Consider the following 57,535-nt stretch of genomic DNA (forward strand, 5'->3'; position numbering starts at 1 on the left):
GGAATAGCTCAGTTGGTAGAGCGCAACCTTGCCAAGGTTGAGGTCGCGAGTTCGAGACTCGTTTCCCGCTCCAGTTTCATACTACAACACTCAAACGTAGTTTTGGCGAGATAGCAAAGTGGTTATGCAGCGGATTGCAAATCCGTCTACGCCGGTTCGATTCCGACTCTCGCCTCCATCCCTTTCATGGCGGGGTGGCAGAGTGTTTATGCTATAAGGGGTGCAACCCTTATACAGGCCGGTTCAAATCCGCGCCCCCGCCTCCAATTTCTCAATTTACTGTCTACGCCCGGGTGGTGAAATAGGTAGACACAACGGACTTAAAATCCGTCGGCCCTAAACCGGCCGTGCCGGTTCGATTCCGGCTCCGGGCACCAATAAATATCTGAATTTATTGAAAAACCTAATATTCTAAATTTCTAATTGACAGCTTATTTGTAAGGCTGTCTTTTTTGTTTGTGCCTGATTTGTATCTAACTTGCGCCATTTGCGTCAAATGTGACAAGCTCGTGCAAAGGTCTCAGGCTATGACAACGAGGAAGACCGGTAGCATCTGGTAATCATCGTTTGCTGGACGGCATTATGCGCAAAGCCCACCGCAACCGTCCGCTGATGGAAGCGTAAACCAAACGTAACCGACATCTATCGAAGACCCGTTATGTGGTCGAACAAAGCTTCGGTACGCTGCACCGTAAGTCCCGCTACACTCGGGTAGCCTATTTCGGTCTGATTAAAGTGAGTGCATAAAGCCATCTGAAGGCAATGTGTTTAAACCTGTTGAAAGCAGCTAACAGGCTAAGTGCGCCTGTTGTTACCTAAAAGGCGGCCCGGATGCCTGATTATCAGGTATCTGGGGAGAGTAAAGAGGGGGGTTTGAGTAGAATCAGTGGGTACTTGGAACGAAAACAGTCGAAAATCTATGTTTGGATTTCGGCTGCTGGAAGGAAAAGGAATTTTGCAAAGGTCTCATTTTAAAATTTCCCAAAATGATAAGGCCATCTGAAAATCCTTTTTCAGACGACCTTATCATTCAAATCAGAAGGACTTAAACCAATTTCTCCAGCATCCATTTAACGTAACGGCTGACGCCTTGTTTTACATCCAAGAATTCTTCTTTATACCCAGCTTCGCGCAGCTTGGTAATATCCGCTTGAGTAAAGCTCTGATATTTGCCTTTGAGTGCATCTGGGAATGGAATATAACGGATAAGTTCTTCTTCAACCAACTCTTTCAAACTCATTTCAGGCTTGCCTTCGGCCGCACGACAAGCGTTGACGGTTGCGGCGGCAAGTTCGTTAAACTGTTGGCTACGACCTGTACCGAGGTTAAAGATACCTGAAAGCTCAGGATGATCGAAGAAGTAAAGGTTAACTTTGGCAACATCTTCTACGCTGACAAAATCGCGTGTTTGCTCACCATTACCGTAGCCGTCATTGGCGCCAAACAGATTAACATAACCATGCTCGCGGTATTGGTGGAAATGATGGAAGGCGACGGATGCCATACGGCCTTTGTGTTGCTCCTGCTGTCCATATACGTTGAAGTAGCGGAAGCCAACGACTTGGGCGGTCAGGCCTTCTTTCATGCGGCGGCGCAATACTTGGTCAAACAAGAATTTAGAGTAGCCATATACATTGAGCGGTTTTTCCAGTTCGCGCTCTTCGCGGAAGATTTCGCCCTTGCCGTACACTGCGGCGCTGGAAGCATAAAGGAACGGAATGCGTTCATCCTGACACCAGTCCAAGAGATCAAGTGTGTACTGGTAGTTGTTGTCCATCATGTAAAGGCCGTCATGATTCATGGTATCAGAACATGCGCCTTGGTGGAAAACGGCTTCGATATCGTCGTAAGGCAGAAGATGGCCGCGCACTTGACGGATAAATTCGTGTTTATCGAGATAATGGGCAATTTCACACTCGGCAAGGTTTTTAAATTTTTCGCCTTTGCTCAAATTGTCGACGGCAACAATGTCGGTAATACCGCGCTGGTTAAGTGCTTTGACGATGTTGCTGCCAATAAAGCCGGCCGCGCCTGTTACGATAATGGTCATAATGAATTTCCTTTATTTTGATTTTTCAGACGGCCTTGAAGAAATCATGCTGTCTAAAAATAAAAACTTGTCTGTCTGGATTATTTTCCAACTCTATTTTCAGACGGCCTTTAGATTTTAAGGCCGTCTGAAACCGCAATTATTGCTCTTCCAATGCCTTAGTCAATTCGGCAAACGAGCAAACCGCTGTACCAAGTTTTGCCACGACAACACCTGCCGCAGTATTGGCAAGGTGCATCGCTTCGGGCATGGTATAACCAGCGGCCAAACCCAAGCCCACTCCGGCAATAACGGTATCGCCTGCACCCGATACATCATAGACTTCTTGGGCCCGTGTAGGCTGATAAATCGGCTCGCCCTCATTGAACAGGGTCATACCCTCTTCACTTCGGGTCAGCAAAATCGCGGTCAAATCAAGATGACGGCGCAGGTTTTGGGCTTTTTCAGTCAAATCATTTTCGTTTTTCCAGCTACCCACCACTTCTTTCAACTCTGCACGGTTAGGCGTAATCAGCGTAGCGCCGGCATATTTTTCGTAATCATCGCCTTTGGGGTCGATTAAAACAGGTTTACCGGCCTGTTTCGCCCAATCGATCATATCGGAAATATGCGACAGGCCGCCCTTGCCGTAATCTGAAAAAATAATGGCATCGTATTCAGGCAACACTTCGCAATATTGATGCTTGATTTGTTCCAACACTTCACGATGAGGCGATTCTTCAAAATCAAGTCGGATAAGCTGCTGATTACGGGCAACAACGCGCAATTTGACAGTAGTCGCAATTTGCTTGTCGCGCATCAGATAGGAAGCAACGCCGTCTTGCATCATCAATGCGTCCAACGCATCTGCAGCTTCATCATCGCCAGTCACGGACAACAGCCCTACTTTGCCGCCCAATGAAGCGATATTGCGCGCAACGTTTGCCGCCCCGCCCGCCCGCTGGTCGATACGGGCGATTTTCGCCACCGGCACAGGGGCTTCAGGAGAAATGCGGGACACATCGCCAAACCAATAACGGTCGAGCATCACATCGCCGACAACAAGGACTTTGGCTTGTGCAAAACGGGATTTGAGGGTTTCTTGTTGGAACTTGGTTACCATACTGGCTCCATTAAAATCTCTGTGTAAGGCTTGTTATCGGTTTATTGATCTAACAGCCTAAAAATATCTTGAGGCTCATATACCTGCATATGGTTTTTCGAGTACGACGCCTGTTCATGAGATGACAACAACGCTGCTTTCAGCATGGCTTGCGCCAATTTTTCGACAGCAAGTGGACGTTGGTTTTTCAGCATGCCGATGCGGTTGAGTACGCGAAAAATCCGTTCTGCTATTTTTTCGCCCAAGCGGTCGCTGTTCGGACGAATCAGCAATGGCGGGCGGAAAATAATAAGGTGAGGAAAATTCAAAGCGATAATTGCTTGCTCCAATTCGCCCTTCATCCGTTGATAAAACAGGCGCGAAGCAGAATTTGCACCGGAAGCGGAAATCAAAACCAAAGTATTGACGCCGTTTTCTCGTGCGGCTTTGGCAAATTCAAGATTTGCCTCATAATCAATTGCCCATTGCGCTTCTTTACTTCCTGCTGCTTTCAGGGTTGTTCCCAAGCAGGCAAACAATCATCCTGTACTTCATCGCGCCAATCATCAGGCTGAGAAAAATCAATCTGATGGCTATTTAGCTTTTGGTGGGTAAAATCAGGATGTCTGCGACCGAAGCAGTCGATAGACTCAACCTCTGAACTGGTTGCAAGTAAAGGCAACAAGGATTTTCCTGTTGCGCCTGTCGCACCAATCACAATCGTCTTCATACTTCAGACGGCCTTAAGCGTTGGCTACTCGATTGACTTCACGCAATACGGCTACCGGATCGGCAGCTTTGGTTACCGGACGGCCCATTACCAAATAGGTTGAACCGGCAGCCAATGCTTCGGCCGGTGTCATAATACGGCGTTGGTCGTCATTATTGCCTGCAACGTCCAAGCGGATACCTGGTGTGACCAAGACAAAATCCTGTCCCAATTCACGACGCAATGGTGCGGCTTCTTGAGCGGAACATACCACGCCGTCCAAGCCTGAACTTTGCGCCAGTTTCGCCAAGCGGATGACTTGTTCTTCAGGGGCGATGTTCAAACCGATTTCGGACAAGTCGCTTTGTTCCATGCTAGTCAACACGGTTACGCCGATTAGGAGCGGCTTGGTTTGATATCCGGCAACGGCTTCTGCTGCAGCTTCCATCATGCGGCGGCCACCGGAGGCGTGCATATCGACCATCCAAACGCCCATATCGGCAGCAACTTTACAGGCCTGAGCAACTGTGTGGGGAATATCGTGGTATTTCAAATCGAGGAAAAGTTTGAAACCTTGATTGATTAAGCTTTCTGCCAAATTACGGCCGGTTGCGGTAAACAGCTCTTTGCCGATTTTGATTTGACACAATGCCGGGTCAAGATTGCGGACAAATCCGAGCGTATCTTTTTCGTTGGCAAAATCAAGGGCGACGATAACGGGAGTACGTTGTTGCTGAGTTTGGAAGTCGGAGATCAAGGGATTCATAAGATGCCTGCGGAAACGGTTATAGCTTCGATTTTAACAGCTTTTGTACACAAAAGGCCGTCTGAAAATATTTTTTCAGACGGCCTCATGATTTTACTTCAGCAAAACTTATTTGCCCAAACCTTTCAATACTTCGGCTTTCACGGCTTCTACTGCTTGGGTGCCGTCGACTTTGATGTATTTAGGCGCGTGTTCGCCTTCCAGTTTGCTGTAGAAATCAACCAGAACTTCGGTTTGCTCGTGGTAAACGGCAAGGCGTTTTTTCACGGTTTCTTCTTTGTCGTCGTCGCGTTGAATCAAATCTTCGCCGGTTACGTCGTCTTTGCCTTCAACTTTAGGCGGATTGTAGGTAACGTGGTAAGTACGGCCGGAAGCCAAATGCACGCGGCGGCCGCTCATGCGGTCGACAATCACGCTGTCGGGTACGTCGATTTCAACAACCGCGTCCAAATCCACACCAGCTTCAACCATCGCTTCGGCTTGTGCCAATGTGCGTGGGAAACCGTCAAACAGGAAACCGTTTTTGCAGTCGTCTTGGGCAATACGCTCTTTGACCATGCCGATAATGATGTCGTCGCGTACCAAACCGCCTTCATCAATGATTTTTTTTGCTTCCAAACCCAGCGGAGTGCCTGCTTTGATGGCAGCACGGAGCATATCGCCGGTAGAGATTTGAGGAATGCCGAATGCAGCAGTGATGAATTGAGCCTGTGTGCCTTTGCCGGCGCCTGGTGCGCCCAACAATAATACTTTCATGATGAGTCCTTCTTGGTTTATGGATTTGATGTTTGTTTAATTCTACACGCCTTGCGTTTATCGTTCAAAACTTCAGACGGCCTGCTCTGAGCCAAAGTGCTGCCACGCATCATCGCGCATTTCGATAAACCAGCTGTCTTCGGGGAAGCGTTCCAATGCGTCTTTCAACGTGGAAAGTAGGTTTTGGGACAAGGCTTTTGCCAAATATTCTTCCTCGTTGGCTTCTGCCGCTTTATCCGGCTGTTGCGCTAAACCGAGGGCGCGTGTCCGATGGCCGTGTGCCAGATAGTTGAGCGCAATCACTTTTTGTGCCCAAAGCTGGGGAATATCGGGGCTTTCCTGCAACAACACCGATAAAATCGATACGGCGACCGCCAACCGTCCGCCGGTCATGCGCAAATCTAAGGATTGGTTGGGCGGCAGGGTGCTGAGCATTTCTGCCATGCGAAACCAAAATTCGCCGCTGGCCTCGTCGGGCGCGGCCACTTTCAACATTTCGTAGTTGAACTCTTGATCGTCGTCTTTGACCAGCAAAGCGACATCGGCAAGCAGTTTTTGTTCGTCACGGCTCAAATGGCGTAAATCATTCATGTTTTTTCCTTTCAGACGGCCTCGAACACAGCCCTTACCCTGTCCAAATCTTCCTGTGTATCCACGCCGGCGGCTGGCGCTTCTTGGGCAATTTCAACAGCAATCGGATAACCGTGCCACAGGACGCGCAATTGTTCCAGAGATTCAATGGTTTCCAAAGGAGAAACTTCCATTTCGGAATAGCGTTGCAGGAAACCTGCACGATAGGCATAAATGCCGATGTGGCGCAAGACAGCTGTTTCTGAAGGCAATTCACGTTTTTCAGAGCGCATCACATCGCGTGGATAAGGAATCGGGGCGCGGCTGAAATAGATGGCGTTGCGGTTTTTGTCGAGGACGGCTTTGACAACGTTAGGATTCATAAACTCGTCAAAATCGTGCAATTCGTGGGCGGCGGTCGCCATTTGCACATTGTTTTCAACCAAAACTTCAGCCGTACGGTTGATGAGTTCGGGATCGATTAAAGGCTCGTCGCCTTGTACGTTCACAACAATCAGATGCTGCGGCAGTTTCAGCGTATTGGCCGCTTCGGCAAGACGCGTTGTACCGCTTTCGTGTTGATTAGAAGTCATGACCACTTCGACACCGTGCGCCTGACAGGCCGTCTGAATATCAGGATGGTCGGTGGCAACGACAACATGCGCGGCCTTGCTTTTCGCTGCTTGTTCGGCAACACGTACAACCATCGGTTTACCGTGAATATCGGCCAAAGCCTTGCCCGGCAGACGTGAAGAATCCAACCGCGCCGGAATCAATACGACAAATTCGGTCATGCTTTCAGTTCCTCTTCGCTCAACGCTCGTGCTTCGTTTTCCAGCATATAAGGGATGCCGTCACGAATCGGATAAGCCAGCTTTGCCTGACGGCTCCACAATTCCTGTTTGTCTTGATGGTATTCGAGTTTGCCTTTGGTAACAGGACAAACAAGGATGTCTAAGAATTTTTTTTCCATGGGGTTACTTTCTGGTTTGGTGGTTTTAGCGAAAATCACTTTGCTCGTTTTGGCGAAACTTGCTGCACTCGTTTTCAGACGGCCTCAAGCGGCATTATTTTTTCCGTGCCGTTTTCTTCGTTTGCTGTGTACAAGCTTGGTCAGGATTTTTGCCATTGCACATGATCTGACGGATTTCACGGGCTAAGTTTGCGTTTTGACTGGATTTTTCGTATTTTTCGGTGATGATACTCAATATTGGGGTCATTGTTGCTTCAAGATAGCGTGGAGTTTTAGCGAGTATTGATTGACCCACTGCAGTGCCGTAAAAGTCAATCAATGCGTTGACTTCTTCCTGAGTATAAACCGTCTTTATGCCTTCCAAAGCCGCTTTATGCAACTGGGCACGCACTTGCGGTGTATTGATTTCAGCAATCAATTGAGTTGTATATTTTTTCAAGACTGCTTCCAACTGAGGACGTTTGTCTTCCGGCGCATCTTTCCAAAGATTCTGTACATTCGGATCAGAAAGCACAATACCTCCAACGCTTTGGAGAGACTGGTCTAACAGAGCATCCATCTTCTGCACCTCAAACAAACGCTCCAGCGACGCATCACTGGGCGGCGCGGCAAACGCATTGGCACACAATGCCAGCGCAGCGAAGGGTAATAATAAGGTTTTCAGCTTCATCTTTTTCTACCTTTCAACAAAAAATAAATATTTTCAGATAGTCGGAAAATTATTTGGCACACTTCGGCAAATGTTTGTTGCCTTCGCATAAAATACCATGTGTTTGCTCCTCAAAAGCAGGCGTATATTTATCGCTTGCATTGAGGTAGTTTTGACTCATGGTTTTGTGGATAATCTCATCACTCAGCTTATCGAAATGCTTAATTTTCTCGAGCGCAGACTTACCGGCACCATGCCCAAATGCTTCAGTCATCTTTTCTATATCCGATTGGCTCAACATATCCTCAAGATTTCCACCATGCTGTTGGAAACTTCTTATCTTTTTCAAAATATTTTTTCCCTGAGCCGAAGAGAAAAAACGGTTGGTTACATCCACTTCTTCTTGTGTGAATACTTTCTGTACGGCACGCTTTTCTTCATCCAACCATTGTTTTTTCAACTCAGGGCGGCTCAAATCGTCTTGCATGTTTTTCATATAACGGCTGATGACCGCCTTCATCTGCGCTTTTTGAGCTTTGGGCGTCATCGTTAACAAGCGTTCATTGTCCTCTTTATTCACCATCTCTAAAGAACGTTGTACTTTCTCGCTATAATTACTGCTTATCCCTTGAATTTCCAACCATTTCATTGCAGATTCATCACTTGGTTTAGCAGCTAAGCTTTGAGTGGATACAAATAAAGCTGCGCAAGCGACCAACAAATATTTTAACTTCATGATTTACTCCTATTGCGTAGTTTGAAGATCATCTTTAAAACATCTGTGAAACATCTATAAGCATTTAGATTGAAACATTCGCGGATACAAACGCCGCCAAGTCCGGCTCAATTATCGCATAAACAGGCAAGACCCACACATGATTCAAACCGTGGCCGTCTGAAAATTTGACTGCATCCTTTTCCGTGATAATCACCACATCTGCGTCCGGTAAATCCGCGGCCGTAATATCTGCATGATCAGGCAAGGCAACGGTTTGTTTCAAAGCGATATTCATGCTTTGCAACGTATTGAAAAAACGTTCCGGCTTGGCGATACCGGCGACGGCAGCGACGGTTTGATTTCCCAAGCCTTCCAAATCCAATTTCTCAAACGGCCTGTTCAACCGGTAAATCCGCCCTGTTTCAATATGGCTGACAAACATATTTTCAGACGGCTTAAATGCCGCATCTGCCTTTCCGCCACTGACGACGACCGCATCAACGGAAGCCAATCGCGACAAAGGTTCGCGCAAGCTGCCGTTGGGCAGTAAATCCAAATCCGTCCGCCCCGTATCCGCCGCCGGGAATACGGCAATTTCCATATCGCGCTGCAAGGCATAATGTTGCAAGCCGTCGTCGGTCACAATCAATTCAAGCTCCGGATGCGCTGCAAGCAATGCCCTGCCTGCTTCTGCACGGCTGCTGCCTACCGCCGTCGGCGCACCGGTTTGGCGAAACAGCAATAAAGGCTCGTCGCCTGCATCTGCCGCACTGCTGGCTGTATTCAATACATGAACCGCCTTACTCTTGCGCCCATAACCTCGGCTGATGATACCGACCTTAACGCCCTTTTCCTGCAAACCCGACACCAGCGCAGCGACTATCGGCGTTTTCCCTGTTCCGCCTGCATGGATATTGCCGACTACCACCACAGGCACAGGCAATTTTTCGCTTTTCAGACGGCCTGAAACAAAATCATCGCGCCGTTTCGCCGCAATTTTGGCAAACAGCTTGGACAATGGTTTTAACAGCAAAGACAAAAACGGATTGGGGGATTGCCAATGGCGTTCGATAATTTGGTGGAGTTTGGGCATACGCACGGCTTTTGAAGCGAAAATCAAACGATAATATAACACAAGCCCGCCCAGGCAAGGCCGTCTGAACATGCGCCTTTGATAATATTAAAACAAAGGGCGCAAGTTTCATAAAAACGAATACAACGAATCGCTCTAAAACCCTTATAATTCAACTTTCCCAAATTTTTCCTGTTTCGCAATGTCCGAACTCTTCGCGCCCTCCTCCATTTCCGTATCCGAACTCAACGCCCTCGCCAAAGCCTTGTTGGAAGACCATCTCGCAGGCTTGTGGATTGCCGGCGAAGTATCCAACCTGACCCGTGCTGCCAGCGGACATTATTATTTCTCGCTCAAAGACAGCCGCGCTCAGGTGCGTTGCGCGATGTTTAAGGGTGCGGCCATGCGCTTGGCGAAGCCTTTGAAAGAAGGCGACCATATCGAGGTATCAGGAAGAATCAGTATTTATGAAGCGCGGGGTGAATTTCAGATTACGGTGAACGAGGTGCGGCTCAAAGGCTTGGGGCAGCTTTACGAAGCCTATGAGCGATTGAAGGCGCAGTTGCAGGCGGAAGGCGCGTTTTCAGCGGAACGCAAGAAACCTCTGCCCGCCCGTCCGCAATGTATCGGCATCGTCACCAGCCTGGCGGCGGCAGCTTTGCGCGATGTCGTGACCACCTTAAACCGCCGCGCACCCGAAATCCCCGTTATCGTTTATCCGACGCCCGTACAAGGCACAGGCAGCGAGTTGCAAATTGCTCAAGCGATTAAAACCGCTTCGCAACGCGCCGAATGTGACGTGCTGATTGTCTGTCGCGGCGGCGGCAGCATTGAAGACTTGTGGGCGTTTAATGAAGAACCGGTTGTGCGCGCCATCGAAGCCTGCGCAATTCCCGTTGTCAGCGGCGTAGGCCACGAAACCGATTTCACACTCGCCGATTTCGTCGCCGACGTACGCGCACCCACGCCGACCGGCGCGGCAGAACTGGTCAGCCCCAACCGCCAAGAATCGTTACATCGTCTAGCCCAAGCGCAAGGCCGTCTGAAAACCGTTTTGGAGCAACGTTATTTCGATGCCAGCCAAAAACTCGACTGGTTGGCGCGGCAAATCCGTCACCCGCGCCAAAAACTTGACGATCAGCGCGCTTCAATCAGCAAGCTGGCGCAAACGCTGTCTTACTCGATGACGCAAAACCTCCGTGCCCATACCGCCCGTTTTGAACGCCAAACCCAAACCCTGAAACATTGCCGTCCTGATGTTTCCATTTACAAACACAACATCGACCGCTTTCAGACGGCCTTGTCGCATTCCTTCCGCCAGCTGCTTGTCCAACGCTGTCAAAGCCTGATCGCCCAAGCCGCATTGCTCGAAGCCGTATCGCCGCAGCATATTCTGGAGCGAGGTTTCTCCGTCGTCAAAAACACACGCGGACAAGTCATCCGCAATGCCGATACATTGAAACAAGGGCAGAAACTGCACATCACTTTTGCCGACGGCGAAACCGACGTACGCGTGACCAAAGAGCAGGCTCAGGGCGAGTTGTTTGACTGACAAAATAAAGGCCGTCTGAAACTTTATGCGATTGAAGTGAAACTATGTCTGCCTTTTAAAAATCCTTAACCTGCCAATGCGGTATAATGCCTCATCTGCACCCGCAGCATATACGGAAACATTATGGACAACTCACAAAATACAGAAAATCCGATTCCACCACGCAATTCCATCCGCAAAAACAGCATTTACCTGCTGCCCAATTCCTTTACCATCGCCGCACTGTTTTGCGCCTTCTTCGCCATTACACAGTCCATGCACGGACGTTATGAAACGGCGGCGATTGCAGTTTTCCTTTCCATGCTGCTCGACGGCATGGACGGACGCGTTGCACGTTTGACCAACAGCCAGAGCGCATTCGGTGAACAGCTCGACAGCCTCGCCGATATGGTCAGTTTCGGCGTCGCGCCTGCCCTGATTGCCTACAAATGGCAACTTTGGCAGTTTGGCAAAATCGGCTATTCCGTCGCCTTTATCTACTGCGCCTGCGCCGCTCTGCGTTTGGCACTGTTCAACACGCTTATCGGCAAAGTCGACAAACGCTGGTTTATCGGCGTTCCAAGCCCGACCGCCGCTGCGTTGATTGTCGGCCTGATTTGGGTCAACCACAGCATCGAACGCTTCCCCGGCGTGCATTGGTGGGCATTGGGCATTACCCTGTTTGCCGGCATTTCCATGATTGTGCAGATTCCGTTTTGGAGCTTCAAAGAAATCAACATCCGCCGCCAAGTACCGTTTATGGGCATGGTGTTGGCCGTGTTGGTATTGCTGCTCATCAACTGGGAGCCTTCTCTCGTCCTCTTCCTATTTTTCCTCGGTTACAGCCTGTCCGGTTATGTGATGGCAGTCATCCGTTGGTTTAAAAAACGCCATAAAGCACACAAACACGACAAGGCCGTCTGAAATGTGGTCTTGGGACATCATCCTTGCCCTGCTCGCCGTCGGCAGCGCAGCGGGCTTTATTGCCGGACTATTCGGCGTAGGCGGTGGCACGTTGATTGTTCCCGTTGTCTTATGGGCGTTGCAGCTGCAAGGCATAGGCAGCCACCCCTATGCCCAGCATCTTGCCATCGGCACTTCCTTTGCCGTCATGGTGTTTACTACCTTCTCCAGTATGTACGCCCAACATAAAAAGCACGCCATTGATTGGGCGACCGTCCGCCGAATGACGCCGGGCATGATACTTGGCGTACTCCTCGGCGCGGTAACGGCAAAATATATGCCGACGCTGGCTTTGCAAGTTTTCTTTATTGCATTTCTTGCCTTTATCGCAGTCAAAACCCTACGCGATTCCAAACCCAAACCTTCACGCACCCTGCCTGCCCTCCACGGCCTGACAGCCGTGGGTACGCTTTTTGGGGCGGCTTCAAGTTGGGTCGGTATCGGCGGCGGTTCGCTATCCGTTCCATTTCTACTATATTGCAACTTTCCGGCACACCGCGCCATCGGCACATCTTCAGGTCTGGCATGGCCGATTGCGATTGCCGGCACCATCGGCTATTTTGCCAACGGTTTACATGTTGCCCACCTGCCTGAAGGCGCGGCAGGCTTTATCTATCTTCCGGCTGTAGCCATATTGAGCGCTGCCACCATCCTCTTCGCTCCACTCGGCGTAAAAACGGCGCACAAGCTGCCCGCCCGAAAACTCAAAATCGCCTTCGGCATCATGTTGCTGCTGATTGCCGCCAAGATGGCTTGGAATTTGATACATTAAATCTTTCTTGTGAAAAAGGCCGTCTGAAATTCTTTCAGACGGCCTTTTTAATTGCAAAACAACAAACTAAATAAAACCTTTTTACCTTACCCGATTTGCCCCATCGCAAATACAGCCAAGCGCCATATCGCCCATCCTGCCACCAACAATCCGGCGCACAAACGAACCATGCGTTTTTGCAGAAAGGTTTTCAACTGCGCTGCAAATATGCCCATCGCGAGCAGGTTCGGCAAGGTCCCCAATGCAAACGCCAGCATATACAGCCCGCCGTGCAAGGCATTGCCGCTGCCCAAAGCATACAAAGACGCGCTGTACACCAAACCGCAAGGCAGCCAGCCCCAAAGCACGCCGACGCCGAAACAGGCAGGCACTGATTTAATCGGCAGCAATTTGTTCAGCAAAGGATTCAGGCGTTTCCATATCGGTTTACCGATGCCTTCGATTTTGGTTGCGGCAGTCGAAATACCGGCAAGATACAGACCGAGCAAAAGCAGCAAAACATTGGCGGCAATATACAAACCGTTTTGAACCGCGCGCGTATCGTCCAAGGAAATGCCGACCTGCCCGACCAAGCCGACCAGAAGGCCGATGACGACATAGCTGCTGATGCGCCCCAAGTTCAACAATACAATCAGCCCGATTCGGTTTAAATGTGGCGGCAGCTGCAAAGCAAATGCGCTGCTCAATCCGCCGCACATACCGACGCAATGCGTTCCGCCAAAAAAGCCGAGCAGAAAAAGAGTAAGAAATGTGATTTCTTGATTCATGGTTTTTAATGATTCAAACGAATGGATGAGGCCGTCTGAAACTTTTCAGACGGCCCTGAGAATGCAGGATAAGCTTTTCCGCCCACCCTCTTCACGCTTTAGAAAAGCAATTAACTGCGTGCGCGTACGTCAAATGCCTGACGCAAACCTTCGCCGATCATGACCAGCAAAAGCAGCATTACCGTCAGCGTAGCAACGGCAGACAGGCCAATCCACCACGCGTCCAAGTTGTCTTTACCTTGCGCCAGCAACTCGCCCAAACTTGCCTGTGAGGCAGGTACGCCCAAGCCCAAGAAGTCCAAACTGGTCAGGGCAAGTACCGCACCGGAAATACGGAAAGGCAGGAAGGCCAATACCGGCGTCAAGCTGTTGGGCAGGATATGGCGCCACATGATTTCACGGTTGCCCACGCCCATTGCGCGCGCCGCCAAAACATAATCGGTCTGACGGTTTTTCAAAAACTCGGCACGGACATAGTCGGACAAGCCCATCCAGCCGAAAAGCGACAGCAACACCAGCAAAATCAACAGCCCCGGATTAAAAAACGAAGACAGGATAATCAAGAGGTACAGCTCCGGCATACCGCCCCAAACCTCGATAAAACGCTGCATCAGAAGGTCGGTTTTACCGCCGAAATAACCCTGTACCGCGCCTGCAACCACGCCGATTACGGTAGTCACCACAGTCAACACCAAGGCAAACAACAGCGAATCGCGGAAACCGTAAACCAAGCGCGCCAACAGGTCACGGCCGCGGTCGTCCGTTCCCAAGATATGCCGTTCGGACGGTTTGGCCGGATCGGGTGCCGTATCAAAATCGTTTAAAGTATCGGCATCGTAAGGATTGGGCAGATAAAGGGCAAAATTGCCGTCTGAAGTAATGTTGTGGCGGATAAGCGGATCCAGATAATCCGCAGGCGTATCGAAATCGCCGCCAAATGTGGTTTCGTTGTATTCGTTTACCAAGGGGAAGAAATACTCGCCCTGATAGCGTATCCACAAAGGTTTATCGTTGCTCCACAAAGGAGCAAGCAAAGTGACGACAAACAAAACGGCCAAAATCCGCAAAGCCAACCAACCGCGCTTATGCTGCTTAAAGGCTTGCCAAGTAGGGTTTGAAGTAGATTTTTTCTTTTTCATGGTTCGAAACATTCTTTAATAATGGATTGAAGATATTTTCAGACGGCCTTATTTCTGTCCGCCAAAGTGAATACGCGGATCGACCCATGAATAAGAAATATCCGACACCAGTTTAGCCAACAACCCCATCAGCGTGAATACATACAGCGTACCCATTACGACAGGATAATCACGTTTCATCACTGCCTCGTAAGACAGCAAACCCAAACCATCCAGCGAGAACAGCGTTTCAATCAACAGGCTTCCGGTAAAGAATGCGCCGATAAATGCAGCCGGGAAACCGGTAATCAGAGGAATCATGGCGTTGCGGAAAATATGCTTCCACAAAATCTGTTTCTCAGGCAAGCCCTTGGCTCGCGCGGTATAAACATATTGACGGCGGATTTCTTCAAGGAACACGTTTTTCGTCAATACGGTCATCACCGCCAAGTTGCCTGCCACCGAAGCGGTAATCGGCAAGGCCATATGCCATAAATAATCTTTGACTTTACCTGCCCAAGAGAGCGTATCAAAATCATCACCAACCAAGCCACCCTGCGGGAACCAGGCAAAAAAGCTGCCGCCGCCAAATAACACCAGCAACACCAAGCCCAAGACAAACGGCGGTACGGTATAGCCGACCAAAATGATCATCCCCGTAATCGTATCGAATCGGCTGCCATCCCTGACCGCCTTGGCAATACCCAACGGAATACATATCAAATAAGTCAGGAAGAACGTCCACAAACCCAAACTCATCGATACCGGCATTTTCTCTTTTACCAACTCAAATACGGTTTGGTGGTGGAAAAAGCTCTCGCCCAAATCGAAACGGGCAAATTTCCATACCATATCCACAAAACGCGTCACAGGTGGCTTGTCGAAACCGTACAAAGCATTCAGCGCGGCCAAATCTTCCGCACTGATGCGGTTGCCGTTTTTGGCCAAAGTTCCAGGCATACTGTGTCCCGCCGTCTCGCCGCCAACCGCGCCCTGCGTCAGCTGCTGAACCATCTGCTCCACCGGACCGCCGGGAACAAACTGAATCACAGCGAAGGTAATCGCCAAAATCCCCAACAACGTGGGAATCAAAAGGAGCAAACGATGAAAGATATAACGCCACATGGTTAAGTGTTCCTCTATTTTTTGATTTGAAGGCCGTCTGAAACCGCTGACTTCAGACGGCATATAGTAACGGATTAATAAGCGTTTGGCCGATGATTTACTTCTCCAACGCCTCCTGCAATTTCTTCTCAATCAAATCCGCGTCAAACGATTTGGCAATCAGCTCAAAGCGGGAATCACGGCGCCATGAAACTTGGTTTGCGCCCCATTGACCGTCCACCCAGTTCAGCCATACCCATGTACCGAGCACTTGGAACACGCCTTTGGCACGCACGAGACCGTCTGTAAATTTAGGCAGGTCGTTGAAGAAATCAGTCAGTTTTTCGCCATCGAAATCACGTCCGGCAGGGAAAGTAAAGCCTTGCGACTGGAAGCCCATGGTGTTGTCCGGCAGGGCTTTGAGGCGGTAGCGCGATTTTTCGACAACGGGAATATCAAGCCATTGGATGTCAAGTTGCGCATTTTGTACTTCAACCACTTTGGCTTTAGGCGGGAACAGCTTGGCCGCTTTATCATGAAATTCGGCCAGTTGCTCCGGCGTACACAAGTCGGTTTTGCTGGCGACCAATACGTCGCAAATGCCGATTTGGTCTTTATACAAGGCTTGTTGCGCGTAATCGGGATTAATGAATTGGCGCGGATCGACAACAGTAAAGACGGCGCCGATTTCTAGCATACTGTCGAGCGGTTTGGCTTTCAATTCGTCGATAACGCTGGCAGCGTGTGCCAAACCGCTGGCTTCAATCATCAAGCGGTCAGGTTGGGCATCGCGCAGCATTTTTTGTACGGTCGTACCCATTTGCGCGCCGGCAGTACAGCACAAACAGCCGCCGGCGATTTCTGCCACGGGAATGCCGTTGTCGCTCAAGACGGCGCCGTCAATGCCGATTTCGCCAAATTCGTTGACAATGATGACCCATTTTTCATTCGGGTCTTTTTGTGCCATCAGACTTTTAAGGGCGGTGGTTTTGCCTGTTCCGAGGAAGCCTGAAATCAGGTGGACTTTAGTCTTTTTTACTTCTGACATTTTTTACAAATTCCTGTTAAAACAACATGTTCTTCTTTTAATGAGAAACCAGTTTCCGCCACGCCTGCACGCAATGCCGCCCATTCTTGGCTCAAGGTCTGCTCATCTGCCGTACCGCATTCGGTACAAACCAAAATAAACGCGCTGTGGTGCGCTTCGGCTTCTTCGTGGTCATGGCAATGGTCATTGCACTCGTGCTGCGCGTGGCTGCACAGAATATAGCCGTTGACCGCCGCCACTTTGTGCAAAACGCCCTGCTCCGCCCAAAAATCAAGGGCGCGGTAGGCCGTCGGCGGCGCAACCACGCCCTCGCTTTGCTGCTGCATCTGCGACAGAACGTTGTAGGCTTTAATCACGCCGCTTTGTTTCAAAACAATATCAAGCACTTGCTCGCGCAAAGCGGTTACCTGCACACCATCGCGCTGCGCTTGTTCTAAGATTTTTTGTTTGATTACGTTCATAACTGAAACAGCCTTTCAGACGGCCTTGTTAATAAAAAATTACATTATAACGTGTTTGTTCAATTTCAGATAACAAAGAGGCCGTCTGAAACGTTCAGACGGCCTGATGCCGATTACTTAAACCAAGATTTAATTTTTCCAAACAAAGACATACTTTGTTTTTCAAACGTTTCTTCCTTCACCGGAGCAGGCTCATCGCGGTAAACTTTCATGCCTGCAAAGGTCTGGGCAACCGGCATGATTTCGATGGAATTGACGTTCATCCGCGCCGGACGCTGATAGAGCCATAAAGCGGTATCAGCAATATCTTGCGGCTGGATAAACTCGACATTCTCATAAACCTCGGCCGCACGCTGATCGTCGCCTTTGAAACGGACATTGGAAAACTCGGTATCGCCGCACAAACCCGGTTCGATATTGGTAATGCGGATATTTTTATCTGCCAATTCGGCGCGCAGATTCATACTGAATTGGCGCACAAAAGCCTTAGTTGCACCATAGACATTACTGCCGGAATAAGCATAACTGCCGGCAATCGAACCTAAATTGATGATGTAGCCCTGTTTGCGCGCTACCATTTGCGGCAAAATCTGGCGGGTTAGAAAAATCAGGCCGATGATATTGGTTTGAATCATGGTTTCCCAATCGCCAAAATCGGCTTTATCAGCGGAATCCAGACCTAAAGCCAAACCGGCGTTGTTGATCAGGCAATCGATTTCAGCTAAATGCTCAGGCAGGCTGTTTAAAGCGTTTTGAATTGACTCCGTACGAGAAACATCCATTTCCAAAGGGTAAAACTGCTCGCCCAATTCCTCTGCCAACTGCTGCAATTTGTCTTCGCGCCGTGCCGCGCCAATGACATGATAGCCTGCCGCAACAAAAGTACGGCACATTGCCGCGCCGAATCCTGCCGATGCCCCGGTAATCAAAATTGCCATATCGTTTCCTTTCTGTACTCGTTTCAGACTTGGGTTTAAGGTATGATAACGCCTTATCAGACGGCCTGAGAGTTTGGCCGGCTGATTTTAAATTTAACGATAATCATATCATTACAATAGGACACACTCCATATGAAAACCCGTTTTCTCCCTGTTGCTTTGGCAGCAGTGGCGCTTACCCTTTCCGCCTGCGGCGGCAGCAGCGCGCCTTCCCAGCCTAAAGGCCCTATTTCCGAAGACCGTACGGCCGCGTTCAAATCCATGATGCCTGAGTTTACCCGCATGGGCAAAATGGTCAAAGACGAAGAGCCTTACGACGTAGAAAAATTCAAACAAGCCGCCGCAACCTTCGCCGAAAACAGCAAAAAACCGTTCACCCTGTTTGAATCCGACCCTCAAGGCAACGGCCGCGCCCTGCCTGCCATCTGGACAGACACGGCAACCTTCAAAGCCGAAGAAGAAAAATTTGCCGCTGCAGTTGAGAAACTCAACGCCGCCGCACAAACCGGCAAATTGGAAGAAATCAAAGCCGCTTACGGCGAAACCGGTGCAACCTGCAAATCCTGCCACGACACATTCCGCGGTCCGGAATAAGGCTTAAAACAATAAAGGCCGTCTGAAATATCATTTTCAGACGGCCTTTTCTTCAACTGACTTCAAATCTTTCTATATTAACTTTATATTTTGCATTTCATGTTTTTTACCGGTTTCATTTGAAACTAACGGCCCAGTTCACATATCGCAATCAAATTTTCTTCTTCCGGCTGTTTAAATTCAATTAAATCTCCCTTCTTCTCAACCAATCAAATTCAAATTCAGACCTGCTTTATCTTTTCAGCCAGATTAATCATATGCGCTTGGATTATCTCCTGAAACAAGAATCTGCTTTATTTTTTAATAAATAAAAACCATTATCTAAATATTTGTAAAGTTTAATAATATGTTATAAAGTATCTACTTCGTTTCTGAGGTAACTATCATGAATCCGAATTTCAAATTAAATCTACTAACATTATCTTTACTGGCTATAACCAGTATCGCACACGCAGAAGACGAGGTTTCAACTCAAGAGCTTGATGAAATTCAAGTCAAAGGTAAACACATTGCCAAAGAGAAAAAAGTTTTTACCGAAGGCCAAGCCAAAAGTTCGCGTGAACGCGTTTATCAATCCAGCGAAAACATCGATACCATCGTGCGGAGCATGCCCGGCGTTTTCACCCAACAAGACAAAGGATCAGGCGTATTGGCGGTCAATATCCGTGGCGATAGCGGTTTGGGACGTGTCAATACGATGGTTGACGGCGTAACCCAAACCTTCTATTCCACTTCTGCCGATGCCGGACGCAGCGGCAGCTCCTCACAATTCGGTACGGCACTGGATCCCAATTTTATTGCCGGCGTGGATGTAACCAAAGGCAGTTTCTCGGGTGCCAACGGCATCAATACCTTATCCGGTACAGCCAATTTCCGTACTTTACGGGTAGACGATGTAGTACACGGAAACAATACCTTCGGCCTCTTGACCAAAGGATTGACCGGCACAAACAGCACCAAAAGCAACTTTATGGCAACCGGAGCGGTACAAAAATGGTTTGACAGCGGAGCGCGCCTTGGTGCGTTATATGGTTACAGCCACCGTAATGTCGAGCAAAACTATAAAGTAGGCGGTGGCGGTCAGCGTATCGGCAATTTTGGCGAGGAATATCTGGATCGTAAAAAACAAGAATATTTTGAGAGCAATTTATTGAAATTCGACCACGAACAAAATCTCTGGGTCCGTGACTTTTCCAAGCGCAATGCGGTCGGTAAAAGCTATTGGGACTACCCTTTCTCCAAAAAATATAACGATCCTGAGGTTTTGCAAAGAGATTATGTCGATGACTTGGAAAGAAGCTGGAAAGAGAATTTGGCACCGCAATGGGATCTGACCCCAATCGATCCTACCAGCCTGCAACAACGCTCAAACAGCCATTTGGTCAAAGTGGAATACGAAAACGACAACAACAAGCTGGACCTTCAGCTTCGTACCATGAACAACCGTATCGGCAGCCGCAAAGTAGAAAACCGCAACTACCAAGCCAATTACAACTTAAACATTGGCGATTATGTCGATTTAAACGTGTTGGCCGCCCATAATTTGGGAAAACAAAAATATCCGAAAAACTCACGTTTTTCAGGATGGGGGCTGCTTGATTATTTGGAAACCAAAAACACAGCCAATCTTTTGGATATCAACAACAGCTTTTCTTTCAAACTTCCCCAAAAAACAGATTTAAAAGCTACCGTCGGTTTCAATTTCTTTAAAAACCAATACAGTAAAAACCGCTTTCCGGAAGAGCTGAGCCTGTTTTACGACGGCCCGGATCAAGATGCCGGCCTGTACAGCTTTTTAGGCCGTTTCAAAGGAGACAAAGGAATATTTCCTCAAAAATCAACCATATTGCAACCTTCAGGCCAGCAAAAATTCAATACGTTCTATTTTGATACTTCCTTGAAAAAAGGCATTTATCAATTGAATTACAGCGCCAATATGGTCAACTACCGCTACAAGGGCGAATATACCGACTACTTCAATACCCAAGAAGACTTTAAAAAAGCATTTGGAGAAGATTCTGAAATTTATAAACAGCATTGCACGCCAAGCTGCGACCTTTACGAACCGGTTTATACCAAATCCGGTAAAAAGCATGCGGTAAACCATTCGGTGGCATTAAACATCAATGTCAACGACTACTTTATGCCGTTTATCAGCTATTCGCGTACGCATAGAATGCCGAATATTCAAGAAATGTATTTTTCACAAATCGGCGACTCAGGCGTCAATACCGCCCTCAAGCCGGAACAGGCCAATACTTACCAAATAGGCTTCAATACCTTCAAAAAAGGGATTTTCAAGCCGGACGATGTATTGGGTTTCAAACTGGTCGCCTATCGCAGCAGGATAAACAACTATATCCACAATGTTTATGGCAAATGGTGGGATTTGGATAAAGCACCCAGCTGGGTAACCAGTACCGGCCTGCAATACTCTATCCAGCATCGAAACTACGCCAAACCTGTCCATAAAAATGGTTTGGAAGTGGAAATGAACTATGATTTCGGCCGCTTTTTTACAACCCTGTCTTACGCATATCAAAAAACCAACCAGCCGACCAATTATAGCGATGCCAGCGAATCGCCCCGCAACTCTTCTAAAGAAGACCAAATCAAACAAGGCTACGGCTTAAGCAAAATTTCCCGCTTACCCCGAGATTACGGTCGGTTTGAATTAGGGTCCCGATGGTTGGGCAATAAATTGACTATCGGCGGCATTATGCGCTATTACGGCAAAAGTACACGGGCGACGACTGAGGAGGAATTTGTTGACGGGACAACCGGTGCCAATACCTACTCTTCACACCAAATGGGCAGAAGGGTGATCAAAAAAACAGAAAGCATCAACAGACAGCCGCTGATTTTTGATTTCTATGCCAATTATGAACCGAAGAAAAACCTTATCCTTCGTTTCGACATTCAAAATGCGTTCAATAAGCGCTATATCGATCCTCTGGATTCCGCAAACGATGCCGCAACCCAGCGCTATTTCAGCGTATTTGAAAGAAAAGGTGGTTTAGATGATGAGGAAGTCGAATGCGATGCCAACGGTTTATGCAATGGCAAATATGGCGGCACGACACGCTCCGTCTTGAATAACTATGCGCGCGGCAGGACTTTGCTGTTTACCATCAGTTATAAGTTCTAAACCTATCCATCAGCATTCTTCATATTGCACTGATTAAAAAGCCGGTAAACGCAATGTTTTCCGGCTTTTTTCGATATATCCTCAAAATTTTCTTCATCTATACACAACAAAAAAACCTGCCCTTGCGGGCAGGTTTTCAATAATGACGGAGATTACAGGCCGCTCAGACGGGCAGTATCGTGTGCAATCATCAATTCTTCGTTGGTAGGAATCACAACGGCAACAGCTTTGCTGTCGGCAGTGGTAATCACACCAGCATTACCGAAACGGGCTTTTAGGTTGGCTTCTTGGTCGATGTACAGACCGAGGAAGCCCAAGTAGCCCAATACGCGTTCGCGGATGATGTCGGAGTTTTCACCGATACCGCCGGTGAAGACCAATGCGTCCAAACCGCCTGCCGCGACTGTCATGCTGCCGATGTATTTAGCCAAGCGGTAGATGAACATTTCCAAAGCCAGTTTGGCGCCTGGATGACCTTTTGCAGCTTCTTCTTCGATGGTACGGCAGTCATTGGACAAACCTGAAATACCGAGCAGACCTGATTTTTTGTTCAGCATGTCGGTGATTTGGGCGATGGTCATGTTGGCATTTTCAGCCAAGAAGCTGAAAACTGAAGGGTCGATATCGCCGCTGCGGGTACCCATGACCAAACCTTCTAGCGGAGTCAGACCCATGCTGGTATCGCGTGATTCGCCGTTGGCGACGGCGGTAATAGATGCGCCGTTACCCAAGTGGGCAATCACCATGCGCAGGTCTTTTTTGTCTTTACCGAGGAAACGGGCGGTTTCATCAGAAACGTAGCGGTAGCTGGTACCGTGCGCGCCGTAGCGACGCAAGCCGTATTTTTCATACAATTCATGTGGAACAGCGTAGGTGTAGGCATGTTCCGGCATGGTTTGGTGGAAGGCGGTGTCGAATACGACAACGTTAGGCAAACCTTTGAAAATGCTTTGTGCGGCACGCAGACCCAAAAGGTGGGCCGGGTTGTGCAGGGGAGCGAGCGGGATACATTTTTCGATGCCAGCGATAACTTCGTCGTCAACGAGGATGGATTCGCTGTACAGTTCGCCGCCGCTGACGACGCGGTGACCGATGGCGCCGATGCGGCTGTCGAGGCCGTGGGCTTTGAGTTCTTCCATCAGGGCTTCAACTGCGCCGGTGTGGTCGGGCTTGGCAGACAGGTCAACTTTGTGTTTTTCACCGTTGAATTTAAAGGTAATGTAGGCATCAGGCAGATTGAGCTTTTCTGCCAGGCAGCTCAGCAATACTTCGCCGCTGTCGTTATCCAATACGGCACCTTTGAGGGAAGAGCTACCGCAGTTCAAAACCAAGATTAATTTTTGTGACATTTTTATGCTCCTTGAGGTTTCAGACGGCATTTTTGTCGGGACCTTACTGCGGCTCCGGCTATGTTGCACCCCTTGTGGGACGTAGTGGGTAGCGGTCTGAACAGATTAACAAAGTAAACGTCGTATTCTAACAAAAAATGTAATCGGCTGCTTGACTTAATATTTGATGTAAAATGGACGGAATTTTATTTTAGGCCGTCTGAAAAAATGACGACGGTTTTGAAAATTTACCGATATGCATTATTTCAGTATCCACACTCAAGACGGCGAACACGCCGGATTTTTCATTATGCTGGCAGACGATGAATCGCAAAATCCGCCGCAAAGCGGACGCTTTGTAATCAAGCTGCAAAGTGAAGACGCAGCCGAAGCGGCGGTATTGTCGCCTTTTGAGCAAACCGATATCCCGCAATACTGGCGCGTGGTTAAAGACCGTATCGAACTGTTTTTTGACGATAAAAATATCGGTTCGTTGCGCAACGAATACCTGACCATTAGCGGTAAAACCTTTATCCTGACCGATTTGACCGGAGCGATGTAATGGAAAGTATGTTTATCCTTGTCCCCATCAGCATTATTTTGGCCTTCATCATCGGCTGGTTTTTCTGGTGGTCGGGTAAAAACGGACAGTTTGACGACCTTGAAGGACCTGCGCACCGCATTTTGATGGATGACGACTCCACTGAAAAACTGATCGAAAAAGACGAAGACAAAGAATCCAAACAATGAGCCTTAAAAAAGACAATCTGAATTTCCACACGACCCGCCGTTTTGCGCCGCTCTTTGGGACGCAGTTTTTGGGCGCGTTGAACGATAATATGTTCAAAACCGCATTATTCGTGATGATCAGTTTTTACGGTTTGGGTAAAAACGACTTTCTGCCGCCCAGCCAAATGCTGAATTTGGGCGCAATGCTGTTTATTCTGCCCTACTTCCTGTTTTCCGCACTGTCAGGACAGCTGAGCAACAAATTCGATAAAGCCGTTTTAGCGCGCTGGATCAAGCTGTTGGAAATCATCATTATGGCAGTGGCAGCATATGGCTTCTATATTCAATCCGCGCCTTTGCTTTTAATCTGCCTGTTTTGCATGGGTACGCAATCGACTTTGTTCGGCCCTCTGAAATATGCCATTTTGCCCGATTACCTCAACGACAAAGAGCTGATTATGGGCAACAGCCTGATTGAATCGGGTACGTTTATCGCCATTTTGCTCGGCCAAATTTTGGGCACCGCAGTCGCAGGTGTTCCGCCGTATATTGTTGGTGGTTTGGTGTTATTGGTCGCTATCGGCGGCTCGATGACCAGCCTGTTTATGCCGTCTGTACCCGCTAAAATGTCGGACACAAAAATCGAATGGAACATCATTAAAGGCACGAATTCACTGATTCGTGAAGCGGCGGCCAATCGTCCCGTATTCACTTCCATCATTGGTATTTCATGGTTTTGGTTTATCGGCTCGGTTTATACCACCCAACTGCCAACGTTCACGCAAATCCATTTGGGCGGCAACGATAATGTGTTCAACCTGATGTTGGCGCTGTTCTCCATCGGTATCGCCATCGGCTCGGTGTTATGCGCCAAACTCAGCCACGAACGCCTGATTTTGGGCTTGGTTACCATCGGCACTCTGGGACTGACGGTCTGTGGATTATTGCTGGTGTGGCTGACCCAAGGCCAACGTTTTACCGAATTAAACGGCATTATTTGGTTTTTATCGCAAGCCCAAACGTATCCGATTATGCTCGTGATGTCGGCCATCGGCTTTTTCGGCGGCTTCTTCTCCGTACCGCTCTACACTTGGCTGCAAACTGCCAGCAGCGAAACCTTCCGCGCCCATGCTGTTGCCGCCAACAACATCATCAACGGCGTGTTTATGGTGTCGGCTGCCATTTTGAGCGCGGTTTTGCTGATGTTGTTCAACAGCATCACGCTGCTGTATTTGATTGTTGCCGTAGGTAATATTCCGTTGATTGTTTACCTCATCAAACGGGAATCGAAATTTATCGGGGATTTGACCGCTTTGTTGAAAAGCAGCAAATAAGGCCGTCTGAAATGTCTCCCCACCATGCACATTTTCACTATTCAATCGCGTGGACAGCTTGTGCATAAATCAGATTACTGTCTGATTTAACATTAAAAAACAGGACTGACTAAATTTTAAGTACAACTTTACTACCAAACAAAATGCACATTTTCCCCAAACAAGCGTGTGCAAAGGCTGTGAATAAGTAAGCTTAATAATTGATATTTCAAAGCAAAAAGATACTTGATTAATTTTTAAGCAGTTTATTAAAGGCCGTCTGAAACCTTTTTCAGACGGCCTGAGAGTATAATAACCACCTACCTTATAGTTCCCAAACGATATGATTTACCCATGGCATGAAACCCAATGGCAACAGCTCGCCGCCCATTGGCAAAACCGACCCAACGCTTGGCTGTTTACCGGCAAAGAAAATACCGGCAAAACCGAGTTTGCCCGCTTTGTCGCGCAGGCATTGCTGTGCGAATCGCCCAAGTCCGGCCATGAACCCTGCGGCGAGTGTGCTTCGTGCCATTTGTTCAGCCAAAACACCCATCCCGACTTTTACGAACTCACGCCGGAAATGCCCGAAGGCGAGGCAACAGGACGCAAACTCCTGCAAATCAAAATCGATGCCGTGCGCGATATTGTGGAAAACATTTACCTGACCGCTGTCCGCGGCGGACTGCGCGTGGTATTGGTGCATCCGGCTGAAAGCATGAACACACAGGCGGCAAACGGTTTGTTGAAAGCTCTGGAAGAGCCGCCGCAACACGTCGTTTTCCTGCTCGTTACCCATGCGCGCGACAAACTCCTGCCTACCATCAAAAGCCGTTGCCGCCAGATGGTGCTGCCCTCGCCTACCCATGAGCAGGCTGCGGCATACCTGCGCCAACAGGGTGTGGGAAATGCTGAAGCCTTGTTGGCATTTCACAGCGGCGCACCTTTATTCACGCCGACTCCCGAATTGGACGCATTACGCGAAGAGTTGCTGACTCTGCTGGCCGCACCGCGCCTGTTAGCCATACTCGACTACGCCGCCGCGTTCGACAAACAAAAACAACCGCTGGCCGTTTTCATCGACTGGTTGCAAAAGTGGCTGATGGATGTCGGCTTGGCACAACAAAGCATGGCGCCGCTTTATTATCCGCACCATGCCCAAGCCCTGCTTCAGACGGCCTCTAAAACCGATTCACGCAAACTGTTTGCCCTATTGGGCCGTCTGAACGCGCTCAACCCTTACGGATACCATACCTTGAGTGTTAAAATGCAGCTTGAGTATCTGCTTATCGAATATTTAGATTTTTGGCAAAACAAACCCTAACAGGTAATCAATGATGAATAAAAAAGACATTCCGGCGAAGATGTTGGCCTTGCAACTCAAAGACCCCAATCTGTTGTACAACTGCTATATGCCGTTTTTAGAACACGGCGGCCTGTTCGTACCGACCGATGACGTATTCTCACTAGGCGAAGACATCCTCTTGGCCGTCGAAATCGCCGACTATCCCAAACGCTTCCTGCCAACTAAAGTCGTTTGGATCAATCCGGCGCGCACCTCGGCCCATCGCCCCAAAGGCGTAGGCCTTGCATTCTCCGAACACGAAAGCTGCCTGCAGGCAAAAAACCTGATCGAAGCCGAGCTTGGCCCGCGCCTGCGCAGCGACCGCACTACTTTTACCCTGTAATACCATGTATTTAATCGATTCACATTGCCATCTCAACTTTGACGGCTTAAAAGACCGCCTGCCCGAAGTCTTTGCCAATATGGAAGCGCAAAGCGTCAAACAGGCGCTTGCCATCAGCGTCAGCAAACAAAGTTTTGCCGAAGTCTTCGACATTGCTCAGGCAAATGACCACATCTACTGCACCATCGGCATACATCCCGACAGCCAAGAAGCAGAAGAATTTACCATTGCCGAAATGGTAGAGGCCGCCAAACATCCGAAAATCGTCGGTATCGGCGAAACCGGTTTGGACTATTACTGGTGCAAAGGCGATTTGTCATGGCAACATCAACGCTTTGCCGACCATATCCAAGCAGCCAACGAAAGCGGCCTGCCCGTTATCGTCCACACGCGCGATGCAGCCGAAGACACGTTGCGGATTTTGAAAGAATGCCACACTAATTCCGGCGTGATTCATTGCTTCTCTGAAGACGTCGCCTTTGCCAAAGCCACTTTGGATTTAGGGTTATACATCTCCTTCTCCGGCATTGTGACGTTTAAAAACGCACCGCTGATTCAGGAAGCCGCCAAATACGTCCCAGCCGATAGAATCTTGGTAGAAACCGATGCACCCTTCCTCGCGCCGGTTCCCAAACGCGGTAAACAAAACGAGCCTTCCTACGTCCGCTATACGGCTGAGTTCTTAGCCAATCTGCGCGGCGAGAGCTTGGAAACATTGGCACAAAACACCAGCGACAATTTCTATCGCCTGTTTAAGAAAGTACCCGATGGCCGTCTGAACAATGGCTAGGTCTCAAAGTCTCTAAACATTGGCTCTGCCAATCCGTCATCAGGATTCTGCCTCAAACTCAACGGTAAACTCGAAATGGCTTGAGACAGAAACGCAATCGGCTTGCGCTATCTTCCGAACGGCAAACTTTGAAGAATGGGAATATTCCCATCAACACAATAAATAAGTTTAAATTCAAAATATTGCTTTCCTAAGCCCAGCAAAGCTCAAGGCCGTCTGAAAGTATTTTCAGACGGCCTCTTGCTTATTTTACCGATAGGATGTAAAACCTACCCTTCGAAATAAACGGTTCATCGAAACCGTACATCAATCGACACAATATGGACACAAACTCCGAAATGCACACCCACCCTAATTTTTACGCTATGCTGACTGCAGCCTGCCAAAAAAACGGTAAAGGCACGGTCATTTTCAACGACAAAGAAAAAATCAGCTATTCCTCCCTCAAACGCGAAGTAGAAACCGTCGCCGCCTATCTGCAACACCAAGGCGTACAATATGGCGACAGGGTCGCCCTTGTCGTTTCCAACTCTCCCGAATTTATTGCCGCCTATTTCGCCATTACTTCCATCGGCGCGGTAGCCGTCCCACTCAACGTCTTTTTGAAAAGCGAAGAATTTTCCTACATCCTCAATGACTGCGGCGCACGCTTTATGTTCGCATCCGCGCCGTTGGCCAAAGAACTCAAAAACATCAAAGCCAAAACCAAAGTCAATAAAATCATCTGGATTGGCGAAACCAACGCCGCCAGTGGCGATGACAGCTATTTCGATGCCGCGCGTACATTCCCCGGCAAGCCGAATCTGAGCCGTCAGCCGTCCGTCAACGACTTGGCGCACATTATCTACACCTCCGGCACAACCGGCCACCCAAAAGGCGCACTAATCAGTTATAGCAACCTGTTTTCCAACCTTTCGGGCATCGAACAAATTTTCCAAATTTCACAAAAAGACCGCTTCGTCGTCTTCTTGCCCATGTTCCACAGCTTTACTCTGACCGCCATGGTTTTGCTGCCGATATCTCAAGCCTGCTCGATTATTTTGGTCAAATCCGTCTTCCCGTTCTCCAACGTGTTGAAACAGGTTTTGCTCAAACGCGCTACCATTTTCCTCGGCGTACCAGCTATTTACACAGCCATGAGCAAAGCCAAAATTCCTTGGTATTTCAGATGGTTCAACCGCGTCCGTCTGTTTATCAGCGGCGGCGCGCCTTTGGCCGGACAAACCATTGACGACTTTAAAGCCAAATTCCCGCGTGCCAAATTGCTGGAAGGCTACGGCTTGAGCGAATGCTCGCCCGTTGTGGCCGTCAATACACCTGAGCGCCAAAAAACCGCCAGCGTCGGTGTCGCCCTACCCGGTCTGACCGTGAAAGCCGTCGATGACGAATTGATCGAAGTGCCGCGCGGTGAAGTGGGCGAACTCATCATCAAAGGCGGCTCGGTTATGCAGGGCTACCTCAATATGCCTGACGCCACAGATGAAACCATCGTCAACGGTTGGCTGAAAACCGGCGACTTCGTCACCATAGACGAAGACGGCTTCATCTTCATCGTTGACCGCAAAAAAGACCTGATTATCTCCAAAGGCCAAAACGTCTATCCGCGCGAAATCGAAGAAGCCATCTACAAACTCGAAGCCGTGGAAGCCGCCGCCGTAATCGGCGTGAAAGACCAATACGCCGATGAAGAAATCATTGCCTTTATCCAACTCAAAGAAGGCATGAAACTGGAAGAAGCCGAAGTCCGCAGCCACCTGCGCGGCCTGTTGGCAAACTTTAAAATCCCCAAACAAATCATCTTCCAAGACGAGCTGCCGCGCAATGCCACCGGCAAAGTGTTAAAACGCAAACTCAAAGAACAGTTTCAAGACTAAACCGCTGTTTCAGACGGCCTCTTGATTCATGCAGGCCGTCTGAAAACCTGTCATCAACAACTTTTCAGACGGCCACGACCATGACGACACCTATACTCGAAATCGAAAACCTAAACGGCTCCTTTCCGAGCAAGCAAGTCCTGCACGATATCAACCTGACCTTGCAACCCGGCCGCAAACTGGCATTGGTCGGCGAGAGCGGCAGCGGCAAAACCGTATTGTCGCAAGGCATTATGCGCCTGAATCCAATGGTTACCTTTGAAGGCAGTCTGAAATATTGCGGAACCGACCTGCTGACTCAGCCCGAACGCGCCCTGCAAAAACTGCGCGGCCGCGAAATCGGCATGGTGTTTCAAGAACCCATGACCGCCCTCAACCCCGTTATGCGTGTCGGCGAACAAATCGCCGAAGTCCTGTCCCTGCATTTGGGTTTGGATAAAAAACAGGCATGGGCGCGCGCTATCGAACTCCTAGACGAAACCGGCATCCACCAGCCCGAGCAAAAAGCCCAGGCCTATCCTTTCCAACTTTCCGGCGGCCAACGCCAACGCGCCATGATTGCCATGGCCGTATCAGCCCAGCCCAAGCTCCTGATTGCCGACGAACCGACCACCGCTTTGGACGTTGCCGTCCAAGCCCAAATCCTCGACCTGCTCTCACGCCTGCAGGAAGAACACGGCATGACCATGCTCTACATTACGCACGACTTAAACCTTGTGCGCCGTTTTGCCGACGATGTCGCCGTTATGCGTGACGGCCGCATTCTCGAAACCGGCAAAGCAGCCGAAGTCTTCGCCAATCCTCAGCACGAATACACCAAAATGTTGCTCAACGCCGGCACAACGCGCCGAGTGGCCCCATTGCCTGAAAATCCTGCCACCATCCTTAAAGCCGAACAAATCGCCTTTTCCGTCAAAGAATCAGACGGCTGGTTTAAAAAACGCGACAAAACCATTCTCAACCCCGTTTCTTTCGATCTCAAATCGGGGGAAACATTGGGCATTATCGGCGAAAGTGGCTGCGGCAAAACCACGCTGGCCAAAGCCGTTATGCACCTTATCGATTCCGAAGGCAGCCTGAACATCAACGGCGAGCCATGGCGACACGAATTACGCCGCGAAATCCAAATGGTGTTCCAAGACCCGTTCGGCGCATTCAATCCGCGCATGAACGTCTTTGATACCGTTTCCGAAGCCTTACGCGTACACGAACCTGAAATGCCGCGCGAAGAAATGCGCCGCCGCGTTCAAGAAGTCCTCAAACAAGTCGGCCTGCCCGAAGATGCACTCGAACGCTATCCGCACGCATTCTCTGGCGGCCAGCGCCAACGCCTCGCCATCGCCCGTGCCATTATTGTCCGCCCGAAAATCCTCGTATTGGACGAACCAACCAGCGCGCTTGATGTCCAATGGCAACAACAAATCCTTGAATTGCTCAGCGGCCTGCAAAAAGAATACGGCCTCGCCTTCATCATCATCAGCCACGACCTCGCCGTCATCCGCGCCATTTCCCACCGCGTGATGGTGTTGAAAGACGGCAAAATCGTTGAAGAAGGCGAATGTGAAAACGTGTTTGCCAATCCAAGCAGCGACTACACACGCCATTTGATTGCCCACTCCGGCCACATGGTTCAAGAGGCCGTCTGAATCTTTAAGGATTACGATAGACGCATTTCAAAAAAACTATTACCGGGCGGCGGCACTTGAAATTTTCCCTGTCTGCCACTATTCTGAACAACGTATTCATTAATCTCGATTTAAAAGGAAACAAACATGAGCAGCGAATTGATTATCCACGCCAGCGATGCCAGCTTCGAACAAGACGTTTTGAAATCCGACGTACCTGTATTGCTGGACTTCTGGGCACCATGGTGCGGCCCTTGCAGAATGATCGCCCCAATCTTGGACGACATTGCCTCCGAATTCCAAGGCCGTCTGAAAGTCGTTAAAATCAATATCGACGAAAATGAAGTCACTCCTGCCAAATTCGGCGTTCGCGGCATCCCTACCCTGATGGTGTTCAAAAACGGCAAAAACGTTGCCACTAAAGTCGGCGCATTGGCTAAAGGCCAACTGACTGCATTCGTTGAAGCTTCTATCGCTTAAGGTTTTAAGCATATAAAAAGGCCGTCTGAAAATTGTTTTCAGACGGCCTTTTTTGTATTCATTAAGCAGCCAATGGTTTCAAAGTCAGGCTGATATTTTCAGCTTTTACTTTAAACAGCAAATCAATATTCGGATGTTTGCCCGGATTGGCTTCGGCATCGGCAACATGCTCGGCAAACCATGCCAAGCCACGTTCTGCTGCCGCTGCGTCCAGCTTGCCGTCAAACTCTTGCGCCAAAGCATGGTAAAGCTTGAGCGAGCCTTGTTTGCCGGGCGCATTGGGAATGTGATGAACCACATTGCCCTCTTTATCGAGAATATCCAAGCCGCTCAAATGATCGATGGCAGGCATGGCGGCCAGATTGTCTTGGAAGCTCATGATTGTCCTTTCTGATGTGGGTTTTAAAGCAATCCATATAACAAGGCCGTCTGAAAGTTGATGTTTGACACTTTTCAGACGGCCTTAAACATTTCAATTAACGTGTACCGAAAATCTTATCGCCAGCATCGCCCAAGCCTGGGATGATGTAGCCGTGTTCGTTCAAGTGGCTATCGAGTGCGGCAGTGTAGATGGTTACATCAGGATGCGCGTCATTGACGGCTTTTACGCCTTCCGGAGCGGCAACCAATACCAATGCTTTGATGTTACGGCAACCTTTGGCTTTTAAAAGGTCGATGGTGGCAACCATAGAGCCGCCGGTCGCCAACATTGGGTCAATAATCAGTGCGGGACGTTCGTCCATGCTGTCGACAAATTTTTCAAAATAAGAAACCGGTTTCAAAGTTTCTTCATCGCGCTGCAAGCCGACAACGCTGATTTTGGCAGTCGGAATCAGGTCGAGTACGCCGTCAAGCATACCCAAACCGGCACGCAAAATCGGGACAACGGTCAGCGTTTTGCCTTTGATGCGGTCGCCTTCAATAGAGCCGCACCAGCCGTCAATAATATATTTTTCAATTTCAAAATCACGGCTGGCCTCATATGCCATCAGACGTGCCAACTCGGTGGTAAGCGTGCGGAATTTGTAAGTGCTGCAATCCGCTTCACGCATCAGCGTGAGTTTGTGGCGGACTAAAGGGTGGTTGATAACGGTAACGTTCATGTTGATTTTCCGAATTGCGTTGATGGAGGGGGATTATACTTTTTTTCGCATGGCGCGCAAAGTGCGTATTCATGCGAAAGGCCGTCTGAATCAGGGTTTCAGACGGCCTTTGTCAACAATTTTACATTACGGAATATTGTGGATAATTAAGCTTTCAGCAATTCTTGCAGTTCGCCTGCTTCATACATTTCCATCAAAATGTCGGAGCCGCCGACAAATTCGCCGTTAACGTACAGTTGAGGAATGGTCGGCCAGTCGCTGTATTCTTTAATGCCTTGGCGTACGGCATCGTTTTCCAATACGTTGACAGTCACATAGTCGGTGCAACCTGCCGCATTGAGGATTTGTACGGCACGGGAAGAGAAGCCGCATTGCGGAAATTGCTTCGTGCCTTTCATGAACAATACGACGCGGTGTGTGGTAACGACTTCTTTGATTTGATCGTGGATAGAGGACATGGTGTGTTCCTTTTTACTAAATCGGTTGTTCGGGAAAAATCAAATTTCCCGCCATTATACGCAAATTGATGAAGTTGAGGGGCGTTTATCAACGTCGGATCTGACCGTTGCCGTTGATGTAGAACTTGGTCGAAGTCAGCGCTTCCAAACCCATCGGGCCGCGGGCGTGCATTTTTTGGGTGGAAATACCAATTTCCGCGCCCAATCCGAAAACAAAGCCGTCGGTGAACCGAGTGGACGCATTGACATAAACCGCCGCCGCATCAATGCTTTCTTGGAAAAACTCGGCATGGGCAATGCTTTGGGTCACAATCGCTTCCGAGTGATGCGTCGTATGGCCGTTAATCCAATCGACGGCTTCTTCCACTGATTTTACCGTTTTGACCGACATAATATAGTCAAGAAACTCGGTACTGTAATCTTCCTCGGTTGCCAAAACAGCATTTTTAAAAATACGCAGCGCTTCCTGATCGGCTCTAAATTCGATCGGATGCACTTTGGCAACGGCTTCTTCCAGTTTTGGCAAAAACGCTTCCGCTATCTTTTCATGAACAACCAAAGACTCCGCGGCATTGCACACGCTCGGACGCTGCGTTTTCGCGTTCACGACGATATTGACCGCCATCTCCAAATCGGCACTGTCATCCACATAAATATGGCAATTACCGACTCCGGTTTCAATGACGGGAACTTTCGATTTCTCTTTCACCGTCTGAATCAAGCGCGCGCCGCCGCGCGGAATCAGTACATCAATATAATCAACCGCCTGCATCAATTCCTCAGCGGCAGCATGACTGGTATCTTCAACCAGCTGCACCACATCGGCATCCATCCCCGCTTTTACCAAAGTCTGCCTGATGACGGCAATCAATGCGGTATTGGAATGGATGGCATCGCGACCGCCGCGCAAAATAATGGCATTGCCGGTTTTAAAGGCCAGAGAAAACGCATCGACCGAAACATTCGGGCGGCTTTCAAAAATCATGGCAACCACGCCCAAAGGCACGCGTTTTTGAACTATTTTCAAACCGTCCAAATTGATATAGCCGCGGACAACCTGCCCAATTGGGTCCTGCAAATCGGCAACCTGCCCAACGCCTTCCGCAATGCCTTTGATGCGTTCGTGATTCAAACGCAGCCTGTCGAGCATAATGTCCGAAATGCCGTTTTCTTTTGCAGCGGCCAAATCGCGGGCATTTTCTGCCAAAATCATCTCAGCCTGTTCAACCAACGCCGTTGCAACCTGACGCAGCAGATTGTTTTTTTCCAAGCTTCCCAAGCTGATTAACGTTTTACTGGCTTTTTGGGCATTCTTGCCCAACTGTTCGATATAGCTCATCAAACCTCCCTATTTCTCTTGTGCAAACCACGTTCCAATAGGCGCGCCATCTAAAACCTGAAGAATATCGCGCGGATTGGCGCTGTTCATCAACACCATCTGGCCGTGATGTTCAAACATCATCTGCGCACTCTTAATCTTACTGAACATGCCGCCCGTACCAAACTTACTGCCCGATCCGCCGGCAGAAGCAATAATTTCTTCGGTAATATCGGCAACATGGCTGCGCAGCTTGGCATCGGCGTGAACAGCCGGATTTTTATCAAACAAACCGTCAATATCGGACAACATAATCAGCAAATCGGCTTTAACGATTTTCGCCACGACTGCCGACAAACGGTCGTTATCGCCAAACTTGGTGGCATGGTCCATCTCATCCACGCTGACCGCGTCGTTCTCATTGACAATAGGGATGACGCCGATGGAAAGCAGGGATTCAAAAGCATTGGTAACGTTTGCCAAACTTTCCGGATATTCGACCACATCACGCGTCAGCAGGATTTGCGATACCGTCATCCGATAATGGGAAAAAATCTGCGAGTAAAGGCTCATCATGGCCACTTGGCCGACGCTGGAAACAGCCTGCTGCTGCGCCATTTCCGCCGGACGTTTTTCCATGTTGAGGACATTCAGCCCAAAGCCCATCGCGCCGGAAGACACCAGCACAATTTCTTTGTCCTTACTGACCAAGCTGGAAATGACAAAGGCCAGTTGGTCGATTTTTGCCAAATTGATTTTGCCGTTTGGCAACACCAACGAACTGGTTCCAATCTTAATAACAATGCGTTTTACTGCTTCAAAATCTCGTTTCATTATTCTCCTCTGCTTTCTATTTTTATGATTGCATGCGGCATTATTTCAGCCAAACGTATCCATATCATAACTGCGAAGCAATAGAAAATACAGACAAAATTAAAAACGCTTCCTTTAAAAGCCGTATTTTCAGCTCTTATCCGAATCCGTTAATAACAAAATAAAAGGCCGTCTGAAACCCTATTTCAGGTTTCAGACGGCCTTTTACCGATTGTTTAAACTCTAGCCTGTCACGATAAATACAGACCGTTCCCTACAAAAGCTTATTGGTGTTCAGAAATAATTTTCAGCATTTGTGCCAATACTTTAGGATTGGCCGCAACGATGTCGCCGCTTTCCAACCAGCCTTCATCGCCGGACATATCGGTAACGATGCCGCCTGCTTCTTGGACAATCAATGCACCGGCGGCAATATCCCAAGGTTTGAGGTTGAACTCAAAGAAACCGTCCAAACGGCCGGCCGCAACGGCACACAAATCCAAAGAAGCCGCGCCTTCACGACGGCCGCCGGCGGTTTTTGACAAGAAATCTTTCAAAATCGCCAGATACTTGTCCATCATGCTTTGATCGACAACAGGGAAGCCGGTACCAATCAGGCAGCGGTTCAATTCGATGCGGTTGGAAACGCGGATACGGCGGTCGTTGAGCAACGCGCCTTTGCCGCGGGAAGCCATGTATACGTCGTTGCGCTCAGGTGCGTACACCAAAGCTTCTTGCAACACGCCTTTGTGCAGGAGTGCCATAGAGATGGCGTATTGGGGATGGCCGTGGAGGAAGTTGGTTGTGCCGTCGAGCGGGTCGATAATCCATTCGTACTCGGCGGTGGCTTTACCGTGGGAGCCGCCTTCTTCGCAAGTGATTTTATGATGCGGATAGGCTTCTTTGAGCGCTTCCACCAAAATCATCTCGGAGCTGCGGTCAACATCGGAAACGAAGTCGTTGAATGCTTTGCTGTCTACTTTGACGGCATCCAGATTGCCGGCGGCGCGAATCATCATTTGCCCTGCTTTACGGGCGGCTTTGAAAGCGGTATTTAAAAACGGATTCATGGTTTTCTTCCTAATTCAGGTAAAATACGCCCTAATGCGCCGAACAGGCACACAAGAGGCTGTTAATCGTTTCCGATGCTGTTAAAGAACATTTCAGACGGCATGGAAAAAGGCCGTCTGAAAACAAAAAGATGGCGCATTATACCTGATTCCCGTACAAACAGAAAACAAAACATGACTTCCGAAAAACCCGCCCTGCCCGCCTATCTGGACAATATCCGCATCATCCTCACGCGTACCAGCCATCCCGCCAATATCGGCTCCGCCGCCCGCGCCATGAAAACAATGGGCCTGCACAAACTGACCATCGTTGCCCCCAATCTGATGGCAACGCCGATGACGGAAAATCCGCCCGTATTCGATCCGGAGCATCCGCAATCGTTTAAATTACCGGAAGAAAGTTTCATCCTCGCTTCCGGTGCGGCAGACGTTTTGGAAAATGCCACCATTGCTGCCTCTTTGGACGAAGCCCTTGCCGACACCACCATCGCCTGCGCCCTGACCAGTCGCCGCCGCGAAATCACCGCGCCGCTGCAAACCCCGCGCGATTTGGTGCCCGAATTACTGCAGGCCGCCAACCGAGGCGAAAAAGTGGCACTGGTTTTCGGCAACGAGACTTTCGGCTTGAGCATCGAAGAAGTCCAAGCCTGCAACCGACTGATGACCATCAACGGCAATCCCGACTATTTCTCGCTCAACCTCGCCCAAGCCGTGCAGGTCGTGTGCTACGAAATCTTCAGCCAAACCGATTCGCCCATGACCCATCTTCAACAGGAAGACCACGCTGCGACCCATGAGCAAATCAAAGGCATGGTCGCCCACATGGAAAGCGTGATGAACGACATCGGCTTTTTCAACCGCCGCAACGGCGAGCGCCTGATGCGCCGTATGCAGAGCCTGTTCGGACGCGCCAACACGCAAACCGAAGACATCGACATCCTGCGCGGTTTTTTCAATACCGTCAGCCACCGTATCCATAAAAAAGACTGATTTAAGGCCGTCTGAAAACATTACAAGCTTTTTCAGACAGCATGACTGATATTCGGATAAGCATGAATTACGCCCTAGACGCATTATGGTGGAAACTCACCAGCCAACCCGTCCGCGACCTCGCCTCGCTGCTGACTGCGCCCCCTTTGTGGCAAAGCGGTTGCGAATTGAGCGTGCGCGAACTATTGGGGGAGCACGGTTTCCGCTACCTTTTGGCATTGGACGCCGATCCCGCGCCGCTGATGGATCACCTTGCCCAACGTTCCCCATTCGGCCACCGTCTCGGCATTTATGCCGAAGAGTTGTTGACGTTTTGGTTTGCCAACGCGCCGCACGCCAAACTGCACGCATACAACCTGCCCGTTTTTTCAGACGGCCAAACTTTAGGTGCCGCGGATTTTGTCGTTTCCCTCAACCAACAGCCCTACCATATCGAGCTGGCGTGTAAATACTACGGCGGAGACCAAGTGCAAAACCTGCACGGTCTCAACCCTAAAGACACGCTGACGGACAAGGCCGCCAAATTGGTGCAGCAATCCCAGCTGCTACATACACTGCAAGGCAAAGCAGCCTTAACCGCACAAGGCCTGCCGGAAAATCCGCTTCCTGCTTCCATCGTGCGCGGCATCGGATTTTTTCCACAAGGTTTCCATGCTTTTGAGCCGCCACTTAACTCATACGGCTGGCGCGGCATCTATATTCAAGATTGGGCGGAATACTGGTTTGAACACCAAGAAGTCCGCTACCACCTGCTCGACCGTATGGCCTATCTCGCGCCTGCTCGTGTCGCCGAAACCGAAACATTGAACGAAACCGAAATCCGCCGTATCGACCAAGGCTTGATTGCCGTTTTGGAATTACGGCCGGACGGCTTTTGGCACGAAATCGAACGCATCATGAAGGCCGTCTGAAACCCTTTACCAACTTTAAGAGAACCCATTACATTATGAACGCCGCACAACTCGACCATACCGCCAAAGTTTTGGCTGAAATGCTGACTTTCAAACAGCCTTCCGATGCCGTCCTCTCCGCCTATTTCCGCGAACACAAAAAGCTCGGCCGCCAAGACCGCCACGAAATCGCCGAAACAGCCTTTGCCGCATTGCGCCACTATCAAAAAATCAGTACCGCCCTGCGCCGTCCGCACGCGCAGCCGCGCAAAGCAGCACTCGCCGCACTGGTTCTCGGCAGAAGCACCAACATCAGCCAAATCAAAGACCTGCTTGATGAAGAAGAAACAGAGTTCCTCGGCAATTTGAAAGCCCGCAAAACCGAGTTTTCAGACGGCCTGAATACCGCCGCAGAATTGCCGCAATGGCTGGTAGAACAACTGCAACGGCATTGGAGCGAAGAAGAAATCCTCGCCTTCGGCCGCAGCATCAACCAACCTGCCCCGCTCGACATCCGCGTCAATACCTTGAAAGGCAAACGCGATAAAGTGCTGCCATTGTTGCAAGCCGAAAGTGCCGATGCAGAAGCCACGCCTTATTCGCCTTGGGGCATCCGCCTGAAAAACAAAATCGCGCTTAACAAACACGAGCTATTTTTAGACGGTACACTGGAAGTCCAAGACGAAGGCAGCCAGCTGCTTGCCTTATTGGTGGGCGCAAAACGCGGCGAAATCATTGTCGATTTCTGTGCCGGTGCCGGCGGTAAAACTTTGGCTGTCGGCGCGCAAATGGCCAACAAAGGCAGAATCTACGCATTCGACATCGCCGAAAAACGCCTTGCCAACCTCAAACCGCGCATGACCCGTGCCGGACTGACCAATATCCACCCCGAACGCATCAGCAGCGAACACGATACCCGTATCGCCCGACTGGCAGGCAAAGCCGACCGCGTGTTGGTGGACGCGCCCTGCTCCGGTTTGGGTACTTTACGCCGCAATCCCGACCTCAAATACCGCCAATCCGCCGAGACCGTGGCCAACCTTTTGGAACAGCAACACAGTATCCTCGATGCCGCCTCCAAACTGGTGAAACCGCAAGGCCGTTTGGTTTACGCCACCTGCAGCGTGTTGCCGGAAGAAAACGAGTTGCAAGTCGAACGTTTCCTGTCCGAACATCCCGAGTTTGAACTCGTCAACTGCGCCGAACTGCTGCAAAGCCTGAAGGTTGATTTGGATACCGGAAAATACCTGCGCCTCAACTCTGGAGAACACCAAACCGACGGTTTCTTTGCCGCTGTATTGCAACGTAAGGATTAAGGTTGAAAAAGGCCGTCTGAAATCCTTTCAGACGGCCTTTTTAATAGATTTTTTACATTAAAATCATTAGAAACGATAGTCGCGCTCTGCAATAATATACTTTAAGGCATGTATCTTGACCTTTCATCAGAATATTGTGAAAAGCTGGAAAAAATGCTTTATGCTTTGTAAATGTATGTGTTCTCGTTCAAAATTCGCCCGGTCATGCCTCAGGCGATACCCGATACGGACAACGATAATATATAAATCATTTGGTTAGAAATCATGCCGCATATTTATTCTTCCCCCACAAAGCTCCGTTTATTGTCATCGGCCGTTGCCGTCGCCTGCTGTCTGATGCCGTTTCAGACGGCCTCTGCATACAGCCTGCAAGACATCCTCAGGGATGCTTTAATCAGCGACCCGATTGTGCGTGAAGCAAAAGCCACTCAAGAAGCAGCGCAAAGCACGACCAAAGCTACGCGTGCGCGCCATTATCCTGTCGTTACCCTGACCGGCACGAAAGTGCTGGCGCAACACAATAAATATAACAGCAACGACATGGATGACGGTATCGGCGTGCGCGGCAGCGTGAACATCTACTCATGGGGTGCGATTGAAGCCGCCGTCCGCCGCGACCGCAGCCGCGAAGAATACTATCAACACAAATACACCGAAAGCCAAGAGCAGCTCGGCAGCGATATCGGCCGCCTCTACCTGAGCGCATTGCGTGCAAAAGAAACCCTGATCCTCAACGAGCAGACTTTAGCGCGCCACAACAACCTCTTAAAAGACTTGGACACCATCGTCAAATATGATGTCGGCCGCCGTTCCGAGCTGATTGAAGCGCGCGCGCGCCAACTACAAGTGGCAAACATCATTGCCCAACAACGCCGCACCATGGATTTGGCCCTGAGCCGCCTGTCCCGCTATACCTCGCGCCAGCTGACTGCCAACGACTTGGAAGATCCGTTTAAAAACGACACGGCGAAATCCATCACTGAACGCTTCAACAATCCCAACCGCAACAACAATCCGTCCTATCAGGCGCAATTGGCCGAGCGCGACAGCGTCCGTGCCGATTTGGACGCCTCCAAAGCCGAACGCCTGCCTGCCCTCAATTTGGAAGGCAGTGCAACGCGCAACACCAGACAGCTTTATTTAAACGTTGCATGGAATGTGTTGGATATTGCCGCACGACACAATGTGGAACGCAATGCCAAATCATTGATTGCCGCAGAAGCCAAGTCCGAACAAATCCTGCGCGACATGAACGAACGCGTTCAAACGTCGGCCATCGATATGCAGGAAAGCGAACAGCGTACCGCGCTGACGGCGCAACACATCGCCGCCCAAAAAGAAGTCATCAAAGTGTATGAATTGCAATTTAAAATCGCCCGACGTACGCTGACCGACGTTTTGAGCGCATACAGCGAGTTATCCTCCATCGAGCAGGATTATGTTGCCGCCCGCAACGATTTCCGCGATGCGGCGCTTGACTATTTAAATACCCAAGCCAAAATCTCCGCTTGGGTCGGTTTGGCACAAAAATAAAGCCATATCCGCCGGTTAAACCAAAAACATTACGCGAAAAAATATGAAAGCCATCATTGAACACATCGTTTTAGTGACCCGCCTTTTGGGTGCGCCCGTATCCGAAGCCGCTTTGTCCGCCGAAGTCGTGCGCGACAAAAAGCTCAAGGTCAACTATCACTCACTGGTCGAAGTCCTGCGCAGTCACGGCTTTGAAAACACCTTATCCAAACGCAATCTGGAAGACATCCCCTCGCTCGCTGTGCCGGTTATGATTATCCTGCACAACGAAGAAGCAGCGGTCATCACCCAAATCGAAGGCTCCGGCCAAGAACGCAAATACCATATCCGCCAGGTTGACGGTTTGGAACAGGAACTCAGCCACGAGCAGCTCTCCGGCCTGTATTTGGGCTACTGCTGGTTTATCAAACCCAAAATGGCTACCGATATGCGCTCGGAGCTGCCTGAATACCATTTGCCCAAAGCATGGTTTTGGAAAGTCATTTGGCGTTTCCGCAGCTACTACTACCAAGTCATCTTGGCCACCATCATCATCAACTTCCTTGCGCTCGTCAGCTCCCTGTATGTGATGAACGTGTACGACCGCGTGATTCCCAACCAAGCCTATGAGACCTTGTGGGTATTGAGCATCGGCGTGGTCTTGGCGATTTTGTTTGAGTTTGCCGCCAAGATGATTCGCGGCCACTTGACCGATATTGCCGGCAAAAAAGCCGACCTGATCATCAGCTCCGCCCTGTTCCGCCGCGTGATGGCATTGCGTCTGGCAGACCGTCCTGCTTCTTCCGGTTCATACGCCAGCAACCTGCGCGAATTTGAAGCCGTGCGCGAGTTCATGACCAGTGCCAGCTTGTTGACCATCGTCGACTTGCCTTTCCTGTTGCTGTTTATCTTCGTGATTTCCATGGTCGGTGGCAAACTGGCACTCGTTCCCCTGACCATCATTCCGATTGTCGTGATTGTCGGTTTTGTCGTACAACGACCGCTCTCGCGCCACATTAACGAATCGATGAAAGAAGGTTCGCAACGCTCCGGCCTTGCCGTTGAAGCCATCGAAGGCATCGAAACCCTGAAAACCAACAACGCCACATCTTGGGCGCAACAACGTTGGGACGAATACACCGCCAAAACTTCCGCCTCTTCCATCAAAGTCAAAGACACCAGCAACTTCATGGTCAACTTTGCCGTTGCCATGCAGCAGCTCAATACCGTCTTTTTGGTCGTCGTCGGTACCTATCTGATTCATGCCGACAACCATGCGGAACGCATCACCATGGGTGCATTGATTGCCTCCGTGATTCTGTCCGGCCGTGCTTTGGCGCCATTGGCACAAATTGCCGGTTTGGCCACCCGCTTCCAACAGGCCAAACTTGCCCTCAAAGGCGTAAACGACATCGTTACCCGCCCTATCGAGCGCAATCCGGAACGCAAATATATTACTTTGGACAATGTTCAAGGCAATATTACCTTTGAAAACGTATCGTTCAAATATCAAGCCGACAACAACAGCGCGGTCGAAGATTTGCGCCTGACCATCAAACCGGGCGAAAAAGTCGGTATTTTGGGCCGTATCGGCAGCGGTAAAAGCACCATGCTCAAACTGGCCAGCGGTCTGTACGACACTGAAAAAGGCAACGTTACCCTTGACGGCGTCGATATGCGCCAGCTTGACCCCAACTTCCTGCGCGATCAAGTCCTGCTGTTGAGCCAATCGCCACGCCTGTTCCTCGGCACATTGCGTGAAAACATGGACTTGGCGCGTACCGGCAGCTACTCTACCGACCAAGACTTACTGACTGCACTCAACCGCTTCGGCCTCGACAAAATCATCCGCAACCATCCACGCGGTTTGGATATGCCTCTGGGTGAAGACGGCTTGGGCTTGTCCGGCGGTCAAAAACAAATCATCGCCCTGGCGCGTATGACCTTGCGCAACCCGAAAGTCGTCTTGCTGGACGAGCCGACCACCAGCCTGGACCAAGCCACTGAGCGTATGGCGCTCAATGCCATTGCCCAATGGGGTCGTAACCGCACTATGCTTTTGGTGACGCACCGTCCGCAAGTGCTGCAAATCGTCAACCGCATCATTGTGATGGACAATGGTAAAGTCGTGATGGACGGCCCACGTGACTTGGTATTGCAAAAACTCATGCAAAACGAACAAGCCAAAGCAGCCAACGTCAAACAACAGCAACAAGCTGCTGCAGTCAAACAGCAGCAACAACAAGCTGCCTCAGCCCCTCAATCGGCAGCACAATAAAGCAAAAGGCCGTCTAAAAATCTACTTACCCTTTCAGACGGCCTGCCCTAATGGTTAAAATCCACCAAACACAATAAAGATACACGATTATGAGCCGCGAAAACAACGTCAAATCCAAAGACCTACACCTCATCAACGACCTCAATGCCGCCCTTCAAAAAGAAAAACACAGCGGCCAATTTTGGGTCATCATCCTATTCTTCCTTTTCCTGATTGTCTTCGTCGTCTGGGCATACAACAGCCCTGTCGAAGAAGTGACCCGTGGCAACGGCAATATCATTCCCAGCAGCCGTGAGCAAGTAATCCAAAGCCTAGATCCCGGCATCGTCACCGAAATCATGGTTAAAGAAGGCGACATGGTCGAGAAAGATCAGATTCTGATGAAACTCGACGACACGCGTAGCTCCGCCGTTTTGCGTGAAAGCGAAGCCAAAGTCGAAAACCTCGAAGCTACTGTTGCCCGCCTTAAAGCCGAAGCCTACGGCACCAAGCTCTCCTTCCCTGATAGCGTGGGTCCCGAGCTTCGCCGTCGCGAAATCGCCGCCTACAAAGCACGCCGTCAAGCCATGACCGATGCCGTCAGCGGCCTTTCCCAAAGCAAGGCCGCACTTGACCGCGAAATCGCCATTACCGCACCTATGGTTGCCGAAGGCGTGGTTTCCGAAGTCGAACTCTTAAGAATGCGCCGTGAGTCTGCCGACTTGGCCACCCAAATTTCCGAACGCCGCAACCGCTACAAAGCCGATGCCAACAACGAACTTTTGCAAGCCGAATCCGAGCTGGCGCAATCCAAAGAAAACGTTGCCATGCGCGCAGACCCGGTTGAACGCTCGCAAATCCGCGCTCCTATGCGCGGCATCGTCAAAGGCATAAAAGTTACCACCATCGGCGGCGTTGTGAACGCAGGCGAAGACATCATGCAAATTGTCCCCGTTGACGACAAACTGCTGGTCGAAGCCTATATCCGCCCGCAAGACATCGCCTTTATCCGCGCAGGCCAACCTGCATTGGTTAAAGTCAGCGCATACGACTACTCCATCTACGGCGGTTTGGAAGGCAAGGTTACCCTCGTCGGCGCCGATACCGTCAGCAATTCCATGCAAAACCGTGCCAACGACTTAAAACTTGATCCGAACCAAGTTTATTACCGTGTTCTCGTCCAAACCGAAAACAACTCCCTGAAAGATAAAAACGGCAAACCCATGCCGATTATTCCGGGCATGGTTGCAACGGTAGACATCAAAACCGGTGAAAAAACCATCTTCCAATACCTGATCAAACCGATTACGCGTATGAAACAAGCGTTAAGCGAACGCTAATCGATAAAACGATAAAAGGCCGTCTGAACGTTTTCAGACGGCCTTTGATTTCTGTTTTCACTATGCCCGTTTATCCGGCAGGCAAATTACTTCTCCTTAAAAGCAGTACCGACAAACGTTCTTTTCGGATTGCCGCGCTCAACTTGATAGAGTTGCGCGTGCTGCTCCTGTGCAAAACTTCCAGCTTGTCCGGCATGATGCTCCGCCAGCTTTTGCGCCAATAACATGACCGCCAATTTTTTATTGGCGTGCTGGCTGCGTTCGCTCTCGACCCGCACGGAAATGCCGCTTTCTTTATGGGTGGCGCGGACGGCGCTTTCGGTTTTATTGACATGCTGCCCGCCTTTACCGCCAGAACGGCAGGTTTGAAACTCGATTCCGTTTTCAGACGGCATTTCATACATCTGCGGCATATCGGGCAAGCGGAAAACGCCTATATACCAATTTTTGCGCGGATGTTTCGAGCGGACAGGGCTGGGGCATACCCATTGGAGCGTCCCCTGCCAAGTTTGTGCCAAGCTTTCGGCTTTCTGCCCTTCCAATTTGAGCATTGCCGACAAAATGCCGTGCTTATCGGCGGTTTCGGTAACAAGTTCGGCATCAATGCCTTTGGCTTGGGCTTCGGCAAGCAGCTTGCCTAAGACGAAACGGGCAAATATACGGCACTCCGCCGGCCCTTGCGCGGTGGAAATTTGCAGATAAACCGCTGGTGTATTCTGTTTCATCTTTACGCTCCACACTCGCCGCCGGTTTTATAAGTCAAAACAGGTTTAAACCTCGCGACCAATTCAATCAAACCAGCATTTTTCATGGCGGCAATAACGCTGTCGATGCTTTTATAAGCCTGCGGCGCTTCTTCAAAAATCAAAGCTTTATCCTGACAAACGACTACGCTGCCAAATTCGGTCTGGCGCAGGCTGTCGGCAGTATATTTGTGCGACAGCCTGCCTTTGCATTCGCCGCGCTGCCACTTCCGACCTGCGCCGTGAGCCAAGGTGTTCAACGAAATTTGGCAATCTTCGGCAGGTCGGACCAGATAGCTGTAATCGCCGCGCGAGCCGGGTATCATGACCAAGCCTTTATCGGTGGGCGTTGCGCCTTTTCGGTGCAGCCAACCGGTTGTGCCGTCAATCTCGGTTTGTTCCAAAAAATTATGATGGACATCGAGCAGGCATATTCCTTCTGCGCGCCAACGGTCGAGCATTCTGGCCGCAATCAGACGACGGTTAAGGCTGGCAAATTCAAGGGCTGTTTGGTGTTCGGCAAGGTAGGCTGCTGCCGCTTCGCCCCCTTCTGCCAAACCTTGATGCCCAAAGGCGGCAATATGGCGTTGCAAAATCTGCTGGCCTAATCCGCGCGAACCGCTATGTACTAACAGTTGCAGATGGTTTTCATCAAAATCTATTGGGAGCAGATCGGCGCGATAAACAGTATCAACGGTTTGCAACTCGGCAAAATGGTTACCGCCGCCAATCGTACCTACGGCAAGACCGTCTGAAAATGGGAACATATCGACAGCGTCGCCTAATAATTCGACCTGTTCGTCTTTGTCTAGCGGCGTATCGATATTACCCAGCTGTTTGGCGAGTTTGGCCGGTTTGAGTTTGGCTGCGCGTAAATCGGTCTGCCAAAACGCCATACCGCAACCGATATCATTCCCAATCAGGGCAGGATAAAAATGACGGTCGCTGAAAAATGCCGCGCCAACCGGATAACCGCGCCCTACGTGTAAATCCGGCATTCCGGCAACGCGTAACATATGCGGTAATCGGGCGGTGGTTTCGAGCTGTGCGACAGCGTTGCCTTCAATCCATGTATTTGAATCGGCAATAATTTGAATATGATGGGGATAATTGCCCATGTGTTTATGCTTTCTTTAAAACGGATAGAAACCGTCAGCAGATGACAATAAATATCCACCGTCTGCAAAATGTTCAGACGGCCTGGTTTCTAGCCGATAATCGTAGGGAAAGCAGCCCGAAGCGGGCGACATGGAATGCGAAAAGCGTTATCCGAAAATCAGACCGACGCTTGGGCTGCAAAGAATGTGATTGAGCGGATTGAAGTATTGCGTGTCATGGCTTGCTCCTTTCTTTGCATGAAAATATTAAAAACGTTCGGATTATAGAGGATTCATTTCCAATCATGCAAACTTACTGACATCAATCTGCCAATAATGTTGCATAAATGGCAACTATTGAGAACATAATTTAGGCCGTCTGAAAACTTTTCAGACGGCCTTTGATACCCAATAATCCTTACAAAACAACGGTCGGATAAGAGCCGACAACTTTCACGAAGGAAGCGCGTTCGCCCAAAAGCTGTAAGGCTTTTTGGACATTTTCATCGCTTTGATGGCCTTCGATGTCGATGAAGAACAGGTATTCCCACAAAACCGATTTGCTTGGGCGGCTTTCAAATTTGGTCATGGAAATGCCTAATTCGGTAAAAGGTTGCAACAAAGAAGTAACGGCACCGGCACGGTTGGGTGCGGAGACGACCAAAGAGGTTTTATCGTTGCCGCTGCGGCCGGTTTCTTGATGGCCCATCACCAAGAAGCGCGTGGTGTTGTTCGGTTCGTCTTCGATACACTCGGCGGCAAAGCTCAACTGATAAATTTCCGCCGCGATACGTCCGGCAATGGCGGCCACATTCGGGCTGTCAGATTCGGCAACCAGACGCGCTGCTTCGGCATTGCTGGCTACGGCGATACGTTCGGCATTGGGCAGGTTGCGGCCGAACCAGTCGTTGCATTGCGCCAAGGCTTGGGCATGGGCGAAAACTTTGGTAATGCCGCCGATTTCGTGGCTGTCTTTACGCAGCAGGTTGTGATGAATGCGGACAACTACTTCGCCGCAGGCTTTCAACGCGGTTACGGCCAGCAAGTCCAAAGTACGGCCCACCGAACCTTCTGTCGAGTTTTCTACCGGCGCCACCAAATAATCGGCTTGGCGCGTTTCAACTTGTTTGAAGCAGTTGTCGATGGTGGTACACGCCATGGTGTGTGCGGCGTGGCCGAAATGTTTGATGGCGGCTTGCTGGGTAAATGTCCCCTTCGGGCCCAAATAGGCAATCGTCAGCGGACGCTCCACCGCCAAACATTCGCTCATAATCTCGCGAAACAGCCGGGTAACCGATTCGTCCGGCAAGGGGCCGCGGTTCAAATCCTGAATCCGGCGCAAAACGGCTACTTCCCGTTCAGGACGGTACACCGCGCCTGTCCCTTTCAATTCGCCGATAGCATGCGCATGACCGGCGCGCTCGTTGAGCAAACGGAGGATTTCCGCATCGATACTGTCGATGGCATTGCGGTGCGGCAATAATTGTTCGTCTATGGATAAAGGCATAAGCTGTCTCGCAATTTTGTGAGGGATATTTTCATTTTAACATTAAAGGCCGTCTGAATTCCGTTTTCAGACGGCCTCAACACTATCTTTATCTAACTTTATCGTCTATCAGGTTTGCAAACGCCGCCAATTCCATCATAATTAAGCCTTTTGAACGACAAGGCCTATTCCATGCACTCAAACGGACTGTACACCCGTTTTCTGCCCGATGAAGAAGCAACCCTGAAACTGGGTGAAGAATGGAGCAAGCAGCTTTCCGCTCCGCTGACCATCTATCTTGAAGGCGGGCTGGGTGCAGGCAAAACCACGCTGACACGCGGGATTTTGCGCGGACTGGGACATACGGGCGCAGTCAAAAGCCCGACTTACACCATTGTCGAATCTTATCCGCTGGATGCATTCACCCTCCACCATTTCGACCTCTACCGCTTTACCATGCCCGAGGAATGGGAAGATGCCGGTTTGGACGAATTGTTTGCGCCCGACAGCATCTGCCTCATCGAATGGCCGCAGCAAGGTGGGGAATTCACGCCTCTGGCAGACATTACCATTACATTGACGTACACCGATAAGGGCAGAACCTGCACCTTTTCCGCCCACACAAACCAAGGCCGAAAAAGTTTAGAATCATGGTCAAATTAACTAGAAGACACATTCTCCGTCAAGGCACAGGACTATTTCTCACCCTCACGCCCGTTGGTGCCGCATTGGCCAAACCGGCCTCTCCTGCGCAATTCCTTGCCGTCCGCATTTGGCCGGCGAACGCCTACACACGCGTTACCCTTGAGAGCAACCACTCGATGAAATACCAACATTTTATGTTGGACAACCCCAGCAGGTTGGTCGTGGATATTCAAGGTGCGGAAATCAACAGCGTCCTGCAAGGCATTTCCAGCAAAGTGCTGTCTAACGACCCTTTTATCCGCAGCATTCGTGCCGGTCAAAATACGCCCAATACCGTGCGTATCGTCATCGACCTCAAACAAAGCACCCATCCGCAAGTCTTTGCGCTCGCCCCCGTCGGCAACTTCAGAAACCGCTTGGTTATCGACCTCTATCCGCACGGCGCAGATGCCAACGACCCGATGATGGCCTTGCTCAACGGCAATGTTCCCAAACAACGTCAAAATACCAATATCGCATACGACACCCCTGCCCCTAAAAACAATCGCGGCAGCGGCGGCAACCGCCGTCCCGTGATTATGATCGACCCCGGTCACGGTGGCGAAGATCCTGGCGCAATCGGCCCGAGCGGCCTCAAAGAGAAAAACGTCGTACTCTCCATTGCACGCGAAACCAAAAAACGCCTCGAGGCCTTGGGTTACAACGTATTCATGACGCGCAACGAAGACATCTTTATCCCATTGGGCGTACGCGTTGCCAAAGGCCGTGCGCGCAATGCCGACGTATTCGTATCCATCCACGCCGATGCCTTTACCAGCCCGTCCGCTCGCGGTACCGGCGTATATATGCTCAATACCAAAGGCGCGACCAGCTCGGCGGCAAAATTCCTTGCCCAAACCCAAAACAACGCCGACGCCATCGGCGGTGTACAATCCAGCGGCAACCGCAACGTCGACAACACGATTTTGGACATGACCCAAACCGCAACCCTGCGCGACAGCCGCAAGCTCGGCCATTCCGTCTTGACCGAATTGGGCAAACTCAACCAACTGCACAAAGGCCGCGTTGACGAGGCCAACTTTGCCGTCCTCCGCGCGCCGGACGTTCCGTCCATTTTGGTGGAAACCGCCTTCCTCTCCAACCCTACCGAAGAGCGGCTGCTCGGCAGCGAATCCTTCCGCCAACAATGCGCCCAAGCCATTGCCACCGGTATTCAAAAATACATCAATACCGCCGTTTTACGACGCGGTTAATGGCTTGATGAAACAAAGGCCGTCTGAAAATTTTTCAGACGGCCTTATCTTTTCAAGCAATCTATTTAACCGCACTTCCCTACCGCAGCCGGATAGACGGATACCTTCGTCTGCGTCAATGCAAACAGGTTTTCCAACTGCATTTGCGCCTGACGGTTGGCATGTTCCAAAATCTCAGCCCTACATGCGCTTTGCAATACCTGCCGTTTCGCCTCTTCCTGCACCGTCTTAAATACCGACTTATCCATAGGCAGCAAATTAAACGAGCCGGTCTGAATATCGTACACTTCGATATTTTCCAAATCCACGCTCAAAATTTCCACCGCCGGCAGGCTGATTAAGACCTTGTCGTCCACAATATTGACATTGTCCGCGCCTAACTTGTCCAAATCCAAACCAGCCAACACCTTACCGCGCACAATAAAAATACCGCTTTGTGAATCCTGCCACAGCCTGCGCCAATCCCCTTTTTTCTCCGTACGGATAATCGTATCGATATAAAATGCCGTACTTTCCAAGCGGTTCATCTGCTTAATCTGCATCAAAACCCCCTCACGGGACAAAACCTGATGTTCTTCGTTCTGACCATGCAGGGCATAAAACCAGCCGCCCGCAGCCGTCAGCGCACACAACACCAGCACGACCAATCCGCGTCCAAGCATTTTCATTTCAAACATCCCCCATTAAAATAATCATCAAAACATTCCCCATATTCTCCCAAAACCGTCAATTTCAAGCCATACCCAGGCCGTCTGAAACAATAAATTTCATTACCAAAAAGTAATAAAAATCTCAACAAACAAAGTTTGTCTTTTGGTAAATACAAGACTACAATCCATTACACACAATTCAATTTCATCTCATCATGAATACCACCGACCTGCGCCGCCACAACCTGCGGCAATGGATAACACAACACCACAACGGCCAGCAGACCAAGTTTGCCCAAGCCATTTCTATCAACCAAGGCGAGCTGTCCGCCCTACTGAAAAACAAATCTTTCGGCGAGAAAAAAGCCCGAAAAATCGAGCAGGCAGCAAATATGCCTGACATGTGGTTGGATCAAGACCACCAAGACCGCCACGCCCCCACCATCAGCCAAGAAAGAAATACCATGTCCCACATCTCCACCATCCCTGAAATCCTAGCAGACATCAAAGCCGGCAAAATGGTCATCATCACTGATGCCGAAGACCGAGAAAACGAAGGCGACTTGCTGATGGCCGCCCAATTCGTTACCCCCGAAGCCATCAACTTCATGATCAAAAACGCACGTGGCCTGGTCTGCCTGCCGATGGACGGCGAAATGGTCGAAAAACTCGGCCTGCCCATGATGACCCAAAAAAATGGCGCACAATACGGCACCAACTTTACCGTCTCCATCGAAGCCGCCCACGGCATTACCACCGGCATTTCCGCCGCCGACCGCGCCCTGACCATTCAAACTGCCGTTTCCCCATCCGCCAAACCTGAAGACATCGTCCAACCCGGCCACATCTTCCCTCTCCGCGCCCAAAAAGGCGGCGTACTCGTCCGCGCCGGACACACAGAAGCCGGCGTCGATCTGGCACAAATGAACGGTCTGATTCCCGCCGCCGTCATCTGCGAAATCATCAACGACGACGGCACCATGGCACGTATGCCCGAACTGATGAAGTTTGCCGAAGAGCACAACCTCAAAATCGGCACCATTACCGACCTCATCGAATACCGCAGCCGTACCGAAAGCCTGCTCGAAGACATGGGCAACGCACCCGTACAAACCCCGTGGGGCGAGTTCCAACAACACGTTTACGTCGACAAACTCTCCGGCGAAACCCACCTCGCCCTTGTCAAAGGCACACCCTCCGCCGAAGAAGAAACCCTCGTCCGCGTCCATGAACCCTTCAGCGTCATGGACTTCATCCAAGCCAACCCGCGCCATTCATGGTCGCTGCCCAAAGCCCTTGAGCGCATCCAACAAGCCGAAAGCGGCGTAGTCATCCTCCTGCACCGTACCGAAGACGGCGCCACCCTGCTCGACCGCACCCTGCCCAAAGGCGCCAACCAAGCCTACAAATGGGACAGCAAAAGCTACGGCATAGGCGCACAAATCCTCGCCGGCCTCAACGTCAAAAAACTGCGCGTCCTCGGCCAGCCGTCATCCTTCACCGGCCTCACCGGCTTCGGCCTCGAAGTCGTCGGCTTTGAAGAAGCTGAAAAATAATCTTGCTTGATTGATGCTCAAAGCAAATGAAACAAAAGGCCGTCTGAAAGTTTTCAGACGGCCTTTTAAGTTTATTATCCAATTCAAAAACAGCGAATATAAAAAAAGCCGACACACCTTTCCGATGTATCGGCTTTCGTTATCTGCTTAACGCTTAATTTCTGCCGGGCAATTCTTTTTCGCTCAATGGTTTGATGTACCAAATATCGCGGCAGTAGTCGGCGATGGAGCGGTCGGATGAGAAGAAGCCCATGTTGGCGATATTGATCAAGGCTGATTTGCGCCATGCGGATACGTTGCGGTAGTGTTCGTCCGCTTTGTATTGCGTGTCGATGTAGCTGCGGAAATCGGCCATCAGTTGATAGAAGTCGCCGTATGGTTGCAACACGTCGTTGTAGCGGTTTGGCTCTTCCGGAGAGAAAGTGCCTTGGCTGATTTGGTTGACGACGCGGCGCAGGTCGCTGTCTCGCTCGATATAGCTCAACGGGTCGTAACCGTTGCGGCGGATTTCTTCGACTTGTTCTACGGTGTTACCGAAGATATAGCAGTTGTCCGCACCGACTTTTTCCAAAATCTCAACGTTCGCGCCGTCCAGTGTACCCATACAGATTGCGCCGTTGAGGGCAAATTTCATGTTGCTGGTACCGGATGCTTCTGTACCTGCCAGTGAGATTTGTTCGTGCAAATCGGCGGCAGGAATGATGATTTGGGCGAGGCTGACGCTGTAATTCGGGATGTAAACGACTTTAATCAGGTCACGGATACGGGTGTCGTTGTTGATGACTTTGGCAACGTCGTTAATCAGTCGGATGATTTTCTTCGCCATGTAATAGGCGGAAGCGGCTTTACCGGCAAAGATGAACACACGCGGCTGCCAATCGAAATCCGGGTTTTCCAGGATTTTGTTGTAACGGTCGACGATGTGCATCACGTTCAATGCTTGACGTTTGTACTCGTGGATACGTTTGATTTGGATGTCGAAAAGTGCATCGGTATTAACTTTGATACCCAGCTCGGTTTCGATGTATTTGGCAAGACGCTCTTTGGCGGCTTTTTTCACTTCGCCGAATTCTGCCTGTACGGAGGCATCGTCCACTTTGTCGTTGAGCTTGGTCAGGTTGTCCAAATGCAGACGCCAGTCTTCGTCGCCCAGATGTTTGTCCAAGAATTTGGTCAGGCCCGGGTTGGCGATGTTGATCCAGCGGCGCGGGGTGACGCCGTTGGTTACGTTGGTAAAGCGTTCTGGGAACACTTTGGCAAAGTCGGCAAAGATGGATGTGGTCATCAAATCGGAGTGGATTTTTGCCACGCCGTTGACTTTGTGCGAACCGATCACGGCAAGCCATGCCATGCGAACGCGACGGCCGTGGGTTTCGTCAATGATGGATACGCGGCGGACAAAGTCGTCGTCGAAGTTACCGATGGCACGCAAGGCATTGAGGAAGTAGGCGTTGATTTCAAAGATGATATCCAAGTGGCGCGGCAGCAGACGGCCCATCAGGTCAACCTGCCAAGTTTCCAAGGCTTCGCTCATCAATGTGTGGTTGGTGTAAGAGAAAATCTTACAGCACATATTCCATGCTTCAGTCCATGCAATGCCCTCTTCGTCAATCAGGATACGCATCAATTCTGGAATAGCGAGTACCGGATGGGTGTCGTTCAAGTGGATGGCGACTTCGTCCGCCAAAGTGCGGATACTTGGGAAACGGCATTTGTGGCGGGCAACGATGTCTTGAACGGAAGCGGAAACCAAGAAGTATTCTTGTTTCAAGCGCAATTCGCGGCCGGAATCGGTAGAGTCGTTCGGATACAGAACGCGTGAGATGTTTTCGTCGCTGTTTTGTGCGCGAACGGCAGAGGCATAGTCGCCTCGGTTGAAGTCGGCAAGGTCGAACAGGTTGCCTGCGTGTGCAGTCCACAAACGCAATGGGTTGGCACATTCGCCGCCATAGCCCGGAATGATTTCATCGTATGCCCAAGCAGAAATTTCTTCGCTTGGCTGCCATTCTTTTTTGTCGCCCAAGTTCAACACTTGACCACCGAAACGGACGGAATATTGTTTGTTCGGACGGGCAAACTGCCATGCCAAATCTTGGTCGAGCCACAAATCAGGTTTTTCAACTTGTTGGCCATCCACGATTTCTTGTTTGAACATACCGTATTGGTAACGGATGCCGTAGCCCATGGCCGGAATGCGCAGGGTTGCCAAAGAGTCGAGGAAGCAGGCGGCCAGACGGCCCAAACCGCCGTTACCCAAACCCGGATCTTCTTCTTGTTCGCAGACATCGGCAAATTCTTTGCCCAGTTGCTTAAAGGCTTCTTCAAATTCGGCGTAAACGCCTTCGTTAATCAGCGCGTTGACAAACGAACGGCCGAGCAGGAATTCCATAGACAGGTAATAAACCATGCGTTTGCTGTTATCAATGTGGGCGCGGCGTGTTTTGAGGAAATCTTCCGCAATCAGGTCACGCGCGGCAAGCATGGCGGCGTTGAGCCATTGGTGTGAAGTTGCCTCCTTCGGATCTACGCCCAAGATGAAAATCAGCTTGTAAACGATGGATTTACGGATGGTTTCGGCGTCCGGTTTAGGCATTACATAATCGTAACCGGAGATGGGGAGTTTTTTCTTAGCCATGGAAGCCTTTCTCTAGCGTGAGGCACTGGACAACGCGCCTGATGGTTTTATTAAAAACAACGAAACTCGGTTTTCAGACGGCCTGACAACGGCAACAGGCCGTCTGAAAGGAATGGTGCGTAGATTTGTTACAAACCAAGGAGATTATAGCGGAAAGATTCAAAAAAAGGATATATTTTTCTTTATAAAACATTTAATTAACAATTAAACCATTCATCATCTTATTGGCATTTTCAATTTATACCACTAAGCTACAAATCAGAAAATACTGACAAAATATCAAAGAGTTAATCAACCAATAGTTTAATTCTCATTTAATTTGTTTTATGTAAAATCCAAATCCCCATATGCTCAACAACACATTTCCCAGCCTCTTCGTAATTAAATTTCTCAGATGGTACGCAAGAAATTTCCCAATTGCCTTGAGGCAGGTTAAATAACTGACGACTACGTTTGGCATTGACCAACAGCAGCCATTCATCGTCCAAAACAACCTGAATCGCCTTACTGCCCCTGTTGTGCCAACAATATTCGGTCATCGGGCTGCTATCGGCATTGAGCCATTGCACACGCTCTTTTTCCCACCAGCAATCATCTGTCAGCAGCTTGATTTGGCTGCGTACGCGTATTAGCGCTTGAGTGTAATTTTGTAACTCATGAGGCTCATTTTGCCAATCCAACCATGTAATCGGATTATCTTGGCAGTAGCTGTTGTTGTTGCCTTGCTGACTGTTGCCGAACTCATCGCCCGCCAAAAGCATGGGCGTACCGTTGGATAAAAACAAGGAGGCAAGCAGCGCTTTGGAGGTGTATTCGCGGTTGAGCAAAACCTCTTCATCATCGGTTTCGCCTTCTACGCCGTGGTTGTAGCTGATGTTTTCATTATGCCCGTCGCGGTTGTTTTCGCCGTTGGCTTCGTTGTGTTTTTCGTTATAGCTGACCAAATCGCGCAGAGTGAAGCCGTCGTGTGCAGTGATGAAGTTAATGCTGGCGGACGGGTGGCGGCCGCTGTGGTTGAAAATATCGGACGACCCGGCCAAGCGTTCGGCAAATGCGCCCAAATTGCCGCTTTCCCATGACCAAAACGCGCGCATGTCATCGCGGAAACGGCCGTTCCATTCGGCAAAAGGTTGCGGGAAATTGCCCAAGTGATAGCCGCCCTCGCCGATGTCCCATGCTTCGACAATCAGCTTCAAACCGGCCAACACAGGATCTTGATACAGGACTTGGAAAAAACGGCCGTACGATTGGAAATCGGGTTCACGTCCCAATACGGTTCCTAAATCGAAACGAAAGCCGTCGATATGAAACTCTTCAGCCCAATAGCGCAGGCTGTCTGCCGCCCAACGGGTAACGTCGCACCGGACAATATTGAGCGTATTGCCGCAACCCGACCAGTTTTCATAATTGCCGTAAGGGGTGTGCCAATACCATAACGTGTTGTCGATACCGCGCTGACACAGCATCGGGCCTTTGTCGTCCTGCTCGGCCGTATGGTTGTACACGACATCCAAAATCACTTCCAAACCTGCCTGATGCAGGGCTTTGACCGCTTGTTTAAATTCCGCCGCCGCACGTTCGGGATTGTCGGCATAAGACGGCTCGACGGCAAAATGGGAATAAGTGTTGTAGCCCCAATAATTGCTCAAGCCCATCTGCTGAAGATGGTATTCATCCAGATGATAATGAATCGGCAGCAGCTCGACCGTCGTTACCCCCAATTCTTGCAAATAGGCTAAAACCCGTTTATCGCACAAGGCTTTATAAGTGCCTGCGTACTTCAAATCGGGGAATTGCTTGGTCAACCCTTTGACATGGGCTTCATAAATAACGGTTTTGCCCCACGGTATTTCCGGACGGCAATCTTTGGCCCAATTAAATCGGCTGCGTCCGACCACGACGCTTTTCGGCGCAACGGCGGCATTGTCGCGTTCATCTTCCGGCCTGAACCATGCCATTTCTTCGGCGGTACGGTAGCTTGGTTTGCCGTCAATTTTTTTGGAATACGGGTCAATCAGCAATTTGTTGGGATTAAAACATGAGCCGTATTCTGCGTTTTCACGTCCATACACGCGAAAACCGTATCGCTGCCCCGCCTTAACGTCCGGCACAAATCCGTAAAATACCGAACCGCGCCGCGAAGGCATCTCCAAACGGGTTTCTTTATCCTTATCAAACAGACACAATTCGACCTTTTCGGCATTGATGGAAAACAAAGTAAAATTTGCACCCTTACTTGTCAGGGTCGTGCCCATAGGATAAGGCTTGCCTTCCTCGATATGCCATGATTTGGCAGACATAGAATGATTCCTTGGTATGTATTTGGTTTCGTGTCCAATATAAGGCCGTCTGAAAATCTTTCAGACGGCCTTGAGTCATATTGATATCACTATCTTTTAATTTTCAGCTGATTGGGCAGGCATAATGCCCACCCTCAAAGTTGATTTACGCTTCTTCTTTGACTGCCGCCTGATACAGGTACACGGTTGCCAACGGCGGTACGGTAACAGACAAGGAATTTGGTTTGCCATGCGACCAAACTTCTTCTGTCTCCACCGTTGCGCCGGCAGAAACGCCGCTACCTTTGTAATGCAGGTCGTCTGAATTGAGGATTTCGCGGTATTCGCCGGCAGAGTTCACGCCGAAACGGTAGCCTTCGCGTACTACTGGCGTGAAGTTGCTAATAACGATAACGCGGTTGCCTTCGCGGTCGCGTCGCTCGAAAACGAATACGGAATTGTCGCCGTCATCTGCAACCAGCCACTCAAAGCCTTCAGGCCATTGGTCT

55 protein-coding genes, 3 tRNA genes and 1 pseudogene (1 of these 59 cut by a window edge) are annotated in these 57,535 nt (G+C 50.0%); 27 read left to right on the plus strand and 32 right to left on the minus strand.

Translation table 11 applies throughout. From position 1 onward, the window contains the following. Positions 1–104: 104 nt before the first annotated feature. The 4 genes and pseudogenes from ACTHSA_RS00280 to ACTHSA_RS00295 all read left to right on the plus strand — a co-directional run. Positions 105–178: transfer RNA gene (locus tag ACTHSA_RS00280), tRNA-Cys, on the plus strand. A 10-nt stretch (positions 179–188) separates the two neighbouring features. After that, positions 189–266: transfer RNA gene (locus ACTHSA_RS00285), tRNA-Cys, on the plus strand. A gap of 21 nt (positions 267–287) precedes the next feature. Beyond that, positions 288–377 (plus strand) — tRNA-Leu (locus tag ACTHSA_RS00290). 146 nt (positions 378–523) lie between these two features. Beyond that, a pseudogene (locus tag ACTHSA_RS00295) lies at positions 524–819 on the plus strand (transposase); the annotation flags it as partial. 226 nt (positions 820–1,045) lie between these two features. Here ACTHSA_RS00295 and rfaD read toward each other — a convergent pair. The 12 genes from rfaD to lpxK form a co-directional block, all read right to left on the minus strand. Next, positions 1,046–2,050: an ADP-glyceromanno-heptose 6-epimerase gene (gene rfaD / locus ACTHSA_RS00300; RefSeq protein ID WP_039862484.1), complete on the minus strand. Its 1,005-nt coding sequence runs from the start codon at positions 2,048–2,050 to the stop codon at positions 1,046–1,048. 139 nt (positions 2,051–2,189) lie between these two features. Next, positions 2,190–3,152, minus strand: coding sequence for a D-glycero-beta-D-manno-heptose-7-phosphate kinase (gene rfaE1 / locus ACTHSA_RS00305; RefSeq protein ID WP_004520810.1), 963 nt, complete (start codon positions 3,150–3,152; stop codon positions 2,190–2,192). Between the two features lie 41 nt (positions 3,153–3,193). Continuing rightward, entirely contained in the window at positions 3,194–3,658 is a 465-nt protein-coding gene (locus ACTHSA_RS00310) for a hypothetical protein (RefSeq protein ID WP_004520811.1), read from the minus strand. Further along, positions 3,643–3,861, minus strand: coding sequence for an NADH dehydrogenase (locus ACTHSA_RS00315; RefSeq protein WP_004520812.1), 219 nt, complete (start codon positions 3,859–3,861; stop codon positions 3,643–3,645). Before ACTHSA_RS00315 ends, ACTHSA_RS00310 begins: the two co-directional genes overlap by 16 nt. A 13-nt stretch (positions 3,862–3,874) precedes the next feature. Further along, the gene (gene pyrF / locus ACTHSA_RS00320; RefSeq protein WP_049335590.1) at positions 3,875–4,606 is read right to left on the minus strand and encodes an orotidine-5'-phosphate decarboxylase; all 732 of its coding nucleotides are present in this window, start codon (positions 4,604–4,606) and stop codon (positions 3,875–3,877) included. A 108-nt stretch (positions 4,607–4,714) separates the two neighbouring features. Then, positions 4,715–5,362 (minus strand): adenylate kinase, encoded by a 648-nt coding sequence (adk, locus tag ACTHSA_RS00325; protein ID WP_003746105.1) that lies wholly within the window; start codon positions 5,360–5,362, stop codon positions 4,715–4,717. A 72-nt stretch (positions 5,363–5,434) separates the two neighbouring features. Then, a complete protein-coding gene (locus tag ACTHSA_RS00330; protein ID WP_004520816.1) occupies positions 5,435–5,953 on the minus strand; it encodes a hypothetical protein in 519 nt (172 codons plus the stop codon). 11 nt (positions 5,954–5,964) lie between these two features. Further along, on the minus strand, positions 5,965–6,726 hold the full coding sequence (gene kdsB, locus ACTHSA_RS00335) for a 3-deoxy-manno-octulosonate cytidylyltransferase (RefSeq protein ID WP_004520817.1): 762 nt from the start codon (positions 6,724–6,726) through the stop codon (positions 5,965–5,967). Continuing rightward, entirely contained in the window at positions 6,723–6,905 is a 183-nt protein-coding gene (locus ACTHSA_RS00340; protein WP_003679524.1) for a Trm112 family protein, read from the minus strand. Before ACTHSA_RS00340 ends, kdsB begins: the two co-directional genes overlap by 4 nt. Before the next feature lie 94 nt (positions 6,906–6,999). Beyond that, the gene (locus ACTHSA_RS00345; RefSeq protein WP_049335588.1) at positions 7,000–7,575 is read right to left on the minus strand and encodes a DUF2059 domain-containing protein; all 576 of its coding nucleotides are present in this window, start codon (positions 7,573–7,575) and stop codon (positions 7,000–7,002) included. 49 nt (positions 7,576–7,624) lie between these two features. Then, a complete protein-coding gene (locus ACTHSA_RS00350; protein ID WP_049344150.1) occupies positions 7,625–8,290 on the minus strand; it encodes a hypothetical protein in 666 nt (221 codons plus the stop codon). A 64-nt stretch (positions 8,291–8,354) separates the two neighbouring features. Then, complete coding sequence (gene lpxK, locus ACTHSA_RS00355; RefSeq protein WP_049335618.1) at positions 8,355–9,365, minus strand: tetraacyldisaccharide 4'-kinase; 1,011 nt, start codon at positions 9,363–9,365, stop codon at positions 8,355–8,357. A gap of 181 nt (positions 9,366–9,546) precedes the next feature. Here lpxK and xseA point away from each other — a divergent pair, with 181 nt between their 5' ends. From xseA to ACTHSA_RS00370, 3 genes are all read left to right on the plus strand, one after another. After that, on the plus strand, positions 9,547–10,896 hold the full coding sequence (xseA, locus tag ACTHSA_RS00360; protein WP_049344148.1) for an exodeoxyribonuclease VII large subunit: 1,350 nt from the start codon (positions 9,547–9,549) through the stop codon (positions 10,894–10,896). Between the two features lie 123 nt (positions 10,897–11,019). Then, entirely contained in the window at positions 11,020–11,799 is a 780-nt protein-coding gene (gene pssA, locus ACTHSA_RS00365; protein WP_004520826.1) for a CDP-diacylglycerol--serine O-phosphatidyltransferase, read from the plus strand. A gap of 1 nt (position 11,800) precedes the next feature. Next, on the plus strand, positions 11,801–12,610 hold the full coding sequence (locus tag ACTHSA_RS00370; protein WP_070695372.1) for a sulfite exporter TauE/SafE family protein: 810 nt from the start codon (positions 11,801–11,803) through the stop codon (positions 12,608–12,610). An 86-nt stretch (positions 12,611–12,696) separates the two neighbouring features. Here the strand turns inward: ACTHSA_RS00370 and ACTHSA_RS00375 are convergent, their stop codons facing one another. From ACTHSA_RS00375 to ACTHSA_RS00400, 6 genes are all read right to left on the minus strand, one after another. After that, positions 12,697–13,377 carry a sulfite exporter TauE/SafE family protein gene (locus ACTHSA_RS00375; RefSeq protein ID WP_003680951.1) on the minus strand — a complete coding sequence of 227 codons (681 nt, stop codon included), beginning with the start codon at positions 13,375–13,377 and terminating at the stop codon, positions 12,697–12,699. Between the two features lie 110 nt (positions 13,378–13,487). Next, the gene (locus tag ACTHSA_RS00380) at positions 13,488–14,528 is read right to left on the minus strand and encodes an ABC transporter permease (protein WP_004520828.1); all 1,041 of its coding nucleotides are present in this window, start codon (positions 14,526–14,528) and stop codon (positions 13,488–13,490) included. A gap of 36 nt (positions 14,529–14,564) precedes the next feature. Then, positions 14,565–15,620 (minus strand): ABC transporter permease subunit, encoded by a 1,056-nt coding sequence (locus tag ACTHSA_RS00385; RefSeq protein ID WP_039862485.1) that lies wholly within the window; start codon positions 15,618–15,620, stop codon positions 14,565–14,567. A 97-nt stretch (positions 15,621–15,717) separates the two neighbouring features. Next, positions 15,718–16,647: a CobW family GTP-binding protein gene (locus ACTHSA_RS00390; RefSeq protein ID WP_003682934.1), complete on the minus strand. Its 930-nt coding sequence runs from the start codon at positions 16,645–16,647 to the stop codon at positions 15,718–15,720. Beyond that, positions 16,635–17,108 carry a Fur family transcriptional regulator gene (locus ACTHSA_RS00395; RefSeq protein ID WP_004520830.1) on the minus strand — a complete coding sequence of 158 codons (474 nt, stop codon included), beginning with the start codon at positions 17,106–17,108 and terminating at the stop codon, positions 16,635–16,637. The genes ACTHSA_RS00390 and ACTHSA_RS00395 overlap by 13 nt, the downstream gene beginning before the upstream one ends. Positions 17,109–17,221: 113 nt before the next feature. After that, positions 17,222–18,046: an SDR family oxidoreductase gene (locus ACTHSA_RS00400; protein ID WP_049335582.1), complete on the minus strand. Its 825-nt coding sequence runs from the start codon at positions 18,044–18,046 to the stop codon at positions 17,222–17,224. A gap of 132 nt (positions 18,047–18,178) precedes the next feature. Here ACTHSA_RS00400 and ACTHSA_RS00405 point away from each other — a divergent pair, with 132 nt between their 5' ends. Further along, the gene (locus ACTHSA_RS00405; RefSeq protein ID WP_004520832.1) at positions 18,179–18,640 is read left to right on the plus strand and encodes a c-type cytochrome; all 462 of its coding nucleotides are present in this window, start codon (positions 18,179–18,181) and stop codon (positions 18,638–18,640) included. Positions 18,641–19,025: 385 nt separating this feature from the next. Further along, a complete protein-coding gene (locus tag ACTHSA_RS00410; protein ID WP_004520833.1) occupies positions 19,026–21,788 on the plus strand; it encodes a TonB-dependent receptor domain-containing protein in 2,763 nt (920 codons plus the stop codon). Between the two features lie 152 nt (positions 21,789–21,940). Here the strand turns inward: ACTHSA_RS00410 and ACTHSA_RS00415 are convergent, their stop codons facing one another. Further along, positions 21,941–23,137, minus strand: coding sequence for an acetate kinase (locus tag ACTHSA_RS00415; RefSeq protein WP_049344146.1), 1,197 nt, complete (start codon positions 23,135–23,137; stop codon positions 21,941–21,943). Positions 23,138–23,372: 235 nt separating this feature from the next. Here ACTHSA_RS00415 and ACTHSA_RS00420 point away from each other — a divergent pair, with 235 nt between their 5' ends. The 9 genes from ACTHSA_RS00420 (at position 23,373) to trxA (ending at position 31,615) form a co-directional block, all read left to right on the plus strand. Continuing rightward, positions 23,373–23,678 (plus strand): HLGFF motif protein, encoded by a 306-nt coding sequence (locus ACTHSA_RS00420; protein WP_049344144.1) that lies wholly within the window; start codon positions 23,373–23,375, stop codon positions 23,676–23,678. Continuing rightward, positions 23,678–23,866: a cbb3-type cytochrome oxidase assembly protein CcoS gene (ccoS, locus tag ACTHSA_RS00425; RefSeq protein WP_003681462.1), complete on the plus strand. Its 189-nt coding sequence runs from the start codon at positions 23,678–23,680 to the stop codon at positions 23,864–23,866. The genes ACTHSA_RS00420 and ccoS overlap by 1 nt, the downstream gene beginning before the upstream one ends. After that, positions 23,863–25,179: an MFS transporter gene (locus ACTHSA_RS00430; protein WP_107736926.1), complete on the plus strand. Its 1,317-nt coding sequence runs from the start codon at positions 23,863–23,865 to the stop codon at positions 25,177–25,179. Before ccoS ends, ACTHSA_RS00430 begins: the two co-directional genes overlap by 4 nt. A 322-nt stretch (positions 25,180–25,501) precedes the next feature. Further along, a complete protein-coding gene (locus tag ACTHSA_RS00435; RefSeq protein WP_070588368.1) occupies positions 25,502–26,482 on the plus strand; it encodes a DNA polymerase III subunit delta' in 981 nt (326 codons plus the stop codon). Between the two features lie 10 nt (positions 26,483–26,492). Further along, entirely contained in the window at positions 26,493–26,846 is a 354-nt protein-coding gene (locus ACTHSA_RS00440) for a PilZ domain-containing protein (protein ID WP_003682949.1), read from the plus strand. Positions 26,847–26,850: 4 nt separating this feature from the next. After that, complete coding sequence (locus ACTHSA_RS00445) at positions 26,851–27,636, plus strand: TatD family hydrolase (protein WP_070826476.1); 786 nt, start codon at positions 26,851–26,853, stop codon at positions 27,634–27,636. A gap of 320 nt (positions 27,637–27,956) precedes the next feature. Continuing rightward, a complete protein-coding gene (locus ACTHSA_RS00450) occupies positions 27,957–29,510 on the plus strand; it encodes a fatty acid--CoA ligase (protein WP_070625821.1) in 1,554 nt (517 codons plus the stop codon). Positions 29,511–29,590: 80 nt separating this feature from the next. After that, positions 29,591–31,156, plus strand: a complete 1,566-nt coding sequence (locus ACTHSA_RS00455) for an ABC transporter ATP-binding protein (protein ID WP_070625824.1) — start codon at positions 29,591–29,593, stop codon at positions 31,154–31,156. Positions 31,157–31,282: 126 nt separating this feature from the next. Then, entirely contained in the window at positions 31,283–31,615 is a 333-nt protein-coding gene (gene trxA, locus ACTHSA_RS00460) for a thioredoxin TrxA (RefSeq protein ID WP_004520846.1), read from the plus strand. Between the two features lie 61 nt (positions 31,616–31,676). Here the strand turns inward: trxA and ACTHSA_RS00465 are convergent, their stop codons facing one another. From ACTHSA_RS00465 to ACTHSA_RS00490, 6 genes are all read right to left on the minus strand, one after another. Next, entirely contained in the window at positions 31,677–31,994 is a 318-nt protein-coding gene (locus tag ACTHSA_RS00465; protein WP_070625826.1) for a DUF2322 family protein, read from the minus strand. Positions 31,995–32,091: 97 nt separating this feature from the next. Next, a complete protein-coding gene (upp, locus tag ACTHSA_RS00470; RefSeq protein ID WP_004519527.1) occupies positions 32,092–32,718 on the minus strand; it encodes a uracil phosphoribosyltransferase in 627 nt (208 codons plus the stop codon). 146 nt (positions 32,719–32,864) lie between these two features. Continuing rightward, a complete protein-coding gene (grxD, locus tag ACTHSA_RS00475) occupies positions 32,865–33,176 on the minus strand; it encodes a Grx4 family monothiol glutaredoxin (RefSeq protein ID WP_003681608.1) in 312 nt (103 codons plus the stop codon). A gap of 88 nt (positions 33,177–33,264) precedes the next feature. After that, a complete protein-coding gene (locus ACTHSA_RS00480) occupies positions 33,265–34,515 on the minus strand; it encodes a glutamate-5-semialdehyde dehydrogenase (protein ID WP_049335564.1) in 1,251 nt (416 codons plus the stop codon). A gap of 9 nt (positions 34,516–34,524) precedes the next feature. Then, complete coding sequence (gene proB, locus ACTHSA_RS00485; protein WP_049335562.1) at positions 34,525–35,328, minus strand: glutamate 5-kinase; 804 nt, start codon at positions 35,326–35,328, stop codon at positions 34,525–34,527. Between the two features lie 263 nt (positions 35,329–35,591). After that, positions 35,592–36,377, minus strand: a complete 786-nt coding sequence (locus ACTHSA_RS00490; RefSeq protein ID WP_004519521.1) for an inositol monophosphatase family protein — start codon at positions 36,375–36,377, stop codon at positions 35,592–35,594. A 174-nt stretch (positions 36,378–36,551) separates the two neighbouring features. Here ACTHSA_RS00490 and ACTHSA_RS00495 point away from each other — a divergent pair, with 174 nt between their 5' ends. The 6 genes from ACTHSA_RS00495 to ACTHSA_RS00520 all read left to right on the plus strand — a co-directional run bounded on the left by ACTHSA_RS00495 (position 36,552) and on the right by ACTHSA_RS00520 (position 44,682). Then, positions 36,552–37,367 (plus strand): RNA methyltransferase, encoded by an 816-nt coding sequence (locus tag ACTHSA_RS00495; protein WP_049335615.1) that lies wholly within the window; start codon positions 36,552–36,554, stop codon positions 37,365–37,367. Positions 37,368–37,408: 41 nt separating this feature from the next. Then, entirely contained in the window at positions 37,409–38,278 is an 870-nt protein-coding gene (locus ACTHSA_RS00500; RefSeq protein ID WP_049335560.1) for a DUF1853 family protein, read from the plus strand. A 35-nt stretch (positions 38,279–38,313) separates the two neighbouring features. Beyond that, positions 38,314–39,573: an RsmB/NOP family class I SAM-dependent RNA methyltransferase gene (locus ACTHSA_RS00505; protein WP_049335559.1), complete on the plus strand. Its 1,260-nt coding sequence runs from the start codon at positions 38,314–38,316 to the stop codon at positions 39,571–39,573. A 264-nt stretch (positions 39,574–39,837) separates the two neighbouring features. After that, positions 39,838–41,106 carry a TolC family protein gene (locus tag ACTHSA_RS00510; protein ID WP_440367077.1) on the plus strand — a complete coding sequence of 423 codons (1,269 nt, stop codon included), beginning with the start codon at positions 39,838–39,840 and terminating at the stop codon, positions 41,104–41,106. A gap of 43 nt (positions 41,107–41,149) precedes the next feature. After that, the gene (locus tag ACTHSA_RS00515; RefSeq protein ID WP_004519516.1) at positions 41,150–43,363 is read left to right on the plus strand and encodes a type I secretion system permease/ATPase; all 2,214 of its coding nucleotides are present in this window, start codon (positions 41,150–41,152) and stop codon (positions 43,361–43,363) included. 89 nt (positions 43,364–43,452) lie between these two features. Then, positions 43,453–44,682 (plus strand): HlyD family type I secretion periplasmic adaptor subunit, encoded by a 1,230-nt coding sequence (locus ACTHSA_RS00520; RefSeq protein WP_004519515.1) that lies wholly within the window; start codon positions 43,453–43,455, stop codon positions 44,680–44,682. Positions 44,683–44,768: 86 nt separating this feature from the next. On the opposite strand, the gene prfH is transcribed toward ACTHSA_RS00520, so the two are convergent. The 3 genes from prfH to pheA all read right to left on the minus strand — a co-directional run bounded on the left by prfH (position 44,769) and on the right by pheA (position 48,029). Continuing rightward, positions 44,769–45,407, minus strand: coding sequence for a peptide chain release factor H (gene prfH / locus ACTHSA_RS00525; RefSeq protein ID WP_070588363.1), 639 nt, complete (start codon positions 45,405–45,407; stop codon positions 44,769–44,771). A gap of 2 nt (positions 45,408–45,409) precedes the next feature. Continuing rightward, positions 45,410–46,543, minus strand: a complete 1,134-nt coding sequence (locus ACTHSA_RS00530) for an RNA ligase RtcB family protein (protein ID WP_070588362.1) — start codon at positions 46,541–46,543, stop codon at positions 45,410–45,412. Positions 46,544–46,940: 397 nt separating this feature from the next. Beyond that, positions 46,941–48,029, minus strand: coding sequence for a prephenate dehydratase (pheA, locus tag ACTHSA_RS00535; protein WP_070625830.1), 1,089 nt, complete (start codon positions 48,027–48,029; stop codon positions 46,941–46,943). Positions 48,030–48,200: 171 nt separating this feature from the next. On the opposite strand from pheA, the gene tsaE reads away from it, so the two are divergent. Continuing rightward, positions 48,201–48,671, plus strand: coding sequence for a tRNA (adenosine(37)-N6)-threonylcarbamoyltransferase complex ATPase subunit type 1 TsaE (gene tsaE / locus ACTHSA_RS00540; RefSeq protein ID WP_440367080.1), 471 nt, complete (start codon positions 48,201–48,203; stop codon positions 48,669–48,671). After that, positions 48,659–49,906, plus strand: a complete 1,248-nt coding sequence (locus ACTHSA_RS00545) for an N-acetylmuramoyl-L-alanine amidase (protein WP_049335552.1) — start codon at positions 48,659–48,661, stop codon at positions 49,904–49,906. The genes tsaE and ACTHSA_RS00545 overlap by 13 nt, the downstream gene beginning before the upstream one ends. Before the next feature lie 65 nt (positions 49,907–49,971). Here ACTHSA_RS00545 and ACTHSA_RS00550 read toward each other — a convergent pair whose 3' ends face one another. Then, positions 49,972–50,583: a DUF4230 domain-containing protein gene (locus ACTHSA_RS00550; protein WP_079453678.1), complete on the minus strand. Its 612-nt coding sequence runs from the start codon at positions 50,581–50,583 to the stop codon at positions 49,972–49,974. A 188-nt stretch (positions 50,584–50,771) separates the two neighbouring features. Between ACTHSA_RS00550 and ribBA the strand changes: the two genes are divergently transcribed. Then, on the plus strand, positions 50,772–52,112 hold the full coding sequence (ribBA, locus tag ACTHSA_RS00555; protein ID WP_049335550.1) for a bifunctional 3,4-dihydroxy-2-butanone-4-phosphate synthase/GTP cyclohydrolase II: 1,341 nt from the start codon (positions 50,772–50,774) through the stop codon (positions 52,110–52,112). A gap of 154 nt (positions 52,113–52,266) precedes the next feature. On the opposite strand, the gene ACTHSA_RS00560 is transcribed toward ribBA, so the two are convergent. From ACTHSA_RS00560 to glgB, 3 genes are all read right to left on the minus strand, one after another. After that, positions 52,267–54,747: a glycogen/starch/alpha-glucan phosphorylase gene (locus ACTHSA_RS00560; RefSeq protein WP_049335548.1), complete on the minus strand. Its 2,481-nt coding sequence runs from the start codon at positions 54,745–54,747 to the stop codon at positions 52,267–52,269. A 314-nt stretch (positions 54,748–55,061) separates the two neighbouring features. After that, complete coding sequence (gene glgX, locus ACTHSA_RS00565) at positions 55,062–57,047, minus strand: glycogen debranching protein GlgX (protein WP_440367325.1); 1,986 nt, start codon at positions 57,045–57,047, stop codon at positions 55,062–55,064. Between the two features lie 145 nt (positions 57,048–57,192). Continuing rightward, positions 57,193–57,535, minus strand: partial view of a 1,4-alpha-glucan branching protein GlgB gene (gene glgB, locus ACTHSA_RS00570; RefSeq protein WP_049335546.1) — the 3' end only. Its footprint extends 3,944 nt past the window's final position; the window shows 343 of its 4,287 coding nt (coding positions 3,945–4,287); its start codon lies beyond the right edge, outside the window; its stop codon occupies positions 57,193–57,195.

It is taken from the genome of Neisseria sp. P0008.S002 (assembly GCF_051962805.1).
GTDB lineage: Bacteria > Pseudomonadota > Gammaproteobacteria > Burkholderiales > Neisseriaceae > Neisseria > Neisseria perflava.

Excerpts from the sequence above, each read along its gene's own strand:
- ACTHSA_RS00435 (WP_070588368.1), top strand. The coding sequence starts at position 25,502 with ATGATTTACCCATGGCATGAAACCCAATGGCAACAGCTCGCCGCCCAT.
- ccoS (WP_003681462.1), top strand. The coding sequence starts at position 23,678 with ATGGAAAGTATGTTTATCCTTGTCCCCATCAGCATTATTTTGGCCTTC.
- ACTHSA_RS00380 (WP_004520828.1), bottom strand. The coding sequence starts at position 14,528 with ATGTTTCGAACCATGAAAAAGAAAAAATCTACTTCAAACCCTACTTGG.
- pyrF (WP_049335590.1), bottom strand. The coding sequence starts at position 4,606 with ATGAATCCCTTGATCTCCGACTTCCAAACTCAGCAACAACGTACTCCC.
- ACTHSA_RS00350 (WP_049344150.1), bottom strand. The coding sequence starts at position 8,290 with ATGAAGTTAAAATATTTGTTGGTCGCTTGCGCAGCTTTATTTGTATCC.
- ACTHSA_RS00385 (WP_039862485.1), bottom strand. The coding sequence starts at position 15,620 with ATGTGGCGTTATATCTTTCATCGTTTGCTCCTTTTGATTCCCACGTTG.
- ACTHSA_RS00545 (WP_049335552.1), top strand. The coding sequence starts at position 48,659 with ATGGTCAAATTAACTAGAAGACACATTCTCCGTCAAGGCACAGGACTA.
- tsaE (WP_440367080.1), top strand. The coding sequence starts at position 48,201 with ATGCACTCAAACGGACTGTACACCCGTTTTCTGCCCGATGAAGAAGCA.
- pheA (WP_070625830.1), bottom strand. The coding sequence starts at position 48,029 with ATGCCTTTATCCATAGACGAACAATTATTGCCGCACCGCAATGCCATC.
- xseA (WP_049344148.1), top strand. The coding sequence starts at position 9,547 with ATGTCCGAACTCTTCGCGCCCTCCTCCATTTCCGTATCCGAACTCAAC.
- ACTHSA_RS00405 (WP_004520832.1), top strand. The coding sequence starts at position 18,179 with ATGAAAACCCGTTTTCTCCCTGTTGCTTTGGCAGCAGTGGCGCTTACC.
- adk (WP_003746105.1), bottom strand. The coding sequence starts at position 5,362 with ATGAAAGTATTATTGTTGGGCGCACCAGGCGCCGGCAAAGGCACACAG.
- grxD (WP_003681608.1), bottom strand. The coding sequence starts at position 33,176 with ATGTCCTCTATCCACGATCAAATCAAAGAAGTCGTTACCACACACCGC.
- glgX (WP_440367325.1), bottom strand. The coding sequence starts at position 57,047 with ATGTCTGCCAAATCATGGCATATCGAGGAAGGCAAGCCTTATCCTATG.
- rfaE1 (WP_004520810.1), bottom strand. The coding sequence starts at position 3,152 with ATGGTAACCAAGTTCCAACAAGAAACCCTCAAATCCCGTTTTGCACAA.
- ACTHSA_RS00500 (WP_049335560.1), top strand. The coding sequence starts at position 37,409 with ATGACTGATATTCGGATAAGCATGAATTACGCCCTAGACGCATTATGG.
- ACTHSA_RS00390 (WP_003682934.1), bottom strand. The coding sequence starts at position 16,647 with ATGTCAGAAGTAAAAAAGACTAAAGTCCACCTGATTTCAGGCTTCCTC.
- ACTHSA_RS00315 (WP_004520812.1), bottom strand. The coding sequence starts at position 3,861 with ATGAAGACGATTGTGATTGGTGCGACAGGCGCAACAGGAAAATCCTTG.
- ACTHSA_RS00455 (WP_070625824.1), top strand. The coding sequence starts at position 29,591 with ATGACGACACCTATACTCGAAATCGAAAACCTAAACGGCTCCTTTCCG.
- upp (WP_004519527.1), bottom strand. The coding sequence starts at position 32,718 with ATGAACGTTACCGTTATCAACCACCCTTTAGTCCGCCACAAACTCACG.
- ACTHSA_RS00450 (WP_070625821.1), top strand. The coding sequence starts at position 27,957 with ATGGACACAAACTCCGAAATGCACACCCACCCTAATTTTTACGCTATG.
- ACTHSA_RS00345 (WP_049335588.1), bottom strand. The coding sequence starts at position 7,575 with ATGAAGCTGAAAACCTTATTATTACCCTTCGCTGCGCTGGCATTGTGT.
- ACTHSA_RS00415 (WP_049344146.1), bottom strand. The coding sequence starts at position 23,137 with ATGTCACAAAAATTAATCTTGGTTTTGAACTGCGGTAGCTCTTCCCTC.
- ACTHSA_RS00445 (WP_070826476.1), top strand. The coding sequence starts at position 26,851 with ATGTATTTAATCGATTCACATTGCCATCTCAACTTTGACGGCTTAAAA.
- ACTHSA_RS00550 (WP_079453678.1), bottom strand. The coding sequence starts at position 50,583 with ATGTTTGAAATGAAAATGCTTGGACGCGGATTGGTCGTGCTGGTGTTG.
- ACTHSA_RS00410 (WP_004520833.1), top strand. The coding sequence starts at position 19,026 with ATGAATCCGAATTTCAAATTAAATCTACTAACATTATCTTTACTGGCT.
- ACTHSA_RS00510 (WP_440367077.1), top strand. The coding sequence starts at position 39,838 with ATGCCGCATATTTATTCTTCCCCCACAAAGCTCCGTTTATTGTCATCG.
- ACTHSA_RS00375 (WP_003680951.1), bottom strand. The coding sequence starts at position 13,377 with ATGAATCAAGAAATCACATTTCTTACTCTTTTTCTGCTCGGCTTTTTT.
- ACTHSA_RS00330 (WP_004520816.1), bottom strand. The coding sequence starts at position 5,953 with ATGAATGATTTACGCCATTTGAGCCGTGACGAACAAAAACTGCTTGCC.
- ACTHSA_RS00560 (WP_049335548.1), bottom strand. The coding sequence starts at position 54,747 with ATGGCTAAGAAAAAACTCCCCATCTCCGGTTACGATTATGTAATGCCT.
- ACTHSA_RS00420 (WP_049344144.1), top strand. The coding sequence starts at position 23,373 with ATGCATTATTTCAGTATCCACACTCAAGACGGCGAACACGCCGGATTT.
- ACTHSA_RS00395 (WP_004520830.1), bottom strand. The coding sequence starts at position 17,108 with ATGAACGTAATCAAACAAAAAATCTTAGAACAAGCGCAGCGCGATGGT.
- ACTHSA_RS00400 (WP_049335582.1), bottom strand. The coding sequence starts at position 18,046 with ATGGCAATTTTGATTACCGGGGCATCGGCAGGATTCGGCGCGGCAATG.
- ACTHSA_RS00515 (WP_004519516.1), top strand. The coding sequence starts at position 41,150 with ATGAAAGCCATCATTGAACACATCGTTTTAGTGACCCGCCTTTTGGGT.
- ACTHSA_RS00340 (WP_003679524.1), bottom strand. The coding sequence starts at position 6,905 with ATGGAAAAAAAATTCTTAGACATCCTTGTTTGTCCTGTTACCAAAGGC.
- prfH (WP_070588363.1), bottom strand. The coding sequence starts at position 45,407 with ATGAAACAGAATACACCAGCGGTTTATCTGCAAATTTCCACCGCGCAA.
- ACTHSA_RS00505 (WP_049335559.1), top strand. The coding sequence starts at position 38,314 with ATGAACGCCGCACAACTCGACCATACCGCCAAAGTTTTGGCTGAAATG.
- ACTHSA_RS00465 (WP_070625826.1), bottom strand. The coding sequence starts at position 31,994 with ATGAGCTTCCAAGACAATCTGGCCGCCATGCCTGCCATCGATCATTTG.
- trxA (WP_004520846.1), top strand. The coding sequence starts at position 31,283 with ATGAGCAGCGAATTGATTATCCACGCCAGCGATGCCAGCTTCGAACAA.
- ACTHSA_RS00440 (WP_003682949.1), top strand. The coding sequence starts at position 26,493 with ATGATGAATAAAAAAGACATTCCGGCGAAGATGTTGGCCTTGCAACTC.
- ACTHSA_RS00520 (WP_004519515.1), top strand. The coding sequence starts at position 43,453 with ATGAGCCGCGAAAACAACGTCAAATCCAAAGACCTACACCTCATCAAC.
- ACTHSA_RS00495 (WP_049335615.1), top strand. The coding sequence starts at position 36,552 with ATGACTTCCGAAAAACCCGCCCTGCCCGCCTATCTGGACAATATCCGC.
- ribBA (WP_049335550.1), top strand. The coding sequence starts at position 50,772 with ATGAATACCACCGACCTGCGCCGCCACAACCTGCGGCAATGGATAACA.
- ACTHSA_RS00480 (WP_049335564.1), bottom strand. The coding sequence starts at position 34,515 with ATGAGCTATATCGAACAGTTGGGCAAGAATGCCCAAAAAGCCAGTAAA.
- ACTHSA_RS00370 (WP_070695372.1), top strand. The coding sequence starts at position 11,801 with ATGTGGTCTTGGGACATCATCCTTGCCCTGCTCGCCGTCGGCAGCGCA.
- kdsB (WP_004520817.1), bottom strand. The coding sequence starts at position 6,726 with ATGACCGAATTTGTCGTATTGATTCCGGCGCGGTTGGATTCTTCACGT.
- proB (WP_049335562.1), bottom strand. The coding sequence starts at position 35,328 with ATGAAACGAGATTTTGAAGCAGTAAAACGCATTGTTATTAAGATTGGA.
- rfaD (WP_039862484.1), bottom strand. The coding sequence starts at position 2,050 with ATGACCATTATCGTAACAGGCGCGGCCGGCTTTATTGGCAGCAACATC.
- lpxK (WP_049335618.1), bottom strand. The coding sequence starts at position 9,365 with ATGCCCAAACTCCACCAAATTATCGAACGCCATTGGCAATCCCCCAAT.
- ACTHSA_RS00430 (WP_107736926.1), top strand. The coding sequence starts at position 23,863 with ATGAGCCTTAAAAAAGACAATCTGAATTTCCACACGACCCGCCGTTTT.
- ACTHSA_RS00530 (WP_070588362.1), bottom strand. The coding sequence starts at position 46,543 with ATGGGCAATTATCCCCATCATATTCAAATTATTGCCGATTCAAATACA.
- ACTHSA_RS00490 (WP_004519521.1), bottom strand. The coding sequence starts at position 36,377 with ATGAATCCGTTTTTAAATACCGCTTTCAAAGCCGCCCGTAAAGCAGGG.
- pssA (WP_004520826.1), top strand. The coding sequence starts at position 11,020 with ATGGACAACTCACAAAATACAGAAAATCCGATTCCACCACGCAATTCC.